A 57,671-nucleotide genomic window follows, 5' to 3' on the forward strand; every position below is an offset into this window, starting at 1 on the left:
CCTACAAATGATGCCGGAATCGGCACCACCACTTCGTTATAAACGGTCTGAACCGGGTTGATCTCCAGCTCGGTCCACTCTTCAAGAAGGGTATAATCCGCAAACACACCGGCGTTAGCGGTGTTGGTGGTAATAAGCACCCTGTAGATCGATCCGTCGTCCAGCGCCTGTGTTAGCCTGGAGAAGAAACGGAGCTGCGGGTTTGCCGGTACCGGGAAAGTCGGGGTTACCAGCCAGTCCTCAGGTATGCCGGTTGCAACGTTCTCCCTGTTAAGGTAGGCAGCGTGCGTACCTGCATAAGGGGGTTGCGTTATGTTGCCAGCCTGGCTTTGCGCCCAGGTGACAGCCGGCCCTATGCCATTGTTGTATATCTCCCAGCCGGTAGGCGGCCAGGTGCCTTCAAAGCCTTCAAGAGGCAACTGTGCGAAGGCGCAGAATGACATTAATGACATGAAAAGCATCAAGGTAATTTTTTTCATAGACATTTATATTTAGTAGTTTATGTTTAAGAACCGAAAATTACGGAAAAAATGTTAATCATATTTAGCATAAATTATATATATCACACTTTTTACCTAAAAAAAACAAAATTTTGTAGTTTTGTTATGAATATAAAAAATCTACATTTTAATTAAAATTTATAAGCTGTGATGGCTACTGCCTGCCTTGATTGTTATCTTTGCAGGAGGTATACATATATATGAATAACAAAAAAATCTTTTTTGCATCAGACCAACATCTGGGAGCGCCAACCCCTGAACTTAGTTTTCTGCGGGAAAAGAAATTTGTGCAGTGGCTGGACACTATTAAAGAGGAAGCCGAAGCTATTTTTCTTTTAGGTGACCTGTTCGATTTTTGGTTTGAGTATAAAACTGTAGTACCTAAAGGGTTTGTAAGGGTATTGGGCAAACTTGCCGAAATAAGGGACAGCGGCATACCCATTTACTTTTTTACGGGCAACCACGACCTGTGGATGCATGATTATTTTGAAAAAGAACTTAACATACCTGTTTACCACCGCCCTCAGGAATTTACTTTTAGCGGGAAGCATTTTCTTATCGGGCACGGCGATGGCCTGGGCCCGGGCGATAAAGGTTACAAGCGGATGAAAAAAGTATTTACCAACCCATTCTCTAAATGGCTTTTCCGGTGGCTGCACCCTGATGTTGGTGTAAGGCTTGCGCAATACCTTTCGGTTAAAAATAAGCTAATATCCGGTGATTCAGACGTGAAATTCCTCGGTGAGGAAAATGAATGGCTGGTACAATACAGCAAGCGCAAACTGGAAACCAAACACTATGACTACTTTATTTTCGGGCACAGGCACCTGCCAATGCAGATTAAAGTAGGCGAAAATGCCACCTATATTAACTTAGGCGACTGGGTAGGCTATTTTACTTATGGTGTTTTTGACGGTGAGACTTTTGAGTTGAAAGAATATAAGTCAATTTGAAAATTGTTCAATAAAATACATTTTGAGCTAATCTTCGCAGCGTATATCCCTTAACCGCAACTGCAGAGTAGTTTCACCATTCCAGGTGTTTTCATCTATAGAGTAAGCTGCATCAAACGCATTGCCGTTACAGGCCAGTTCTTTTTTGGCTGCCAGCCCAAAGCCTACCGCCGGGAAACCGGCACTCTCATCCTGCTTTACAAACAGGCGCAGGTGGCTGCCATCGGCACCCATTTCTTTACCATAACCACTGTCCTTAATAGTACGGGTTAAGAAAACAGGTGTCATATTACCGGGGCCAAAAGGTTCGAATTGCTTTAGTATACGGCAGAATTTAGGGGTAATATCATTAAAATTAATTTCAGCATCAATGGTTATTTCAGGAACAAGCAATTCAGGGTTGATAGTTTCCTTAACTACCTGCTCAAAACGGGTGCGGAAACCTTCATACTGTTCTTCTTTAAGTGTTAGCCCGGCAGCATACATGTGCCCGCCAAACTGCTCAAGATGCTCCGAACAGGCATCGAGCGCATTATAAATATCAAAATTCTTCACCGAGCGTGCCGAAGCCGCAAGCCTGTCGCCGCTTTTAGTAAAAACAAGTGTGGGGCGGTAGTAGGTTTCGGTAAGGCGAGACGCCACTATGCCTATCACGCCTTTGTGCCAGTTTTCATTATATACAACAGTAGTGTAGCGGCTTTCGTCTTTATTATCTTCTATTTGCTGAAGCGCCTCTTCCGTAATTTGCTTGTCAAGCCCACGGCGGTCGGCATTATATTCTTCTATCTGCGATGCAAATGCTTCTGCCTGTGCTATATTCTTTTCGGTAAGCAGTTCAACGGCATGGTTACCATGTTTAATACGGCCTGCTGCATTAATGCGCGGCGCCACTACAAACACTACATCACTAATGGTGAGATCTTTTTTCTTCAGGTTTTGGATGAGTGCCTTTATACCCGGCCGCGGATGGGTATTTATCACCTCCAGCCCGAATTTTGCCAGCACACGGTTTTCGCCTGTTATGGGTACAATATCGGCAGCTATGGCAGTGGCAACAAGGTCGAGGTACGGGTTAAGGTCGGCTATGGTTTCGCCGCGGTTGGCACCCAGTGCCTGTATCAGTTTAAAGCCGACACCGCAGCCACACAGTTCTTTATACGGATAATTGCAGTCATCACGCTTTGGGTCGAGTACCGCTACAGCTTCGGGCAGGGTATCGCCGGGGCGGTGGTGGTCGCAAATTATAAAATCGATGCCCTTGCTTTTGGCATAAGCCACTTTATCAACAGATTTTATACCGCAGTCGAGCGCTATAATTAAGGAGCAGCCATTGTCGTCGGCATAGTCGATACCCTGCGTGGAAACCCCATAGCCTTCGGCATAGCGGTCGGGTATGTAGGTAGCAACATTTGGGTAAAACGAGCGCAGGTAAGACGACACCAGCGAAACTGCCGTAGTGCCATCCACATCATAATCGCCAAACACGAGTATATTCTCACCATTGGCTATTGCCGACTCTATGCGATGTACCGCCTTATCCATATCCTGCATCAGGTAGGGGTCGTGCAGGTCTTCCAGCGACGGACGGAAAAACTTTCGTGCCTCCTCAAAGGTTTCCACACCACGCTGCACCAGCAGCGAAGCAATAACGGCATCTACAGTAAGGGCTTCGGCAAGGTGTTGTACTTTATGGGTATCGGGTTGTGGTTTGAGAGTCCAGCGCATGAAAATCTTTTAGCTTTGCGAAGATAAAGATTTCAAAAAGTCCCACTAAACTTTTACCTGTTGTTTTCTATTATAATATAAAATATTATTTATTATTAATGTATTCTTCACCTGCTTTAGTGGTGTATTTGACACCATTTATACTATATTCAATTACTAATTTTACAAAAGATTTTGTTACCTTAATGTGCCCATTTTCATCTATTTTTCTATTTTGAACTAATACAGTATTAATCGCAACTTTATTGTTTAATATCATTTCGCCATTTTGAATCATTGACTTAAAATAGTTATCTTGCATTTGAAAAGAAATAATTTCATTTTTATAAAAGCCTTTCCACAAAAAATTTCCAGATTTTAAAACCGGAGAAATTAAATCAATAAGTGCTTCTTCTATATGATTTTCTGGGAGTTCATCAGTTAAAAGAATGTAATTATGAAATTTTTCTCTTTTAATTTCACGATCGGCTCCTACAGGCTCATAATTGTATAATCTTTGAGCAGAAATTTTATGAATTCTCTTATACTGTATTATTCTTTTATAAAAATTAGACCTTCTCCAAATTATCTTATAATTCAATGAAAGTAATTCTACTACTTTTATAATTAGCTTATCATCAATTTCTTCTTCTGATAGACTCTTGAGTTTAAGTTCTCGTAATTCATTCCTTTTTAACTCATTATCTAATTCTAAATTATCAATTTGTAGTTGAGTCAATTTTTTATTTTCGACTGGTTTACGAGATAATATGATTGCTATCGCGCTAACGATTAATGTTATTTGATTTACGTTCTCGCCTAAAAACTTCCAAATTTCAATGAATCCCCCTTCACTTGGAGGCTCACTCTGTACTAAAATTTTTAAATCTAAAGTTTTAGCAATATCATAATACAGATTTAAAAGCTCTCTTTCACACTCATTTCTCACAATTGCATTAAACCCATGAGTATCGTCAGAAAAATAATAATGAAGTTGAAATTCGTTGGATTTTAAAACACTCATCTATAAAAGTCTTTAAACCCTCCAAATTAACATTTTTTACGACACAAAATCAATTATTTAAAAAATAATTTGAAAATATATCAATCTACCTCCCTGGCTTACCCCCCACAATTGCCACAATCTCGCCTTTAGGCGGGTGGGCTTCAAAATGTGCCAGTACTTGTTGTGCTGTGCCGCGAACAGTTTCCTCATGCAGCTTGCTCAGCTCGCGCGATACCGATACCGGGCGGTCTTCGCCAAAGTATTGTACAAACTCTGCCAGGGTTTTAACCAGCTTGTGAGGAGATACATAAAACACCATAGTGCGCGGTTCTTCGGCAAGGGCAAGGAAACGGGTTTGCCTGCCTTTTTTGTCGGGCAAAAATCCTTCAAACACAAACTTATCGTTGGGCAGCCCGCTGTTAACCAGCGCGGGCACAAAGGCCGTAGCGCCGGGCAGGCACTCTACCGGTATATTATTTTCCACACAGGCGCGGGTAAGCAAAAAACCGGGATCGGATATGGCAGGCGTTCCCGCATCCGATATCAGCGCGATGGTCTCCCCTGCCTGTATTCGCTTTACAATGCCTTCTACCGTTTTATGCTCGTTGTGCATGTGGTGGCTCTGCATGTGGGTGGCAATCTCAAAATGCTTCATGAGCTTGCCGCTGGTGCGCGTGTCTTCCGCCAGTATCAGGTCGGCTTCCTTTAGCACCTTTATAGCGCGAAAGGTCATATCTTCAAGGTTGCCTATAGGCGTGGGAACGATATACAGTTTGCCCATTAATCAAATTTTTTCTCTACCAGTGCCATAAAACGCTCTTCATATTCTTCTTTGTCCTTCCAGTTATTATAGTCGGGCTTTACAAGGTCGTTTATAAAATCGCGTGCATCACTGAATTTATCAAAGGTATTCAGTTGCGAAAGCACGCGGTTAAGGTCTTCTCCGCTGCCGCCAAACAGGTGCTTTTCAAAAGCAATACGGTCGTTAAGCCCCAGGTTTATGGTTTTGCCAAAAGCATCGTTAAGCGAACGCTGCCCTGCTGTTGCTGTCGGTTGCGGTGCAGCAGGCTTAGGTGCTTCCTGTTTTGCAGGCTCCGGTTTTGGCTCTTCTTTCGGCGCTTCCTGCTTTTGTTCTTCTTTGGCGGGTTCTTCTTTTTTAGGCTCCCAGTTCTGCCAGTCGTCTTCCTGCGGTTTTGTTTCCGCAGGTGCAGGCGTTTCGGCCTTTACCTCATCTTTCCTTACAAACTCCGGCTCTTTATAATCGTGGAAATCTTCAAACGAAATTTCTTTCTGCTTTACAGGGGTTTCGGGTGCAGGCTTGCGCTCAAAGGCAAACTCAAAACCAACACCCGATTTTTCTGTTTCAGTGCCTCTATCGGCAGCTATGGTTTTTATTTCGGCATCCTCAGCCTTTTCTTCCATTTCAGGCGCGCTGTCCTGCTCTTTCTGATATACTTCTTTAACGGCTTCCTCTTCCGCTTTTACATCATCGGCAGGCTTTTCAAGCTCTATTTTGTGCTCCGGTTCTTTAGCCTGTTCTTCTTCCTTCTCATCCGCTACACCTGAATCAAATTCCGGTTTTGCTGCGTCTTTATTTTCTGTTTCTTCTTCTTTCTGCTGTTCCTTTTTATCTTCCACGCCCGATTCAAACGCCGGTTTTTCATCAGCTTCGTCAGCAGTATTTATTTCTTCCTGCATTTCTTCCTTTTCGGGTTCCGTTTCCTGTGGCTGCGGTTCTTCTGCTTTAGCCTCCTGTTGCTGCGCTTTCTCTTCCTCCTTTACAGGGGCTTCGGTTTTTTCCGCTGTTTTATTTTCAGGCTCACCTTCAGTTTCAGCTTTTGGCGCCTGCTCTACTCCGTAAATTTCTTCCAGCTTTGCTTCGGCAGATGCATAGCCTATGGTTGGTTTTACATCGTTGAAATTATCTTCTACAAATCTTAGTACCGAGAGTTTTTCATACAGCCTGAGGGTTTCTTCCTGCAACTGCTCAAGCTCTGACCTGTTCTTTAATTTTAATATCCTGTGTGCTATACTAATTAATTCGGCTTCTAACTTTTTCTTCATAACTTTTAGGATTAAACGGAGTCGCGCAATAGATTTTTAATAAATTTGTTTACGTACAAAGTAACAGAAAACATTTCTGTTTTACAGCCTGAAAAATACAAAATGTTTCTCGAAAATACAGTTAACCATAAAGAGCAGTTCGGGTGGATTGAGGTGATATGCGGCTCGATGTTTTCGGGCAAGACAGAAGAGCTGATACGCCGCCTTAAAAGGGCGCAGTTTGCACGCCAGAAGGTAGAAATTTTTAAGCCCGCTATAGACACCCGCTACCACGAGGAAAAGGTAATATCGCACGATGCCAATGAAATTCGGTCAACGCCCGTGCCCGCCGCCGCAAACATACGCATACTGGCGCAGGGGTGCGATGTTATCGGCATAGACGAAGCCCAGTTTTTTGACGATGAAATTGTAGCCGTTTGCAACGACCTTGCCAACAGCGGCGTCCGCGTTATTGTAGCCGGGCTGGATATGGATTTTAAAGGCAATCCTTTCGGGCCTATGCCTGCCCTTATGGCTACCGCCGAATATGTTACTAAAGTACACGCCGTGTGCACCCGCACCGGCAACCTTGCCAATTACAGCTTCAGGAAAACCAATAATGACAACTTAGTATTATTAGGCGAAACAGAAGAATATGAACCCCTTAGCCGTGCAGCCTACTTTAAGGCGATGCGCGAAGGGCAGGGAAAGGGAAAAGATAAAAACGGTAGCAAGCCTATTGATGAAAATCAGGGTAGCGATACAAAATGACCGATCAGCAGGCCTTCGGCTAAAATGGCTTCTCCTTCATAAATGGGCACATTGTTAAGATCGCTCCAAACCAGTTTGTATTTTGCGTAGGTATTGGTGTCTTTAGCGCTTATGGCGCTAACAATTAGCCTCGCATGCATTACCTTATCAGGTTCGCGCCAGGTAGTGGCATACTCACCCAGGTAAGGCTCGGGGCCTGCCACCAGCAAGACAGAGTTTTCGGTGCTGACTGTAAACTGCTCATTGTTGGTGTACTCACCCTGCAGGTTACCATCCTCTGTTTTTTTCATGTAAAAAGACCCTATAATCCTGCTCATAATTTGGTGCCTTATCTGTGGCAAAAGTATAAAATATAGTATGTATTAACGCCATTATACCGGCAGGGAAATTAAACTTATTTCTTACTTTTACAGTTATACAAAAGCACTTACAATTGAGCATAGGCATACAACAAATACAGGAGGCCCTTTCGGCAACAACACAGTTAACTGCACTAAACGCCACAATAGATAATGTATCTATCGACAGCAGGTCGCTGCAAAATAATGCCGGCACGCTGTTTTTTGCACTACAGGGGCAAAACCGCGACGGGCATACCTACATAACCGAACTGATTGACAAAGGCGTAGCCAATTTTGTGGTAACCCACGTACCTGAAAAAGCAAGTGGCAGAGCCAACTTTTTTGTGGTTGATAATACCCTGAAAGCGCTTCAGGGTTTTGCAGGATACTACAGAGGGCTGTTCCATTTTCCTGTTATAGCTGTAACTGGTAGTAACGGCAAGACCATTGTAAAAGAATGGCTCAATTACCTGCTTAGCCCCGATTATAATATTATCCGCAGCCCCAAAAGCTATAACTCGCAGGTGGGCGTGCCGCTTTCCGTAATCGGTATAAACGAAAAACACAACCTCGGTATTTTTGAAGCGGGTATTTCTACCACAGGCGAAATGAAAAAACTGGAGCCTGTTATAAAGCCGGATATAGGCATACTTACAAACATTGGCAGCGCACATGATGAAGGCTTTAACAACAGAGAAGAAAAGATAACAGAGAAGCTAAAACTGTTTACCAATGTTAAAGTACTTATCCTTCAAAAAAATGAGGCAATCGAAAAGCACCTCCATCATATAAAAACATTTACCTGGAGCTATAACGGCAATGCGGATGTAAACGTTAACCGAAGATCCAATATACTTACTGTTGTTTATAAAGATGAAACATTCAGCATAAACCTCCCTTTTGCGGATGATGCATCGGTAGAAAATTCCATTAGCTGTATGATGGTGATGCTGCACCTGGGATATAACAGCCAAACCATTTCAGAAAGGCTTGCCGGGCTTTACCCGGTTGAGCTGAGGCTACAGGTAAAGAACGGCATAAACAACTGCACCATTATTGATGACAGCTACAGCGCCGATTACCAGTCGCTTAAAATAGCGCTTGATTTTTTAGAACAGCAAAAAACACATAAAAAGAAAACCATTATCCTTTCGGATGTTTTCCAGAGCGGCTTTGTGCCCGATGAGCTTTACAATAAGGTTGCAGGGCTATTGCAGGGCAACAACATAAGCAAGGTTATCGGCATAGGCGAAACCATAAGCAGGCAACTGGCTGATTTTCCTAATTTTTATCCGTTTAGAACCACACAGGAGTTTTTAGCGCAGTACAACCCCAACACATTTGAAGATGAAACCATACTGGTAAAAGGCGCACGCAGTTTCAGGTTTGAGGAAATAGTGGTACTGCTGGAAGAAAAAACACACGAAACCGTACTGGAGATAAACCTGAATGCCGTAATACACAACCTCAACTTTTACCGTTCGCGGCTAAAGCCTGAAACCAGACTCATGGTAATGGTTAAGGCGTTTGGCTATGGCAGCGGCAGCTACGAAATTGCCAAGGCACTTTCGCACCACAAGGTAGATTACCTGGGTGTAGCCTTTGCAGATGAAGGCATTGCCCTGCGTAATGCAGGGGTTACTACCCCCGTTATTGTAATGAACCCGGAAAACTCGGCATTCAACGCTATGATTGCCTATAACATCGAACCGGAGATTTATTCGGTAAAAGAATTAAAGGCGTTTATTGCGCTGGCGCAGCAAAAAAACCTGAGCAACTACCCCGTACATATAAAACTTGATACGGGCATGCACCGTTTAGGGTTTGAAGAACCGCAGCTTGAAGAGCTTATCGGTCTGTTGCACAATAATAACTTCATTTCGGTGCAAAGCATCTTTTCGCATCTTTCGGCAAGCGACAGCCCGCAGTTCAGGGATTTTACCCTGCAACAGATAGCGCGTTTTGAGCAATGGTCGGGCAGGCTGATGCAGCAGTTACAGATAAACCCAATAAGGCATATCCTGAATACATCAGGCATTTATAATTACCCTGAAGCACAGTTCAACATGGTGCGGTTGGGCATAGGGTTGTATGGCGTGGGCAACGACCCTGAAGAGCTGAAGCAGCTTGAAAACGTCGGCACCTTAAAAACGGTAATACTACAGATTAAAGAAATAGAAGCAGGCGAAAGCGTGGGCTACAGCCGCCGCTTTATGGCCGAACAAAAAACGTGTATCGCAACCCTGCCCATTGGCTATGCCGACGGTATCCCGCGGGCGTGGGGCAACGGCCAAGGCTATGTAATGGTAAGCGGTAAAAAAGCCCCCATAGCAGGCAGCATTTGTATGGATATGATGATGGTAAACATTACAAATATAGACTGCAAAGAAGGCGACAGGGTAATTGTGTTTGGCAAACAGCCCTCGGTTACAGAGATAGCAGAAGCGCTGGGCACAATACCTTACGAGATTTTAACAGGAATTTCGCAACGTGTTAAGAGGGTGTTTTATAAAGAGTAGGTTAATTTTTGTAACTTAGCTTTCATCTGTTATAAAACACAAACCAAAAACTAAACCTATGGGATTCTTTAAAGACTTTAAGGCCTTTTTAATGAAAGGCGACATCATTAACCTGGCAACAGCCGTAATTGTTGCAACCGCTTTTGGCGCTATTGTAAAATCGTTTACAGATGATATATTAATGCCGCCTATCGGCCTTGCCCTTAACGGGGTAGATTTTACCGAACTTAAAATTATACTTAAAGAGGCACAGCCGGAACAGGTAGTTAATGGGGAAACCATTGCAGCCGTTCCTGCGGTAAGCATTAATTATGGTAATTTTATCCAGCTTATACTAAACTTTGTCATTATAGGTTTTTGTATCTTCCTTTTGTTAAGGGTATATGCCAAAACAAAAGAGAAGGAAAAAGAATCTCCGGAGCCTGCCTCGCCGCCTGCACCAAGCACACAGGAGCAGCTTCTTATGGAAATACGCGATGCCCTAAAGGCGAAGCAATAACAAGTTAGTGTCCGCTACACTATATATTCTTAAAAATTATTCCTGACTAAACCGCCCCACCACAGGCGGTTCTTTTATTATAACATTTTTATTGCAGAAAAAGCATTGAAAACATACTCACGCCATTTTTGTTATTTTTGGCTTCAGGCGGGGCAGGATGTTATTTTCTGACTACTTTTGCAGTGAATTTAAACGTTTTTATTTATGAAAGTTGCTGTTGTTGGCGCTACCGGAATGGTAGGCGAAGTTATGCGTAAAGTACTGGCAGAACGTAATTTCCCTGTTACGGACTTAATACCCGTTGCCTCTGAAAAATCGGTGGGCAAGGAAGTGGAATTTAACGGGAAGCAGTATAAGGTAGTGAGCCTTGAAGATGCAGTAAGCATGAAGCCACAGATAGCGCTGTTCTCGGCAGGGGGCGACACGAGTAAAGAGTGGGCGCCAAAGTTTGCCGCAGCAGGTACAACCGTAATAGATAACTCAAGCGCATGGCGTATGGATCCTGATAAAAAACTGGTAGTCCCTGAAATTAATGCCCATGAACTTACTAAAAACGACAAGATTATAGCCAACCCAAACTGCTCTACCATACAAATGGTGCTGGCACTAAACCCGCTTCACAAAAAATATAATATTAAGCGTGTTGTGGTAAGTACCTACCAGTCGGTTACGGGTACCGGGCTTAAGGCAGTGCAGCAGCTGGAGAACGAATACAAAGGTATTCAGGGCGAAATGGCCTACAAATACCCGATACACCGCAATGCCATTCCGCATATTGATGTGTTTGAGGATAATGGCTACACAAAAGAGGAAATGAAAATGACCCGCGAAACGAAAAAAATAATGGGTGACGACAGTATAAAAGTTACCGCTACAACGGTGCGCATACCTACAGTGGGCGGGCACAGCGAAGCCGTAAACATAGAGTTTTCAAATGACTTTGACCTTACCGAAGTGCGCCGCCTTTTAAGTGAAACACCGGGTATTACCGTGCAGGACAACACCGACACCTTTACCTACCCGATGCCACTGTATGCAGAAGGAAAAGATGATGTGTTTGTGGGCCGCATACGCCGCGATGAAAGCCAGCCTAACACGCTTAATATGTGGATTGTTGCCGACAACCTGCGCAAAGGTGCAGCTACCAACGCAGTACAGATAGCCGAGTATTTAGTAGCGAATAATTTGGTGTAACAGATTTTAAACTATATTTATAACCTGCAATGCTTAAGGGTGTTGCAGGTTTTTTTAATTTATAAAACAATAAAATGAAAGTTTCTAACCTATTACTCATTGTAATCTTCTGTTTGGCATTTACTTGTTTTGGGCAAGAAACAGAAAAGATATATATACCTAAAAACCTCGAAGACTGTTTTACTGAAATTAATAAAAGTATCCCTGATAGTATTAAAGTAAAAATAACTAATTGGGAAGAAAGTGAGATGTCAACACTTCACTTTGGGCAGGGAAAATGGATGAGAAATAATTGGGGCTTGTGGGAGGGCTCCCGATTATCCAGATATTTTAATAATATAGGAATATATCACCCTGATGATATGTCAGGAATAATTTTAACAAGTTACCATAGATATTTAAATGGCAAGGATATAAAATTGGACGAACAGGTCAAATACTATAAAGATTATTGGAAAAAAGCTAAAGAAGAAGATTTAAATAGAAAAAGAGATGCTTTCTCTAAATATAAAGTTGGCGATATGGTTGTTTTCAAATATTCATACAATTCCACATCTGGAGAACAAAAAACAGATGATGATAATATATGTATAGCGAGAGGCATAATAACTAAATTAAATAAAAGAAAATTCCTGATTAAAGTTGAGATTACAGAGAGTTGTGACAAACAAAATCAGAGTGATGTAAACTATGGTAATGAAGAAAAAAGTTTCGCAGATTCCGAAATTAGAATAGCCCGTAAACCCGGGAAAAAAATAGTAAAACATCTAAGGAAAGGTAAGCGCCATTGGTTCGATTATGAATTTTGGACAACACAAAACTAAATCAAAAGTTAATTTTATTGCAACAATGTTGCATTTATAAATTTTCTGTGCTTACCTTTGCACCACATGAAAAGAAAGTTTGCCATATTCAATCTGGTACTCATGGCGGTTGTAATGCTTACAACGGCTTATCAGTCTTTTCATGCGTTTAGCCACAAACACCACAGCCTTCATTACAGCCATAATCACGAGTTGAAGCTGCAAAAAGAAAAGCAGTTCGGCACAGTTGATACAGAACACGAGCACGAAGACGACTGCTCAGTTTGCGATTTCCACTTCGATTTTTTTGTGGCGCCACAGCAGTTTTGCCTGCGCCTCCACTTTCCTTTTAAGGCCATACCCTATAACTTTACCAGTATAGAGGGCCAAGCAGCTTTTGCCGGCAGCCTTTTTGCACTGCGGGCCCCTCCTGTAGTATAAGCCTCTCCCAGTCCCTCTCCGAAAGAGCGGACACTCTGCCGTGCCTATAGTACGCGCAGGTTTATACTAATTCTCAGATTCCATTAAATGAAATTTTTCCGATTTCTCCTGCTGCTTTTGCTGGCGGGCAGTTGGTGCGCAAATGCACAATATACCCTTGGCGGTAGCGTGCGCACACCACAAAACATAGCCCTCGATGGTGCCCATATACATATTGGCGCGCTGCACAGCATCAGCGCGCCCGATGGCAGCTATGAAGTACGCAATATACCCGGCGGCGAACAGCGCGTGGTTATTTCCTATATAGGTTACAAGACACTCGATACTATTATATTTTTTCATAATGATGTTCGGCTTAATGCTATTTTAAAACCCGAAAGCCTGAAACTGGAAGAAGTGGTAGTATCAGAAAGGCAAAAGGCAGCACAAAGCAGCATACAGCAACAGCGCCTTACCACCGAAACAATAGAGCAGTACAGCAGCGCAACACTTGGCGATGCGCTGCAGCGCCTGCCGGGGGTATATGCTTTGCGCACCGGCACCAGTATAGTAAAGCCTGTAATCAACGGTTTGCACAGTAGCCGCGTGCCGATAATAAGCAACAACGTGCGGCTGGAAGACCAGCAATGGGGCGTAGAGCACGCGCCTAACCTGGATATAAATGCAGCAGGACGCATCAGCGTGATTAAAGGCGCTAATGCACTGCAATATGGCGGAGATGCAGTCGGCGGGTTAGTTGTAGCAGAACCCATTAAAGTGCTTAAAGACACTTTGTTCGGCAAGAGCATACTAACGTTTAACAGCAACGGGCGCGGCAGCAGCCTGGCAACCAGCCTGCACAAGGGCAACGAAACCGGGTGGGCTTATAATGTGGGTGGCTCATTAAAATATATGGGCGACCGTGAAGCGCCTGACTATGTAATCAGTAATACGGGCAACCGCGAAGCCAACTTTGCGGGTGATGTGCGCTACTCGGCAGAAAAATACAGCCTTACCGGGTATTACAGCTTTTATAATGCTGCCATTGGCATAGCTAAGGCTTCGCACACGGGCAGCTCGGCAGATATGGCACGCGCCATAAATAGCGGCATACCGGGGGTTATTGAGCCTTTTACCTATAACATCGGTAATCCGCGACAGGAAATACAGCACCACCTTGCCAAGCTGGAGTATGACCGGAAGCTGGATGATGCTACACTGAACGTTCAATATGCCTTTCAGTTCAACCGCAGGAAAGAGTTCGACCTGCGCCGCGGTAACTTCAGGGATGTGCCCGCGCTCGACCTTACACTGATTACCCATTCAGCTCAAATTAACTGGGTTAAATATCTTGGTGCATCTGTTATTAAAGCGGGAGGCAGTGCCTCTTTACAGGACAATACAGCTAGCCCCGATACCGGCATACAGCCCCTTATACCCAATTACAATAAAACCGAAGCGGGGGCATATACTATTTTCTCGCATTCATTTACTGACAGCTTTAGTGCCGAAGCCGGGCTGCGCTATGATTTTGCACAGATAACCGCCAGCAAATATTACCAGATAACCCGTTGGCAAAACCTGGGTTATGATGGCGAATTCGACAATTTCATCAGGGGGCAACAGGGCACACAGTACCTTACCGCGCCCGAGTTTACCTATAATAACATTTCGGCCGGAATTGGGGCAAGGCAACTGCTGGGCAGTAATTATGAGCTGGTAGCCAACGCCGGGCTTGCCATGCGCAACCCGAACCCTTCAGAGCTTTTTAGCGACGGCCTGCATCATTCTAACGGTACTATAGAGTTGGGCGATCTTGGCCTTGAGCGTGAGAAAGCACTAAAGCTATCGGCAGGTATTATTAAAAACGGAGAAGCTTTTGCTTTTGAGGCTACACCGTTTGTAAACATCATTAACAATTTTATATACCTGCAGCCCACAGGTGCCGAAACTACCATACGCGGGGCTTTCCCTGTATATAATTACAGGCAAACGAATGCAGTGCTTACTGGTATCGATATTAGCAGCACCTGGAAACCAGTGCAAAATCTGCAATATGATTTCGCTTTTGCATGGGTAAACGGCAATAATACCTCTGACGATTTACCACTTGTAGATATGCCGCCTGTAAACTTCAGCAACAACATACGCTACAACTGGCAATGGCACAACCTGTTTACAGAGCTGCGCAGCGAGGCTGTGCTAAGGCAGGAACGCTTTCCTAACTATAACTTTTTTACCGATATACCGCAAAACGGGGAGCTAACCCCTGTTCTTGTAGATGTAAGCACACCGCCTGCCGGGTATCACCTGCTGCATTTTCAGAGTGGGGCACAGTTTGCAGTCGGCAGGTCATCAATGGCTGTTAACCTGTCTGTATATAACATTTTTAATACTTCCTACCGCGATTACCTCAACAGGCAGCGACTCTATACAGATGAGCCGGGCAGGAACATACAATTACAAATAAAGTTCAATTATTAATCAGATAAATTTTTTAAGATGAAACATTTCAGAATTCCCGTACTAGCAATTGCCGCTTTTATTTCGCTAACCTCTTGCAACAACGATGATGAGGCTACATTTATCAACGAGGAAGAAGTAATTACTACCGTTACAGCAACATTTACACCCACCGCAGGCGGTAATGCTATAGTATTAACATCGCGTGACCTTGATGGCGACGGGCCCGAAGCCCCTGTGGTTACTGTGTCAGGCGACTTTTCCGCCGGTGCTGCATATACAGGCAGCCTCACATTTTTAAATGAAACGGAATCTCCTGCAGAAAGTATTAATGCTGAAATTATAAATGAAGGTGATGAACACCAGATATTTTTCCAGCAAAGCGGTTTGGGTACGTTTACCTATACAGATGAAGATGAAAACGGCAACCCGATAGGTTTAGCCTTTACCTACCAGGCGGCTGCAGCGCCAACTACCGGCACACTTACCATTACATTAAGGCACGAGCCTAATAAAAATGCACAGGGTGTTGCAAATGGCGACATAACCAATGCAGGGGGCAGCACCGATGCCAGTGTAAGCTTTACAGTAAATGTTACAGAATAGTTTTGTGTTAGTGTACTATTCTTTAACTGAAAGGGAGGCGTAATGCCTCCTTTTTTAATAAAATATTATTTTGTAACAAATTTGCAGCCACAACTATATAAGTCATCTAAATATTGTGTTATATTCGCCCTCACTAACACTTAACATTCCATTCATGAAAAACAAGTTACTTACAGCACTTGCTGTTTTATCTTTCCTGTCGTTTGCTTCATGCAGCAGCGACGATTCTAACGACACTGTTAACAACACCACAGCAAAATTCATTACCAAAATCGAGTTTACATCTAACGAAGATGCTTCTAAAAACAGGACATTTACTGTAAACTATGATAATAACGGAAGGGTTACTACAGCTTCAGACGGCTCTGAAACTTCACTATTTACGTATGAGGGCGGTAACCTTGACAACATTACAGGCTCAGGAAGCCAGCTTCTGGTAAATGATGTTACAAGTACCATTTATGATGCTTATGAAGTAGGTGAAGTACTTGAGTATGACAACAACGACAACCCTGTTAAAGTAAAGCTATACGAAAGGGATTACGATGGTGTTATATGGGCTTCATATACTGCCACTATTACTTATGACAGCAAGCCAAACCCTTACTACCACACACTTGATGCCGCAGGTATTATAGATGTACTTGATCAGGTTGAGCTTAACTTCAGCATGGCGCCACAGGCAGAGGAACTTGTTATGGCTAAAGCACTGTTACCGGCCAACAACCCTATTAAAGTGGTAATTAAAGATGATGATACCAATAATGTTACCTCAGAGGTAAGCGCTGTTTATCAATACAATAGCGACAACTATCCTGTTAGTGCTTCTATTACAGAGAAAGACAGGTATAATAATATTTATACGCATTCTGCTGTATATACTTACATGCAGTAATAAGCTATTTAGGCTACAGCACCTGCCCGAACAAGGCAGGTGTTTTTATTTAATACCACCTTTACCGCCTGAATGGCAAATAAACCTATATTTGTTTCCGTTGTAAAAATATTAATTTTAAAATTGAAATAATGAACCCACTAACCAGAACAGTAAAGTCTGTAATAGGAGCCGTGCTTATGCTTCTTGTATTTACTACTTCAGCCACAGCACAGGAAAAAGCCGCAGAAGGTGCACTGGCAGTAAGTGCCAAAATGAAGGAGATGCTTTCGCTTAACGAGCAACAGTACAACAAAGTACTTGAAGTAAATAAAGTGTACCTGCGCAAAATAGCCGCAGCTAAAAAAGACGGCCTTACTACTGCCGAAATGGATAAAAAACTTCGTGTGTATAGCAATGAAAGGGAAAACAAATTGAAATCGGTACTTACGCCTTCACAGTATAAAACCTATGCCGCACGAAGGGAATCTGTTCAGGACATGCTGAAAAAATATTATGAAGAATAATAAGAAAACCGCCTTTTCAGGCGGTTTTCTTATTACTAAAAAGTATAACCTATACGAAGATGGAGGTCTAATGCTGCGCCCTCAGTATTGCTATAGTATCTTTTGTCTTCCTCGCCAAGATAGGTAAAGTAGCCAATACCGATACCCAGTTCATAATTAATGTTTGTGCTGCCGATATGCCTGCGAATACCCCACTTGGGGATTATGGATATCTGGTTAGGAACATGAATATGATCAGGCAGGTTTCCTATAACAAATAAATTAGGGTAATATTCTGTGGCTATGGTTACAAAATTACCACTGTTCTTAGATGTTTTCCTTCCCTTTACAGAACGCTTGTTCAGGTTGTAGTACCAACGCGGCTCAACGCTTATGCTTGGCACCATTGCATAACTTGGCTATGTGTACCATGTATCGTAAACCCACAGGTCGAACCCTACTTCAGTGCGTAGCGCAAATCTGTTTCCAAGCCTCGCTTCATGACTGCCCCAGATGCCTACTGCCCCCACCTGGACATTAAACAATGATTTCTCTGTTACGGCACTGCCCATATCATCAATCTGTGAAAAAGAGGACAAGGATGCCATTAAACACACTATTGTAATCTTAAATTTCATCTTTAATCGGATTTGTACAAATAAATAAAAAATCCCGTTAGCGTGCTAACGGGATTGTCTTTTTTAAACATTCAACCTTATTGGTTTATGTTTAATTTCTTGGCAATATCTTTAGGAACGCCGCCTTTGTGCAGCAATATTGCGGTAGTTTTATACTTCACGAAATTTTTGGTCATATACATATACCCCTGGTAATCATTACTTGCACCCCAGGAGTTTTTAACAATGTAATATTCTTTGCCGTTCTGGTCTTTGCTAAGCCCTACAATGTGCATACCATGGTCGTCTGTAGTGTTGTAATTATCAAACGCTTTTTGGCGCATATCTTCGGTAATTTCCATTTCCTTTTGTGGACCTTTAAAGATATTTTCCTTTTCTTCGGCAGTCATATCCTTAAATTCCTTTGCAGGCACATAGGCAACACCGTTTTTCCAGCTAAAGCCCTTTTCGCTTACGTCACCGGCCCAGCCTACTGTATAACCTTTTTTAAGAGCATTGTCTATAATATCGGTAAGCTCGTTCATCTTCACATTATAAACCATGTCTAACGACCAGTTGTCGGGCACCATCAGTACAAACTTTTCATAATAAGGGTGCTCTTTAAGCGATGATATCTCTACATAATCATCTGCATTTATACCAATAACCTCTTTAGCAAATGTTTGCGGAGTATATTTTTTACCTTTGTAGGTAAAGTTCTGCGGCACTTCTCCAAGATAGCTGTCTATTACAGCAGTATAAGCCTTTTCCCATGCCGGAGAAAGCTCCCCGTTAGGGTTTTTTACCACTGCGGCAAGCAGGCCTTCGTTTATAGAAGCCATTTCAGCAAACTTGTTGTTCTCGGTGCCATAGTTAAGCCCTGTGTAAGCCTCGCGGGGCAAAGCGCCATACTTTTTATACATATTGATAACATCATGCAGCGCACCGCCGTCGCCCAATGCAATGGCACCATGCATACGCACATAATTCTTTCCTTTTTCTATGTAAGCATTACGCGCAGTATATATCTGCGAAATCTCTACAGGCTCTTTGCCCATGCGTATCATTTCTGACTCCAGGAAAGAATTGGCAGAGTAGCTCCAGCAGGTACCTGATGAACCCTGGTTTTTTACAGGTGTATTTTCGATATTGATAACATCATTAAAAACAAAGGATTCCTTACTGTTTTCACTTTTATTGTTTTTAAGTGAATTTACCAGGTAATCCTGCGCCAGGCCTGATTGCATTCCTGCAAACAACAGCGACGCTGCCAGCAAGGGCCTGAATGAATATTTCTTCATGCTAAATAGAGTTTTGTTTAAGTTAGTGTGCTAAATTACAGAAAATTTACAAAACGTTAAATATTACGAAACATTTTATAATGTCTCTTTCAGCCACTTAAAGAACTCGCGCTGCCATACCATACCGTTCTGCGGCTTCAGCACCCAGTGGTTCTCATCCGGAAAAACTATAAAACGGCTCTTAATGCCCCTTAGCTGCGCTGCCTGAAAGGCTTCCTGACCCTGCCCTATCGGTACCCTGAAATCTTTATCGCCCTGATAAATGAGTATTGGCGTATCCCATTTATCTACATAGTTTATCGGGTTAAACTTACTGTAGGTTTTTTGTGCGGCAGCATTATCTTTTTCCCAGTACGGCCCGCCGCTGTCCCAGTTGGTAAAGAACACTTCTTCTGTAGTGCCATACATGCTTTGCAGGTTAAACACCCCGTCATGCGCTATAAAAGTTTTAAACCTGCCATTGTGGTTACCCGCAAGGTAAAACACCGAATATCCACCGTAGCTTGCGCCAACGGCTCCTAAACGGCTTTTATCTACATACGGTTCTTTGGCAACATCATCTATAGCCGAAAGGTAATCATCCATTACCTGTCCGCCCCAGTCTTTGCTGATAGCTTCATTCCATTCAACCCCATGGCCCGGCATGCCGCGCCTGTTGGGTGCTACCACAATATAGCCCTGAGCAGCCATTACCTGGAAATTCCAACGGAACGAATAGAACTGCGATAGTGCACTTTGCGGCCCGCCCTGGCAGTATAGCAGTGCAGGGTATTTCTTTTTGGTATCAAAGTCTGGCGGCAGTATTACCCAAACCAGCATTTTTTTGCCATCGGTTGTGGTAACATAGCGCTTTTCGGTCTTGCTCATGGTAATGTTGCTGTAAGCATCGTCATTTACATGGCTAAGCTGCTTCCATTCCTTCTTTTTAAGATCGTAACTGTAAATTTCACTGGCGTGGTTCATGTCGCTGCGTTCTACAATCACATTATTTTTACTGAAGCCCACAACGCTGTTCACGTCCCAGTAGCCGTCAGTCAGTTGCTTTACGCTTATCATAATTTTAGTAAGCCCGGGAAAGTTAACTTCAAACAATTGCTTGGTACCGTCTACCGGTGCGGTAAAGTAAACCTTTTTACCATCTTCGCTCCAGTAAAAGCTGTCTACAGTACCATCCCACCCGGCAGTAAGGTTAATATCTACCCCTTTGTGGCGCACTATAATATCATTCTTGTCGGCTTCATAGCCATCCCGCTTCATCTGCAGCCAGCTAAGATCGCCCTGCGGAGAGAAAGCAGGCTGGGTATCATAACCCGGATTGTTCGGGGTAAGGTTTACCGTTGCTTTTGTTTCAAGATTATATTCATACAAATCGGTGTTAGTGCTTATGGCATAAGCGGTACCGGCCTGTTTCTTTGCCACATAAATTATCTTTTTACCATCGGGCGACCAGGTGTAGTCTTCCTCTCCGCCAAAAGGTTTTTGGGGCGAATCATACGGCTCGCCCTTCATAATGTCTGTAAATTTGTCTTTATCATTAACAGGGGCATAACCCACATGGTTGTGTACACCTTCATTCCATGTGTCCCAGTGGCGGTAGTCCAGCCCGTTGTATATCATTACGGTAGATTTTTCAAGCTCAGGATAATAATCCTTACCCATAACTTTTTCTACCTTAACCTCTTTATGGGTCAGCACATATTTACCGTCTGATGAAATATATTTATCATGCAGCAAATCTTTATAGTCTTCTACAGCTTTAGGCTCGCCACCGTTTACAGGCATTACATAAAACTTAGATTCCATCTTGTTTTCCTCAACATTTGGTGTAGAAACCTTATAAACAATTTGCTTACCGTCTTTACTGATGCCAAGCGCGCTAACGCGCCCCAGTTTCCAGAGCAGTTCGGGTGTCATGTGTTGTTGCGCGGCGGCAGATAATCCCATCAGGCTAAGTGTTAGTACAATTATTTTTCTCATAGTGTTGTTTGTATGGTATAAAAACGCCCTAAAAATAATCATTTTCCGCGACAGCGGCAGGGTGCTTCTGCCCCGAAACATTTTAACATTAATTATAAAACCTAAAGCTAATGCAGGATTAAAAAAATATAAGTAATTTCACGGACTTAAAATTTAAGCTATTATCAGCACCAATTATAACCGCACATGAAAGATTTTGACTGGATGCAACTGGTAAACCCGGAGTTCTACATTACGCTGGAACTGGGAGGTGTACCGGTAGGTATATACGTAGTACTTTTTATCGTTTTTGCCGAAACAGGGCTATTTGCAGGCTTTTTCCTGCCGGGCGACAGCCTTTTGTTTCTTGCCGGCATTTACAGTACCGAACTGATGACAACCCTTATACCGCTTGAAGGCGACTTTTTAAACGTGTTGGTGCTCTCTTTACTCGTGGCGCTGTCAGGTATATTGGGTAACACTTTTGGTTACTGGTTTGGCTACAAAAGCGGCAGCTACCTGTACACCCGCCAGGACTCTTTCTTCTTTAAAAAGAAATACCTCATCCAATCACATGAATTTTTTGAAAAGCATGGTGGCCGTGCCATAATATTTGCGCGTTTCCTGCCTATTATACGCACATTTGCCCCTATTATAGCAGGTGTGGTAAAAATGGATAAAAAGAAGTTCATGTTCTTCAACGTGCTAAGCTCTTTTATGTGGGCATTTACCCTTATTTTTGCTGGGCATTACCTGTATGAGCTTTTCCTTAAATCATTCGGTATTGACCTTAAAGCACATATTGAAATCATTATAATAGGTATTGTTGCCATTACAACCGTTCCGCTTATACTTAACGCTGTAAAAGGTAAAAAAGTAACCGAGCAGGAAGCCGTTGAGGAAGCGCTTGATGACGACGATCACGATACCGATATCTTTCCTCGATGAAACTAAGCTTTTGGGAAATAAACAGTTGGTTTTCAGGTGTAGATTACACCATTGTGGGCAGTGGCATAGTTGGGCTACACACCGCATTGCGCCTGCGCGAACGTTTCCCTGAAAGTAAAATACTTGTTCTCGAAAAAGGCCCTATGCCACAGGGAGCAAGCACTAAAAATGCAGGTTTTGCCTGTTTTGGCAGCCTTTCGGAAATTATAGACGACCTTAAAAACCACTCGGAAGAAGAAGTAATTGCTTTAATACAAAAACGCCGGAACGGGCTGCAACTGCTACGCAAAAGGCTTGGCGATGCGATAGACTTTAAGCCGCACGGCGGTTATGAAATTTTTCCCGAAGAAGACACTAACGGCCTTGAGGAATGCCTTAGGAGGATGCCTTTTGTAAACGAGGTGCTCCGCCCGCTGTTTCGCAATGATGTATTTAGCAAAGAAACCGACCGTTTCGGGTTTAAAGGCACACACGAATATTTGATATTTAATCCATACGAGGGGCAGATAGATACCGGCAGCATGATGCAGGCATTGATTAAAGAAGTAGCCGCAAACAATATACAAATACTTAACTGCCAGACCGTTACCGCCTACCACGAGAAAGCAGACGGTGTAGAAGTTGCCCTCGGCGATTTTAGCTTTACCACAAAAAAGCTGCTCTTTGCCACAAACGGCTTTGCATCTGCCATAACCGACGGTGCGGTAAAACCAGCCCGGGCACAGGTACTGATAACAGAGCCGATACCCAACCTTGACATACGCGGCACTTTCCATATTGACAGGGGATATTATTACTTTCGCAACTATGGCGACAGGATATTGTTCGGCGGGGCCAGGAACCTTGATTTTGAAGGTGAAACCACCACAGAATTTGCCGAAACAGCACTGATACAAAACCGCCTGGAGCAATTGCTTCGCGAAATGATACTGCCGGGAACTAATGTTGCCATTGCGCACCGCTGGAGCGGCATTATGGGCATGGGCAGCCATAAAAACCCGATTGTAGAGCAATTAAGCAGCCATGTATATTGCGGCGTAAGGCTTGGCGGCATGGGCATTGCCATTGGCAGCCTTATCGGGCAGGAGCTTGCTGATTTGGTTTAGTTAAATGTAATAGTTGCATTAGGAACTAATTGTATTATTCGTTGTTGCTCATCTTTATTGAAAGCATTAAGTGTTAGCCAGAATGTATCAATTTGTTGAAGCTTTTCAAATCCATTTGGCATTGCTTTTCTTCTCATACTGTACATTCCAATCCTTCTTAGTGATTTAATACCGGATAGAATATCAAATGTACTTTCCCAATTCATTTCAGGTAAATTGCCCAAACCTATTTGTTCTAATTTTTTTAGTTCTCTTATTTCTGATGGAAGTTCTTTTATTGGATTTTCACTTATATCTAAATCTTTTAATTGTGTAAGTTTTTTAATTTTAGCAGATAAGGTATGAATGTTATTCCCCCTCAAGTTCAGTTTTTCAATACCTGATATGTCATAAAGTACAGCAATGCTTTTTTCATCAATATTATTATATTCTAAAGTGAAAATTTTTAAATTGTTTAGTTTCGAAAATTCTTTTGGAATTGAGGTAAGCTTATTCATGTCAAGGTTTATCTCCTCAACATATTTTAATTTTTCTATGCTGCTGGGTATAGTAGTCATACCATTTGCCCATATTCTTATTGTTTTTAACTTTCGTAAGTTTCCTAAATCAGTAGGAAACGTGTCAAAACCATTATAGCATAGATTTATATGTTCTAAGTTTGGAAAATCATTATCTGCAAAATGAAGTTCACTCATTTTTGTGTTGAAAAAATAAAGTTTCTTTAATTTTTTCAACGTTTTGATAGGTTCAGGAAAAAAAAGTATGTTATTTTCAGAAAGGTCCAACTCTTCAAGATTATGTAAAAGATTTATATTAGGAGTAATCTCATTTATGTTACATTCCTGCAATGAAAGAGATTTTAGCTTTTTGCATTGAGATAATATATAAAATGTCTGATCTAAATTTAAGAGGGGATTTTCATCCAATATAATTTCTTCTAAATTTTCAAAGGAAGCGATTTCATCTGGTAAAAAACTCAAATTTTGATCTATTAAGTTTAGAATAGTAACGCTATGTGGTACTTTTAGTCCCTCCTCAATTGAATTATATGATTTTTCCTGAGCAAAGAAAAAGACAGGGTAAAAAATTACAACCAGTATTGATAAAGCTTTCATATTTCATTTTTATCAAATATAATAACTAATCATTTTGGTTGAATTTATTTGACACTTATTCGTAATTTCGCCCCTGTAATTCAATTAGGTATGCTGCGAAAGATATTCCGCTTTTTTCTTAAGGTTTGCTTGTGGTTTTTTGTGATTTCGGTACTGTCGGTAGTGCTGTTCCGCTTTGTTCCGGTACCTTTTACCCCACTTATGATAAGCCGCGCGTTTGAGCAGTGCGAACGTGGCGAAGAAATGGAAGCGGCGCACGACTGGGTGCCGATAGAAGAAATATCGCCCGAACTGCAAAAAGCCGTTATAGCCAGTGAAGACTCTAATTTTCTTACCCACCATGGCTTTGACTTCGATGCCATGTATAAAGCCTATAAAAGCAACAAAAAAGGCAAACGCATTAAAGGCGGCAGCACCATATCGCAGCAAACGGCAAAAAATGTTTTTTTATGGCAGGGCCGCAGCTACCTGCGCAAAGGGCTTGAGGCATACTTTACTGTACTTATAGAAGTGCTTTGGAGTAAAGAGCGCATTATGGAGGTGTACCTTAACAGCATAGAAATGGGCGATGCTGTTTATGGCGCCCAGGCAGCCTCTAAATACTGGTACCGCAAAGATGCCAAAAACCTAACCCGCTACGAAGCCGCAGGTATAGCAGCCATATTGCCTAATCCGCTAAAATATAAGGCTACTAATTCCTCAGCCTACATTAATCGCCGCAAAGGGCGCATAGTGCGGCACATGCGCTATGTAAAACTCGACTACTAATGCGGTTTAAAGGGTTATTTTGCCTGTTGTTGTGCTACGCGCCGCTTTTTGCGCAAAAGCCCGCAGAAGTCAGCATTATACTCGATAACGACCTGTACAGCTCGCCTATTAATGACCAGTACTATACCAACGGCATAGAGCTGATATACCGCTACCTTACCAACAAAGAAACTGAAACCGTTGCAAAACAAATAACCGAGTTCAGGGCGGGGCAGTATATTTACAGTCCGCAATCGGTACGGGTAGCCGAGATAAAATACCACGACAGGCCTTTTGCAGGTTATCTTTTTGCCGAAGCAGGGCTAAATACTTATTATAAAAACGAAAGCGTACTAAAGCTGAACTTTCAGGCGGGGGTTGTGGGGCGCGAATCGCTTGCGCAGGATTTCCAGGAAGGACTGCACAGCCTGTTAGGCTACCACAAAGTAGAAGGCTGGAAATACCAGATTAAAACCCTGGCGGGGCTACAGGCGAATGCTTTTTACTCACATAAGATATTTCCCAAAACCTATAACGAAAAAATAGACTTTCACCTGCAGGGCGAGGCTTTTGCGGGCACTATCTGGACGAGTGCTTCTGTAGGTGTTATGTCGCGTATTTCACTGAATAAAGAGAGGCTGCTGCCGATGTATAATTCTGCACTGCACAACGCCACCCTGAGCAGGGACAAGGAAGTTCATAAAGGCAGGCGTGAGCTTATATTGTTCCTTAGCCCTAATATTCAGTATCAGGCTTATGATGCCACTATAGAGGGCAGCCTGTTTAATGATGATAGCCCTATTACCTTTCCGCTGATACCCTTCCGCTTTAACGCAGAAGCGGGAGTAAAATACACCCGCAACCACTGGAATTTTTCCTATTCGGTACACTACCGCGGCAAGGAGCTGTCGAATAACGTAATTACCGGATATTATTATGGGTCTGTTGTTTTGGGGTATCTTTTATAAAGTTCGAAAATTCAAAGTTTAATGTTTAAAGTTTCTTTACCTAACATCCAAACTTTAGACATTAAACCTTAAACTCTTTTACTTTTTCTTCAGCTTTACGCCCATGTTATAAAGCGTGAACGCCTGTGCATCGCTGTATTCGGCTATGGTTTGTGCTACCGATTTACCTGCACCGTGCCCTGCATTAACGCCTATGCGAATCAGTACCGGGTTATCCCCTGCCTGGTTATCCTGCAGGGTTGCAGCAAACTTAAAGCTGTGCGCCGGCACAACGCGGTCGTCATGGTCGCCTGTAATAATCATTGTGGCTGGGTATGCTTTACCTTTTTTTACATTGTGTACCGGAGAATAACCTTTAAGATAGTCAAACATTTCTTTGCTGTCTTCTGCCGTGCCGTAATCATAGGCCCATCCGGCTCCTGCCGTAAAAGTATGGTAACGAAGCATATCGAGTACGCCTACTGCGGGCAGGGCTACTTTCATCAGGTCGGGACGCTGTGTCATGGTTGCGCCTACCAAAAGCCCACCGTTACTGCCCCCGCTAATGGCAAGATAATTAGGAGAGGTATATTTGTTTTGTATCAGGTATTCGGCTGCGGCAATAAAATCATCAAAAACATTTTGCTTTTGCATTTTAGTACCGGCATCATGCCACTTCTTGCCATACTCGCCTCCGCCCCTAAGGTTAGGCACTGCATAGATACCGCCGTTTTCCATCCACACCGCATTGGCAATACTGAATGATGGTGTAAGGCTGATATTAAACCCGCCGTAACCGTATAGTATTGTCGGGTTAGTGCCGTCGAGCACAAGGTCTTTGCGGTGCGTAATAATCATTGGCACCTTAGTACCGTCTTTAGAAGTGTAAAATACCTGTTTAGATACATAATTCTCCGTATTAAAATCTACTTTAGGCTTTTGGTACACATCCGATTTTCCTGTTTTAGGGTCGTATGAATAAATAGTGCCGGGGCTAATGTAATTGGTGAAAGAGTAATACAGCACTTTTGCTTCTTTTTTACCGCCAAAGCCGCCTGCACTGCCTATACCGGGCAGCTTAATATCGCGCACCAGCTTGCCTTTAAGGTCGTATTGCTTTACAACAGATACAGCATCCTGCATGTATTCTGCAAAAATATACCCCGCACCCGTAGAGGCCGAAAGTACATTTTCGGTTTCGGGTATCAGGTCTTTCCAATTTTGCTGCTGCGGTGCGGCAACATCAACCGTTACAATCCTGTTGTTCGGAGCCTTGTAATTGGTAAATAGCATAAGGGTTGTGCCCTGTGTATCTATTACACTACTGTCGCTGTCAAAATCATCTGTAATGGCTACAAGTTTAGCGCCGGGTTTAGATAAATCGGCTATGAAGAGCTTATTACCCGATGTTGAGTTTGCCGCCGAAACAACAAGGTATCGCTGGTCTTCGGTAACATAGCCGCCCACATACCTGTACTTGGTGGCTTCGCTGTCGCCAAAAATTATCTTATCCTCTTTTTGAGGTGTTCCCAGTTTGTGGAAGTACAGCTTGTGGTGATCCGTCTTAGCCGAAAGCTCGCTGCCCTGCGGCTTGTCATAGCTTGAATAGTAGAAGCCTTCGTTGCCTTTCCAGCTTATGCCGCTGAACTTTACATCGGTAAGCATTTCACCTGTCAGTTTTTTGGTACCGGCATCCATAACAAACACCTTGCGCCAATCACTGCCGCCTTCGGATATAGAATAAGCCACAAGGCTGCCGTCTTTGGTAAAGCTGACACCGCCAAGCGATGTTGTACCGTCTTTACTAAAGGTGTTCGGGTCTATAAAAACTTCTTCCTTGCCGTTTTTATCTTTCCTGTACAGTACCGACTGGTTTTGCAGCCCGTCGTTTTTATAGTAGTAGGTATAGTTGCCTTCTTTAAAAGGTGCCGATATCTTTTCATAGTTCCAGAGCTCCTGCATGCGGTTCTTTATCTCATCACGAAAAGGTATTTTGTCCAGATAGCCGGAAGTTACTTTGTTTTGTGCCGTTACCCATGCCGATGTTTCTTCAGAGCGGTCATCTTCCAGCCAGCGGTAAGGGTCGGCCACCGTTGTGCCAAAATAATTATCTGTTGTTGCCGCCTTTCGTGTTTCGGGGTATTTTATTTTTTCCTGCTTTTTGTTTCCTGTCATTTGTGCCTGTAAACTAAGGCTGCATCCTACAGCCAGTATTAATGATACTTTTTTCATTTTCTGATTGATTACATATTCCATAAAAATACAAATTATTTTATACTACAGTTAGTCGTATGTATCGGGTTGCCGTTACAGTTTTGTCCAGGGAAACAACCTGCCTGATTACCTTAAAATTATGTTGCAACCGCCCAAATAAAATTCCTTGTTAAGCATATCAATTTATAACGGCGTATTTGTAATTTTACACGCTGTTTTGTCCCACAGTGCCCGCTTATATGAAGTTCAGGAAACCAAAGCCTAAGATGACACTTCAGGAGTTCTTCAAATTAAATTTTGATGAGAACAACCTGTGGGAATACAAAGCGGATGAGGTAGATATGCTTGCCGAGCTGGTGGATATTTTTCGTCCGGCAAACCCTGATGTAGTACTTACTGTTGACATAAGTGAACTTCTGGTAATGCTCGAAGAAAATGAGCAGTACTGCAAGGGGCTTTCGGTGTACCTGAAAGAAATACTGAAACACAAAAAATTCAGCAAAATACTTACAGATGCAGGCATACTAAGCGATACTGATTTCTTCTACGAAGTACGCCACCGCCTGTTTGCAAAGCTGATACCCGAACAGCCGGAGAAAAACACATTGGAATATGTGCTGAACCAGGTGTTCTTTTTGAAAACAGATCCGCTTTGGATAAATAAAATACCAGCCGAGCAGGTTGACATGCTTTTCACGCAGCTTAATTTTTATTCGGTTTATGTTTCGAGCAGGGCAAAATCTCCGTTGGCAGAACTTTTATTCTCTATAGAAGTGCTTATGCACCGCATTGCAGGCCGCGCGCTGGAAAGCGAGGTAACCAAAATGGTACCCGAATATGAAAATCTTGAAAGCCCTTTCCTTGCCATACAAAAAGAGTTTGCACTGATAAGCGACAAGCTGCTGGAAGAGCGTAAAAACTATATCCTGCCGAAAGACCTGGGTTACAAGCAGCTCATGATACTGCACAGGCAGTGCGTAGAATATGTAGAACATGCTTTCAGGAACAGTAATAAGTTTGGTATATCGCTACGGCTAAACCAAAACCTTTTGCGCATACGCCAGCAACTGCAAAGGCTGCGCACGCTGTTACCATTACTGGTACTTAACGAGCCTGAAGATGCACGCCGCAACACAATAGACCTTGCCTACTACCTGATAGAATACAACTGCGATAAGAACAACGTACGTAAACTTATAAACGAGAGCACGCAGCTTATATCTTATGAAATAACGCAGCACACAGCCAACACGGGCGAAAGCTATATAACCAAAGACAGGAAAGAATATTTCCGGATGTTCCGCACGGCGGCCGGTGGTGGTATAATTGTGGCTGTACTTTGCATATTAAAGGTTTTCCTCTCTAAAGTGGAAACCAGCGCGTTTGGCCACGCATTGTTATACAGCCTTAACTACTCTATGGGTTTTATTGCCATATATGTACTGGGCTTTACACTTGCCACTAAACAGCCAGCCATGACAGCCCCTGCACTTGTACGCGCACTTGAGGCAGGCCGCCGCGAAAAAATCGCGCCCGATCTCGAAAAATATAAAACGTTTGCTGAATTTTTTGCGAGGGTATTCCGCTCGCAGTTTATAGCTTTTGTGGGTAATGTTATTGTGGCATTTCCTGTGGCGCTGCTGGGCATTTGGCTGATAGATATAACCTTTAGTTATAACCTCGCCCTGACAAAGTGGTTCTCGCTTATCAACAACCTGAGTCCTGTGCACTCACCTGCTATTTTTCATGCTGCCATAGCCGGTATTTTCCTGTTTTTGTCGGGCATTATTGCGGGCAGCGTTGCCAACCGCGACAAGCACCAGCACATGTATTACCGAATACAAGAGCATCCGTGGCTAAAAATGACACTGGGGCGTGTTCGAACGCAAAGGCTTGCCAACATATATGAGAAAAAGTGGGCGGGTATTGTGAGTAACTTCTGGTTTGGGGTATTTATGGGCAGTACTGCTTCCGTTGGAATTTTTCTGGGGTTAGACCTTGATATCCGGCACATAACTTTTGCCAGCGGCAACCTTGCATTAGGGCTATATGGCGCTAATTATAATGTTAGCAACGAAATGATTTTTTGGGGTATATTCGGTATTGGCATAATAGGGCTGGTTAACTTCCTTGTAAGCTTCGGGCTTTCGGTAATGCTGGCATTCCGTTCCCGTAACATCCCGTTCTCTGAGCTTGGCGATATTAATGCTGCCATCTGGAAGCATTTTAAGCGTAAGCCTGCCTCATTCTTTTTCCCGAGCCTGCGCAGCAGCCGTACTTTATTGCCCGAAGCCACTGCTAAGAGCAGCAGTGCCTTAACCGGGAAATCGTAAGTACTTTGAACCGAGCTTTTGCAGCTTATCTGAAGTGACAATAACTTCATCATATTTATTATTGGCAAGCCATATCATTGCCTTAGCTATTGTTTTTGCTTTAATGCTTTTAAACTTAGCCGCCCCGCCAATAAGCAACGGGTTAATAAGCCACATAAAGCCCGCGGCAACCTTTTCCATAACACGTGTTTCATCGCGTTCTGCCAGTATAAGCGAGGGTTGCAGTATATAGGTTTTAGGCACTGCTGCTGCTGCCACATCGCGCTGCATTTCGCCCTTGGTACGGTTATAAAAAATGCTGCTGTTAACATCTGCGCCAAGCGCCGACATTACTATAAAGGTATTGATGTTATTTTTCCTTGCCAGCTTTGCGGCAGCTACAGGTATTCCATAATCAATCTTGCGGTAGGTTTCTTCATCAGGGGTTTTAGATTTTGTAGTGCCTATGCAGCAAAATACTTCATCGCCTGTAAAATCTTCACTGCATTTTTCAAGCTCAAAAAGGTCGGTAAGGTATTCCTCGACCTTAATGCTGCTGATACCCGCGCTGCTCCTCGAAAAAAGTTTTATCTTGTCATACCTGCTGTCGCTAATCAGCGTTTTTACCAACAGGTTGCCCGTGGCGCCTGTTGCGCCTAATATTATTGCAATCTTTCCCATACAACCTTTTTAATATAAATATACAGTATTTTTGTGAGAATGGAATTGCATGTGCCACAGCGGAAAATTATCCATGTAGATATGGATGCCTTTTATGCCTCTGTAGAGCAGAAGGACAACCCGCAGCTTATAGGCAAACCTATTGCCGTGGGCGGTGGCGAAACGCGTGGTGTGGTGTCGGCGGCAAGCTATGAGGCACGTAAATTCGGGGTGCGCAGCGCCATGAGCGGGTATCTCGCCAAGAAAAAATGCCCCGAACTTATTTTTGTAAAGCCACGCTTTGACCGTTACCGAGAAATATCGCAGCAAATCCGTAAAATATTCTTTGATTATACCGATTTGGTAGAGCCGCTATCGTTAGATGAAGCCTACCTCGATGTAACCCGCAACAAAAAGGGCAACCCAAGCGCGACACTGATAGCCCGCGAGATACGCGAACGCATTTTGACTGAAACGGGGCTTACAGCTTCGGCGGGCATATCTGTAAATAAGTTTATAGCTAAAGTAGCAAGCGACTATAACAAGCCCAACGGGCAGAAAACGGTTAACCCTGATGAAGTCTTACAGTTTCTGGAAGATTTGCCGATTGGCAAGTTTTATGGTGTGGGCAAAGTTACTACCGAGAAGATGTACCAACTGGGTATATTTACAGGCAAAGACCTTAAAGAAAAAACAGAAGAATATCTTTTACAGCACTTCGGCAAGTCGGGTGGGTACTACTACCATGTGGTGAGGGGCATCCACAACAGCGAGGTTAAGCCTGACAGGATAGCCAAAAGCGTGGGCACAGAGCATACCTTCAGGGAGAATTTGGTATCGGAAGTTTTTATGGAAGAAAAGCTGCTTGATACAGCCGGAGAGCTTGAACGCAGGCTGAAAAAGAAAAAGATTGCCGGCAAGACTGTAACCCTTAAAATTAAATACAGCGACTTTACGCTGCAAACCCGCAGCAAAACCCTGCAATATTTTATAAGTGATAAGAGCCTGATATTTGAAACCGCTAAAGAACTGCTGTACCAGGAACGCCCTAAAGAAAGCGTGCGCCTGCTGGGCATATCGTTATCTAACCTTAATACCGACACTGCCCCGGGCGAAAAAAAGGCTGTAGCGGTGCAGCTTAAGTTCGAGTTTTAAACAGTAAAAAAGGGCTGTTTCAAAAGTGTCATTCTGAACGAAGCGATAGCGAAGTGAAGAATCTTAAATAGTTGATTTCTTTAAGATTCCTCCTACCGTCGGAATGACAAAATGCTGGTAAAAAGCACTTGAAACACCCCCCTTTTTATATATTATTTCTTAATCCCTACTTGAAAGTTTGGCAAGCAACTTAAGGAATTCGATGTACAGCCAAACCAGTGTTATCATTAATGCCATAGCACTAAACCACTCCATATGTTTTGGCAGCCTTCGCCTTGCGCCTTCTTCAATAAGGTCGAAGTCAAGGAAAAGGTTTAGGGCGGCGATAACAATTACAAACACACTGAAGCCGATGCTTATCAGTGAGTTGCCGTATATGAACAACTGCACGCCGAATATAGACATTATCCAGCCCAGCAGGTAGAATGTACAAATAGCAAGCGTAGCACCTATAACTACAGAGCGGAACTGCTGCGTTACCTTAACCACTTTAAACCTGTACAGCAAAAAGCACACTAAAAAGGTTACAAATGTGGCAGCCACAGCCTGCATTACCAAGCCCGGATACCTTGCTTCAAAAAAGGCCGAAAGCCCGCCTATAAAGGCACCCTCCAGTACGGCATAGGCCGGAACAAGATAGGGCGTGTAAGCAGGTTTGTATATTGCAATAAAATAAACTATTAAAGATGTTATGGCTCCGCCAATCATCATTGGCAGCACGTTATAGCCTGCAAAGAACAACTGCCATACTATAAAAGCGCTGCTTACCAGCAGCACCAGCATCAGTATGCTTTTGTTTACGGCACCATTAACGGTCATGGTGTTTTCCCTGTCAATAATCTCTACCGGGCGGCCGTCGGCATCATAAACGGTAGTAGCGCCTGCATTAAAGGCTTTGTTATTTAATAGCGGGTTTCTAGATTTTAGTTCCATTTGTGTGTTAATTGAATGTGATTGGTCAAATATAATCTTTCCTGTTAAGATTATCAAAAAATGTGCCTGATGTTGCAGTATTTGGGTTTAAGCCTTGAACTCGCCAAAACCTGAAAGGCTGGTGCGTTGCTGGTTTTTATCTTCTAACACAAGTGTTTAAGGAGGTAAAGTTTAAGTTGTAAAGGTAAGTCTTCAGAAATATAATTGTTCTGAATGTCGAAGAGATTGATTATTTTATTAATATTTGTGTAAATTTAGTGAATTCATCTTGTTAATAAATGTACAATAATTTTATGATTAATGATTGGGAAGAAGGCAATAATATAGAATTTAAAAGTTTACGTAAGGTAATCGGTAAAACTTCCGATGTATCATCCTTGTCAGAGACTTGTGTGTGTTTTGCAAATGCTCAAGGTGGCTACATAATTGTTGGAATCGAAGACAAAGACAAGCAGCCCCCTGCCAATCAAAAAATTAATCTCTCCGACATAAATAAGTTGATTTCGAGACTTAGAACTCTTACAGATGGTGTTGGTATTGTCCATCCAGAAATACACACTCACGAAAACGGAGCCGAATACTTCTCGATTCAGATTTTGCCATCAACAAGAGTAATCGCTACAACTTCAACCGGAAAAGTTTTGATGCGTATATCGGACAACTGTTATGCCGTTAAAAGTGAAGAATTAACGGATCTTGCCGCCGAGAAAAATGCTTTTCAATGGGAGCTGGCAGTAGTGCAAAAAGTCGTTTTAAGTCAAGCCGATGCGGAACAGAAATCTTATTTTTTATTTCATATTAAGAAATCTGATAAGGTCTCTGATTTTATCAAAGATAAAACAGATGAAGAGATTTTAGAGCACTACCAACTTGTTGCTCCAAGCGGTTACTTAACAAATTTAGGAATACTTTGGATTGGCACTTCGGCTCAGAGAGCAAGGTTAAGTTATCCAATAACCTTTCAATATATTGTTTATAATGAGCGAGAGGAAAAAATTAGGAAAAAAGAATGGCATTTCCATCTTCATAATCCAATGCAGTTGTTATTAGAAATTGAAAAAGAAGCGGTTGAACTTACTTATTCGACAGAGCTATCAAATGGGCTTTTTCGTAATACATTGAGAAATTATCCGAAAGAAGTTATTCGGGAACTGCTTATCAATACAATAGCACATAAAAGGTATACGACTTCGGGCGATATATTTTTAGAAGTTTACTCAGATCATGTCGTATTTACAAATCCAGGAGGGTTGCCATTGGGAATATCAAAAAATAATATTTTGCATGAGAGGCAAAGACGGAACCCACATTTAATACAGATATTGCATGATTTGAAACTTATGGAAGGAGAAGGTTCAGGATATGATTTAATATATGAAAAGCTAAGTCTTGATGCAAAACCTTTCCCAGAACTTGAAAGCAGTTACAATAAAATGAGTGTTTCGGTATATTCGAATGTTGTTGACGAAGAGGCGTTATCTGTAATCGACTATGTGAATAAGCATTATCCGTTAACTCAAAAGGAAATTATTAGTCTTGGTATTATAGCAACAATGAAGAAAATTTTATCAACTCAACTCTCAACTGCATTACAGCTTAACCAAGAGGATAAGTTAAAATATTGGATAGGAAATCTGTTAGAACAAAAAATCATTATCATAAGAGGAAAGAAAAAAGCTGCAGAATACCTTCTCAATCCTGATTTGTTTTCGAAAGCTAAATTAAAGTTAATTCCATCTTTGAAAACAATTGAGCCCTATCAACTAAAATTGTTGGTAACTGAATATCTGAAATATAATGGTGAGAGTAAGATGACAGAGATTCAGGAACAACTCAAAGAGGCAGATGTCGAAGATATTAGAAAGATGGTTTATGGGATGGTTAAAAACGGTGAACTTTCTACTACAGGGGGTAACAAAAACCGTAAATATTTTTTAAAAAAAAATAAATAAAAATAAAACTGATAAAATAAAAACATAAAATATTGATTTACAAAATATTAAGCGTTTTATTATCAAAAATAAAAATAAATAAACCCGGCACATCTGCACCGGGTTCTATTATCTAAAATCTGTTATCTTTTTTCTAATTCCCCCTTCGGGGGTTAGGGGGTTTAGTCATTCAACTTAAGCACCGCCATAAACGCCTGTTGCGGTATCTCTACGTTACCTACTTGGCGCATACGCTTTTTACCGGCTTTCTGCTTTTCGAGTAGTTTACGCTTACGCGAAATATCACCACCGTAACACTTGGCGGTAACATCTTTACGCAGTGCCTTAATGGTTTCACGTGCTATAATTTTGGCACCAATGGCTGCCTGTATCGGTATGTCGAACTGCTGGCGCGGTATAAGCTCCTTCAGCTTTTCGCACATCTTTTTACCAATGTTGTAGGCATTGTCCTCGTGTATAAGGGCACTAAGGGCATCTACGTTTTGTGCATTAAGCAGCACATCAAGCCTTACCAGCTTACTGGTACGCATGCCAATAGGATGGTAGTCAAATGATGCGTACCCTTTAGATACCGTTTTAAGCCTGTCATAAAAGTCGAATACAATCTCGGCAAGCGGCATATCAAACGTAAGCTCAACACGCTCGGGCGTCAGGTACGTTTGGTTGGTTATCTGCCCGCGCTTGTCAATACAAAGGCTCATAACCTGCCCCACAAAGTCGGCCTTAGTAATTATGGTTGCCTTAATATACGGCTCCTCTACCCTGTCAAGCTTGCTTGGCTCGGGCAGGTCGCTCGGGTTGTTTACTATAAATGCTTTTTCAGGCTCTTTTTTGGTATAGGCAAAGTAAGATACGTTGGGTACGGTTGTAATAACCGTCATGTTAAACTCACGCTCCAAACGCTCCTGCACGATCTCCATGTGCAGCATGCCCAAAAACCCGCATCGGAAACCAAAGCCCAATGCCGCCGAACTCTCCGGTGAGAATACAAGCGAAGCATCGTTTAGCTGTAGCTTTTCCATACTATTACGGAGCTCTTCATAATCTTCGGTATCAACCGGGTAAATACCCGCAAAAACCATCGGCTTCACGTTCTCGAAACCGGCAATCATATTCTGCGTTGGTGTTTTGGCATCGGTAATGGTATCACCCACTTTTACCTCGCGCGCTTCTTTAATGCCCGAAATAAGGTAACCCACATCTCCGGCCTTTATCTGCTGCTTGGGCACCTGGTTCAGTTTCAGGGTACCAATTTCGTCAGCAAAGTATTCTTTGCCCGTAGCCATGAACTTAATTTTCTGGTTTTTGCTTATAGAGCCGTTTATCACACGGAAGATAACCTCAATCCCACGGAACGGGTTATAAACCGAATCAAATATAAGCGCCTGTAGCGGCTCCTCTTCATCACCTTTTGGCGCAGGAACGCGTTCTACAATGGCTTCAAGTATCTTATCTACACCAAAGCCGGTTTTACCGCTGGCAGGTATAATATCTTCGTGCTTGCAACCCAGTAGTTCTACTATATCATCGCTTACCTCTTCCGGGTTTGCGCTTGGCAGGTCAACCTTATTAAGCACCGGTATAATTTCAAGGTCATTTTCCAAAGCCAGGTACAGGTTGCTTATGGTTTGCGCCTGTATGCTCTGTGCGGCATCCACAATAAGCAAAGCGCCCTCGCAGGCTGCAATGGAACGCGACACTTCATAAGAAAAGTCAACGTGCCCGGGAGTATCTATAAGGTTAAGTATATATTTTTCGCCCTTATACATATACTCCATTTGTATGGCGTGGCTTTTTATGGTAATGCCCCTTTCGCGCTCCAAATCCATATTATCCAGCAACTGGGCCTGCTGTTCGCGTGCCGTTACGGTTTGTGTGGCATCAAGCAGGCGGTCGGCCAGGGTGCTTTTTCCGTGGTCGATATGGGCAATAATGCAAAAATTTCTAATGTTCTTCATCTTCGTCTGTTATCAGGTGGCAGGCTAGCCTGCAAGGCTCTTGTAAAGGTAGCCCGATTAATCGGCAAATATAGTTAAAGTTAGCGAGTTACAAAGCGGTGCCAAGCGTATTGAAAGAATAAAAAAAGTGCATCAGAAAGGGGGCTCTGATGCACTTAATTAAAATAGCAGTAAATTCAGGGTTTACTTATTTCTCATTAGTGCTAAGGTACGAAAAATAATATACATATAACCTTTGACTAATGTTTTGTTATAAAAACTTTTAATTACAACGTTTTCGTGTTGATAAATAACAAAGCAGCACCCATTTCAGGATGCTGCTTTACAATTATTTATCAGTGAAATTTACTCTTTAATGAATTTTGAAGAGTAAGCTACACCGGTTTTTGTTTTTAACTTAAGGATGTACATACCAGCCTCAAGGTTATTAACCTGCAATACAAGCTGGTTATTACCTGTAAAGTCCTGAGCAGTTTTATATACTTCCTGGCCAAGTGTATTGTATATAACCACCTGTGCCGACTCATGACCGGCAGGAGCGTTGATGTAAAGCTCGCTACCGCTTAGCGGGTTAGGGAATAATGAGAAGCCTTTGGCATTTTCAACAACTTCATTACCCAGTGGCGTAGCCCTGAATACTATAGAGAACCTGCCTAAATCTTTACTTGCAGGGATGTCGTTATCTATAGTAAAACTAACGTTATTAACGTCATTCTCTGTAAGAAGCGTTTCTACGTTAAGATAGTTATCTTTAAGGAAAACGTCAAGTTCTTCAAAAGTACCAAGGTCAAGCTGCATTACATAGTCGGTTTTGCGGTATTGCCATATAGCAAGCGGAAGCTCCTCTTCTGCCACAGGCAGGTCGCGGTTTTCCATAGCTACATAGTTCTCACCATCTAAACGTGCAATATTCTCATCAAGGTTGGTAAGCTTAAGCGCATCATTTACATCCACATCGTTGTTCTGGGCTTCGCGAAAATCTATCCTTAAACCATCTGATGAAGTATCGCCTGCATCAAAAGCATCCTGATAATACAGGTTAAGGTCTATAAACGGGTTACCGTAAGTCCTGAATACAGCAGTTTGTGCTGCGGTTGGCCTTTTGTCATTCTCATTAAAGGTAAGTTGTGGCGTACCTCCCAAAGTTGATGTTTGTACAAAGAATGCCTGGTATGGCTGTAAGTAACGTGTAGCTGCCGATGATGCATTACTCTTAGCACCTGTAGATGCATTAATGGTAACATAACCTCCGCGTCCGCCCGCTTGGCCTACTGTAGGTGTACCACCTAGTGTAGGATCCCAAACATAGTAGAAATTGGTAAGGTTATAAGAGTTGCTCATTACGCGGTTCATATCTACTACTGTATGGAAAGGGTTACCTACAAAGCTATAGCCTCCGCTTGTGGTTGATAAGCCGCTAACAGCAACAGGGCCTTTTACAACAGCACCTGTAGAACGCAGCTTAGTGTTGGTTGGCACGGCTGCATTAGATGTAATATCTGTACTTCTTGAACCCCTTATTAAAAGCCTGTATGGAGTACCGGCAGTTAATGTACCTAAAGTATTTGTAACTGCACCCCACGACTGTGTACTGTTATTAAAAGTAAACATAGAAGGCGCTCCTGATGGTTGCCAGTCAAAACCGTTCACACCATCTGTAGCTGAAGGATCTGAGCCTGAAGAACCAGCACCTGTAATATGTGTACCGTAACCCGGGTTAGGGTCATCATCCCACGTTGAAGCATCTTCCTGCCAGTTTTCACGTATTGATGTAGTAGTGGTTACAGAAGAAGAAACAAGCCTGAAAGCACGACGTGCCGGGAAGCACTGCTCTGTAGTTACTGTTCCTGTAATTGTTCCGTCAAGCACACCTATCTGCCCTGTACGCTGCGGACTGAATGAGCACACCAGCGTAAGCATATTGTTCGTATTGAAATTACCTGAACGTACCCTTGCAACACCTGTAAGGTTCATTGGGTTAAGTGTGGTAACACCCGCAGCATTTTCTACTGTAAAGTTAGCGATGTTGTTGTTTTGTATAAACCCATCAGGTATGGTTTGTGCCGATGTACCCGACATATAAAGTTCTGAGCCTGTATCTGCCGCATCAATATAAGCAGTAGCATCTTTAGTTATGTTACCTTTAATGGTAAATAATTTACCATTAAGATCTATAGTAGCGCCTGCACCCATTACAAGGTCTTTCGCACCTGCGTTAGCAGTTAGTACGGGATAATTTGGCCTTCCTGCAGGAATGGTAACATTATTGTTCGCATTTGGTATACTTGCCGTCTGCCAGTTACCTGTAGTATTCCAGTCTGTACTCACGTTACCTGTCCATACGTTGGGAGAACAGTCAGGCCCTGTAATAGTAGTAGAAATTGCATCTTTAAGACTGGTATTTTCAAAACGGATAACGTGGTCTCCGCCCACCTCAAAATAAAGGTTACTAAAAGTAGCTATACCCTGCGCATTTGTTGTAACACTGGTTGTACCCAATAGCTGTCCCGGGCCAGTTTCCATATAAGCAGTAACTGTAAAACCTGCCTGTTGTACAACAGCCCCAAAAGAGTCGGCAAGCCTAACTGTAAAACTTGTCGGCATATAACCGTTACAGTCAGATGTAGTAGGCTGAGCTGTAATAACTAATTGCTGAGCAACACCTATAGACGGTTCGTTGTAAGCAATAAAAGCGGGGTCTGATGTACCACCCGGCTGGTATATAAGCCTGCGTGCATTAGCATAGTTAGCAGCAGTTATACCAAATTGCGAAAGGTCGGCAGTAAAGAACTTAAGCGTCCTGTTGGTATTTATAAAACCTGTATCAGCAGTACTGTTATTATTGTAAAAGTCCACATTCCAGTTACCTACAGTAGGAAAAAGCGTTTCGTTTGATAAGTTGATGCTTACAGCATTACCCACCATGTTTCCGCTTGCATCCTGAAAAAAGAGCTGGTCAACCCCTGTACTTGTAGGCTGTGCAATCTGGCTAACCAGTACATCCGGCACACCATCATTAATGTTGGCAAGGGTGATACCGTTAGCACTAAGGTTAAAGGTAAGTGTGCTGCCCGAAGGTATATTGGTAAGCCCGGTACCCAGGTCAAGGCCGTTTTCACCCATAGTAAGGTATGCTGCCTTCATGGCTCCGGTAGTAACCTGCGGATTAATAAAGGTATTACTTGTAGTGTTGGCAAGCCCATCAGAAAGCGCTCCTACGCCAATATAGTAAGGGCCACTACTGCCTGCTGACGACGTAAGTGGCACAGTGGTAATTGGCAGCGCCCTGAATTTGGTGTTCTGATAAGTAATACCATTAGCTGTTAATTTCGCATCGTCAACACCTGTTGAGTAAACAGTACCATTCCAACGGAAGGCGAGAAGGTTGTGCGAAAGGTTTGGCTGTACACTGTTAATATTTCCGGTTCCTGAACCTGATGTCCAAAAGTTATTAAAATCAGTGTAAATACGCGTTACCTGTGCATTTGCATAACCTATAAAAAAGCACAGTAATAAAGCAAAGTAATTTTTTCTCATTTTTTAAGACTAAGATTTAGAAACTTTTATTTTTTGGGTTAAATAATAACCTGCACATGATGCGATAATTAATGAAGCAGCATAAGAAGTTATACCGGCTTCCGGCTCATCATTAACATCATCGTCAAAACCAGGTTGTGCATAAACTGCGGGGGCAGTAATTAAAAATAGCATTATACATGCAGGAATTAATTTAATACGGCTTAAATAGTTCATCTACAATTTTTTTAAAATTAATCAGAATAACTGCAAATGTAAGAAAATGAAATCGTTAACGATAATTTAAGTGTAAATTTGTAATAATTTATTGATAAAACTGTTTTTTAAAGTAATAATTATGAAATAATTAAAAAAAGCGCCACTTATAGTGGCGCTTTATGGGTTACAATTGCAAATAAATTATTAATTCCTGATTTGCTTTTGTGAAACAGATTTTTTTATTAAATAATAGCCTGCAAATACTCCAAGCATTAGCCCTGCTATTGCAAAAGGCTGTGCAGGGACTTCTTCCGGCTCATCATCAACATCGTCATCAAAACCGGTTTGTGCTGTTGCAACCGGGGCAGAAAAAAGAAAGATTGCCAGTATTAACAATTTATGTATCGGGTTTATTTTAAGTTTCATATTATTACTTTATTATTATCTTTTTAGTTATTGTTTTACCCCTATTGCTTACCTGCACCATATAAACACCCGCTGAAAGCGTACTTTGAGGCATAATGGTTACGCCATTGGCAACTTCATTAACAGTACACCCAACCTGCCTGCCCAGCGTGTCATAAAGATTTACATCTAAATTAACCGCATCAGGCGCCTGAACTGTAAAGCTGCTTCCCACACCAACAGGGTTAGGGTAAACAGCAACCTTCACACCTTCAAAATCTCCTGATGACAGCGCTTCAGCAAAAACAATATCAAATCGGTTAGCAGCGCTGCTGGCCTCATCATTATTGTTTATACTAAAACTATAAGCAGTAGTTTCATTATTGGTTATAGCCTGCATAGTACCTGTATATTTGTCATGTAAAAAAGCATTCACGTTTTCTATTCCCTGCAGGTCTATTACATATACATAATCAGTGGTGCGGTAATTTGTATTGGAAACCGGTATTACATCTTCCGGAACGGGCATTTGCCTTTTTTCAAAACTCAAAACCTTCGATGAATTTATCGTGCCCACGCCTTCATCAAGGTTGCCAGGCTTAACCGCGTCCCTGCCGTCAAGGCTATTGTTATATCCGTCAGCAAACAAAACTGTAAAGCCGTCGGCAGCCTTTTCGTTTGAGTTATAAGCCTCCTGCGTAAACATTGTAAGCTTCAGGCTTGCAAAAGGCTCATTATTCGTACGGTAAACATCATTAGTAGTATTAGAAACCACATATTTATGTTCTTCGTTAAATGATAGTTCTGTTAATCCGGTCGATTCTATCTGAACAAAGAAAGCCTGGTTAGGCTGCAGGTAGCGGTTTGCTTCAGATGCAGCTATGTTACTCATATTGCTCTCAACATTTACAGTTACATAACTGCCCCTGCTGTTAAGTGTAGGATCCCATACAAAGTAGTAATCTTCTATAATATTCGTGGCATCTGCCAGTACAGCCTGCATATCTACAGCTGCCTGATATGGGTTGCCCAAAAACAGGTAATACCCTGCATTAATTGTAAATGCATTATAGTATAACTGAACGTCTCCTGTCTCAAGTGTTCCTGTAGAACGAAGTACTGTAGCAGTAGGTGTAGCGCTATTATCAGTCTGGTCAACCGTCCTGTCACCACGAACCATAAGCCTGTAAGGTGTGCCCGCCTGTAAAGTTGTGGTTGTTTCGGTTACAGCCTCCCATACCCCACTCTCATTATTGTGTGTAAACATAGATGCGTTATTACTACCGGATGTATCAAATCCGTTAGCTGCTCCACCCGGCCCTGTAATATCCGTACCATAACCTTCAATATCAGCTTTATTTTCCTGCCAGTTACTTAATATGGTACCGCCTGTTGTGGGCGAGCTCAAAAAGCGGAATGCCCTGCGTGCGGGTATGTAACGCTCTACTGTTACATCTCCTGTGATACTCCCGTCAACCTCATCTACAATAGCTGTTGTAGTGGCGTTGCTTTTTAGGGTAAGATATCCGCCGGTATTAAAGTTACCTGTCCTTACGCGCAAAATTCCTGTAAGGCTAAGCGGCCCTGAAAGCGTAACCCCGGTAATATTAAAACTGGTAAGGTTACGAACAGTATTGTCGCTAAAAGCACTTGCCGGAATTAGCTGCGGTGCTAAGCCTATCATTACAATAGTCCCGTCAGTAGCATCAAGCACTCCGTTATTGGTTATAGCACCCTCTATCCTCAACTGCCCTGCTCCGTCTCCGGACACGGTGACTGATGCCCCGTCTTCAATAGTAATATTGTTACAGTCAGCAACACCATCTTCACCTGTAACAACCGGATAATTGCCTGTTTGGGTAACAGAGATTAAAACATTGGTATCAAGAGTAGGAATCTGGTTTAAAGACCAGTTTGCGGGAGTATTCCAATAGGTGCTTTCCTGCCCCGTCCATACATTTGTTTGTGCAAAGCAAAACAGGTTTACCAGCAGCATGCACAACATCATTTTTTGTTTAAGAGTAATTTTTAACATCATATAGCAAGGTTTAGAAACAGGCGTTTTAAACAAGCCCGTTTATCTTTGCAAATGACGCTAATTGTTAACACGGAATATCTTTATCATTAGTTAATTGTTAACTAAACCCTGTTAAATATCACCCAATAAATTGAGACAATGGTTAAAAATTTAGCATAAAGAATTTTATGTAAGAATAGTAATAAAAAAAGCGCGTTGTTGGGGAACAAAGCGCTGATAAATAAATAGCGTGAAGTAAAAAAATATGGGTTATATTATTTAGCCTTATGGCTTTTGTTTCATTTTTCTTTTACAAATGTAAGGCTGCAGGATTTACAAATCAGGACTTGGTTATCGTATTAATTGATACAGCTATTGAGCATCTTTATAGCCGCACAAAAGCAACATTATAAATGTTTATGGTATTTGTTGTAATTTTGCAGAAAATGAAGAAGATGGTTAAGATTGGAAATATAGAACTGCCTGATTTTCCGCTGCTGCTGGCGCCTATGGAAGATGTGAGCGACCCGCCTTTCAGGAGGCTGTGCAAAGAGCATGGTGCCGACCTGATGTTCAGCGAGTTTATTTCGTCTGAAGGGCTTATACGCGATGCCATGAAGAGCAGGCAAAAACTTGACATATTTGATTATGAGCGCCCTGTGGGCATACAGATATTTGGCGGAGATGAGGAAGCAATGGCTATGTCGGCAAAGATTGTGGAAACTGTTAACCCCGACCTGGTAGATATTAACTTTGGCTGCCCTGTAAAAAAGGTGGTTAGCAAAGGTGCCGGAGCCGGTGTACTTAAAGATATAGACTTAATGGTGCGTTTAACCAAAGCAGTAGTAAATAGTACCAGCCTGCCCGTAACGGTAAAAACGCGCCTGGGCTGGGATGAAAGCTGCATTAATATATATGAAGTTGCCGAACGGCTTCAGGATGTTGGCATAAAGGCATTAACCATACACGGACGCACAAGGTCGCAGATGTATAAAGGCGAAGCCGACTGGGGGCCGATTGCAAAAGTGAAAGATAACCCCCGCATACACATCCCTATTTTTGGTAATGGCGATATAGACAGCCCTGAAAAGGCACTATCCTATAAAAATAAATATGGGCTTGACGGAATTATGATAGGCCGCGCCTCTATTGGTTACCCGTGGATATTTAATGAGATTAAGCACTTTTTTGCCACAGGCGAACACCTGCCGGAACCTACTGTAGAAGACAGGGTTGAGGCTGCACGCAACCACCTGAAATGGTCTATAGAATGGAAAGGCGAACGTGTGGGTGTGTTTGAAACCCGCAGGCACTATACCAATTACTTTAAAGGCATACCCCATTTTAAAGATTACAGGCAGCGTATGGTAACGCACGATGACCCTGCCGATATATATGCTGTAATGGATGAAGTACTCGAAAAGTTCAGTACGCCGGCTTAGTATCTATAAAGCTTAAATTAACTGTCTCAAAAGTGCTTTAACAGGCACTTTTGTCATTCTAACGCAGGAAGAATCTATTTTATCAAAATAAAAGATTCTTCACTGCATTACATTTCGTTCAGAATGACATCTTTTGAGACAGCCTTTATACTTTATTGCTTTACAAATCTAAGCTGCGTTGTACCACTATTGGTGGTAAGTGTTATATTATAAATACCGTGTGCAAGCTGCGACACATTCCATACCGACTGTTTGGCGGTCTCCATAACCTTTTGCCCTAATGCATTATAAAAAACAGCCTGCTCTGCCAGTACACCCTGCGGCAGTTGCAGGTGCAGCGTGCCGGTTACAGGGTTAGGGTACAGCACAACCCTTTGCAGTGCCGGTATTTCAGATGTATTTAAAATGGCCTGGCTGTTAGCCGATATAATATCATTACCCGGGTTAAACTGCACTCCCGTAACCGTAAAATTTACAGGAACGGTAAATTCCTGTCCGTTAAATGTATTATCAAGCAGTACATCCTGCACTGCGCCGCCACTGCCCGAGAGGCGTATGCGCACCGGCATTTCAAAAAACGAAACCGACGGATGTGACTGCGTTTGGTTTATGGTAACTTTTACCTGCCCTTCGCCCCAGTGGTTTACGATTATGTTATATGTAGGGTAGCCCTGGTTGTACACCCAGTCGTTAAAAAACTCAGTAAGGTCTGTTCCCGAAGCTGCCTCAAGATGTTCCTTAAGGTCAGGTGTTTTGGCATAGCCAAAAGCAAGGTCAGGGTCGGCAAGGTAATTTTTAAGTCCCTGGTAAAAATCGGCATCGCCAAGCTTGTAGCGCAGCATGTGCACTACCATTGCACCTTTATTATAAGAAAGCCTCCCGCTGAATATCCTGCCCACATTTGTAGTATCGGTATCAGTAAGGTAAACTGCGCCGCCCGGCTGGCTGGTAATGTTGCCTATGCGCCCACCTTTCCAGTTGGTAAAGGCAGCTTCACCGTCAAAATCTTCTACTACAAGCCCTGATAAATAAGTGGCAAAGCCTTCATTAAGCCATATATCCTTCCACGAGCCGCAGGTTACCTTGTCGCCAAACCACTGGTGCGCCAGCTCATGCGCCACAAGCTCACGGTTAAACCCTCCCATAAAAGATACGGTTGCATGCTCCATACCACCACCAATGCTGCATTGTGCATGCCCGTATTTTTCTTCATGGTAAGGATAGGTTTCAAAAAGCTCCTCAAACAAATCTATCATCTGCACCGTTAACGGCAACTGCTGTGTAGTGATAAAATCATACATCTCCGGATAGATATAATTCACTATAGGGAATATGTTGGGTGCAGTACCCGCTGTTTGTGTAAATATCTGGTAATTGGTTACTGCTATGGCTATAAGATAAGCCGGTATTGGGTAATTATGCTGAAAATGGGTTGTGGTGGTACCATTGCCATTATCGGTTTGCGAAATTTCGAGCCCGTTGCCCACACTCACATATTCAGAAGGTGCGGTAATATAAATGTCGGTATTGTCTATCTTGTCATTTAAGTCCTGCTTGCAGGGCCACCAGTCTTTTGCGCCGTAGGGTTGCGATAGTGTCCACAGTTCCGGCACGCCGTTGTGAGTATCTATAGTGAAAGCGCCCTCGCTAAAGCCCGGTTCACCTTCATAATCTACAATAACCGTTGTAACAGTGTTTTCATCAATACCCGAACCCAAAGAAATTACAAGCTCATCGGCATTTTGTGTAAATGAAACAATATCGCCATTTATGATTACAGAATTCACGCTCAACTGCTGTGTAAGGTCGAACGTTATGCTGGTCATGAATGTCTTTGCCCTGAAGGTTGTGGTTACAGTACCTTCTATATAATATTCGGCAGGATCTACATTAAATTCCAGCACGTGTGAGAGCACATCATAGTTGGCGGTATTCTGGTTGGCTGTAAAATTGCTTATCTGCCAGGCCGATTTCATTTCAGCTTCCACAAGGCTGCCAAAGGTATCTTCGCCCTGCTGTGCTAAAACGGGCAACATGCCAAGCAGCAGGCATCCTATAAAAGTAATTTTTCTCATTCCATTGTAATTTGTTCAAAAATAGCGAATTATTTTATAAATATGGATATAGGCTTTGGGTTGCAAAACAACTGAAAGTTTAATAGCAGGGCAGGGAATAATTAAAACAAATCCTTAAATTTGCTGACTTCATAAAATACCATAAACCATGTTACAGACAGTATTTATAAGAGAAAACAGAGACAAAGTAATACAGGCACTGGCAAAACGCAATATGGATGCCGCAACGCTTGTTGACGAGGTAATTGCACTTGACGAAAAACGCAGGAGTACCCAGGTAGAGCTTGACACTGTTTTATCGGAATCCAACAAACTGTCTAAAGACATTGGCGAGCTTATGAAAGCCGGAGAAAAGGCAAAGGCTGTTATCCTCCGCGAAAAAACCACACAGTATAAAGAAAAAAGCAAAGAGCTAACAGAGGTACTTAATACCGTTACCGAAGAGCTTACGCAGGCATTATACAAGTTGCCCAATACCCCTGCCGACATTGTGCCGCAGGGTAAAAGCGCAGATGATAACGAAGAGGTGCACCGCGAAGGCGATATACCCACACTTTTTGAAGGCGCAATGCCCCACTGGGAGCTTGCCAAAAAATATGATATTATCGATTTTGAACTTGGCAACAAGATAACAGGGGCGGGTTTCCCTGTATATAAAGGAAAAGGAGCAAGGCTGCAACGTGCGCTTATAACTTATTTTTTAGATAAGAATACCGAAGCAGGCTATAAAGAATACCAGGTGCCGCACCTTGTTAACGAGGCTTCCGGCTATGGCACAGGCCAGTTGCCCGATAAAGAAGGGCAAATGTATCATGTTGGGTTAGACGACCTGTACCTGATACCTACCGCCGAAGTACCGGTAACCAATATGTTCCGTGATGTGATTATTGAGGAGAAAGACCTGCCTGTGCTGTGCACGGGCTACACGCCATGCTTTCGCCGTGAGGCGGGTTCTTATGGTTCTCATGTGCGTGGGCTTAACCGCCTTCACCAGTTTGATAAGGTAGAAATTGTGCGCATCGAGAAACCCGAAGACAGCTATGCCGCGCTTGATGGCATGGTAGAGCATGTAAAAATGCTGCTTAAAGAACTAAAGCTGCCTTACAGGATATTGCGCCTTTGCGGTGGCGATATGGGCTTTGCATCAGCGCTTACTTATGATTTTGAGGTATTCTCTACTGCGCAGGACCGCTGGCTGGAAATAAGCTCGGTGTCAAATTTTGAAACCTTCCAGAGCAACAGGCTTAAGCTGCGCTACCGCGACAGGGATAACAAGAACCACCTTGCCCACACGCTAAACGGAAGTTCGCTTGCTTTACCACGCGTGCTTGCCGGAATACTTGAAAACTACCAGACACCGGATGGTATCGTGATACCGGAAGTTTTGCGCCCATACACCGGATTTGATATTATAAATTAGTAAATTTGTTTAAGGCACCCTGTGCTAAAAATTGCAAACCAGCGTTTAAGCCTTACAGTTACAGTATATTCAATCCGTGGTAAACCGCCTTAGTGTGTCATCCGCGTTAGCAGTATTCAGGATGAAAAAATTATTTACCATAATAGCATTTATCTGGTCAGTTGCCCTGTTTGCACAAAACGAGCAACTGGCCAATAATTATTTTGAGAAGGGCGAGTTTGAAAAGGCGTTGGTTATATATGAGAGCCTGAACGACAAGCAGCCCGGCAATATCTTTTTTTCGCAGCGCATGGCCGCCTGCTACCAGCAGCTTCAACAATATGCAAAGGCCGAAAAACTGCTAAAGGATAAAGCTGACTCAACAGGGCAACCACTTTTGCTGGTAGAGCTTGGCTACAACTACCAGCTGCAGCAAAACATGGCAGATGCCAATAAGTATTATGAGCAGGCTATAGACGCCGTGAGGCAAAATCCCTCTTTTGTATATACCGTAGCCAACACTTTCGAGAAAAAAGTACTTGCAGAACAGGCTTTAAAAGCCTATGAAGTTGCAAAGCAGGGCAACCCCAACATGAATTTTGATTACCAGATTGCATTGCTTCAGGGACAACTCGGCAATATGGAACTGATGATTGAAAGCCTGCTGAACTATGCCTATAATAACCCGCAAAACCTGCCTGTGGTGCAAAACCAACTGGCGAGGTTTATGAATGAGGAATCGCCCGAAAGTTTCAACGATGCACTGCGCAAGCAGCTATTGCTGAACACACAAAAAACACAGGATTTATTCTGGAACGAGTTTTTAAGCTGGTATTTTGTGCAGCAGCGCGATTATGGCAAAGCCTTCATACAGGAAAAAGCGATATACAAGCGAGACCCTGACAGCTTTATCAATATCATCAGCCTTGCCCGCCTTGCCGTAGAAGAGAACGAAGAGGAAACCGCAAGAGAAATACTGAGCTTTATTTTAGAAAATACACAGGACCCTGCAACACTTATGGATGCCAACGCTTACATCCTTAAAATGGATATTGCAAAAGCTCAGGAGAAAGATTATGCAGCCATAAAGCAGCGCATTGACATACTCCTAACGCAGTTTGGCGTAACCCCATACTCGCTCGACCTGCAAATATTAAAAGCTGATTTTGAGGCTTTCCATCTTAAAGATACACAGGCAGGCATTACAACGCTTAATACTGCGCTAAAGCTACAGCTTAACAAATACCAGTCGGCAGAGGTTAAAATGAAGCTCTCGGATATTCTGCTGCTGGATGAAAAGTTTAACCAAGCCATTATTTACTATGCGCAAATTGAGGAAGACCTTAAAAACGACCCGATAGGGCATGAAGCCAGCCTTAAAGTAGCGCGAAGCAGCTATTTTAAAGGCGACTTTGACTGGGCACAAAAGCAGCTCAAGGTTTTAAAATCATCATCATCGCAGCTTATTGCCAATGATGCACTAGAGCTTTTCCTGCTGATTACCGATAACACAGTTGAAGACAGTACCCAGACTGCGCTTAAAAAGTTTGCCCGTGCCGATTTTATGCTGTACCGCAATAAAAAACACGAAGCGCTTAACGAGTTTAAAAATCTTATCGCTACCGATAAAACCGAGAGCATACAGGATATTACCCGCCTGCGTTTAGGTAAGCTATATGAGCAAAGCGGGCAGTATGACCTTGCCCTGCAGTACTACAAAGAAATAATTGATAATTATGCCGAAGGTATCTATATAGATGAGGCACTGTTTTTCTCGGCAGAGATATACAACAAGCGCCTGCAGGATCCTGAAAAAGCAAAACCGCTATATGAAAAAGTGCTGTTTGAACACGAAGACAGTATTTACTTTGTAGAGGCAAGAAGGGAGTTCAGGCAGCTAAGGGGCGATATAACAAGTTAACAAGACCACACACTAAAAACATAACTATGATAATTTACAACGTAACTTTAAATATAGACGACAGCATACACGAGCAGTGGCTGGCCTGGATGATGGATACCCACATACCCGATGTTATGGAAACAGGTAAATTCCTGAAAGCCAAAATGGTTAAGGTGCTGGTTGTGGAAGAAACAGGCGGCACAACCTATTCTGTACAATATTTTGCAGAGAATAAAGAAAAGCTGGAAGCTTATTATAATGAAGATGCGCCCCGCCTGCGCGAAGAAGGCCACAGGCTTTTTGGCGATAAAATGCTGGCTTTCCGTACGGAGCTGGAGCTGTTAAAAGAATTTAAATCGGTATAATTATACCCTGCTGCCCGGAGCCTGTATTGCTGCGGGCTTACACATATATAAAATGGATAGAGTAAAGGCCAAAAAACACCTTGGGCAGCATTTCCTTAAGGACGAAAACATAGCAAAAGACATTGCCGACACCCTTACACTACAGGGCTACGGCACTGTGCTTGAAATAGGCCCCGGCATGGGGGTACTGACTAAATACCTGCTTGAAAAACCTGTTGAAACATGGGTTATAGAGATAGATAAAGAGTCGGTTGAGTACCTTAGTGCCCACTACCTGAAACTGAACGGCAGGATACTTTCTGAAGATTTCCTCAAATACGACCTGCGTAAATCCTTTGGCGAAGAGCAGCTTGCCATAGCCGGAAATTTCCCCTATAACATTTCCACACAAATTGTTTTCAGGGTGCTCGAAGTGCGTCACCGCATACCTGAATTTGCAGGTATGTTCCAAAAAGAAGTGGCAGAGCGCATCTGCGAGAAAAAAGGCAGTAAAACTTATGGCATACTATCGGTGCTGGTGCAGGCTTTTTATGATGCCGAATATCTCTTTACAGTACCGGAACACGTTTTTGACCCGCCGCCAAAGGTAAAATCGGGTGTGCTGCGACTGCGCCGCAAAGAAAACTTTAACCTGCCCTGCGATGAAAAACTGTTCTTTACCGTAGTTAAAACCGCTTTTAACCAACGCAGGAAAACGTTACGTAACAGTTTAAAAACATTTAACCTCTCTGATAATTTAAAGGAAGATAGTATCTTTGACCTCCGTCCGGAACAGCTTTCAACAGAAGATTTTATTGCGCTAACACAAAAAATAGCCGCCAATGGAGTTTAAGATCAGCAGGGAACTCATTACCCAGATTGAGCAATTAATAAGTGAAAATAATGAGAAGGAGCTACATGACCTTCTCATGGAGATGCACTATGCCGATATTGCCGAGATTATGGGTGAGCTCGACGACTCTGATGCCATCTATATATTCCATATTCTCGACAGCGAAAAAACCGCTGAAATACTGCTTGAGCTTGACGAAGAGGTGCGGGAAAAAATTCTCCGCGAGCTTTCGCCGAAAGAAATTGCCGAAGAGCTTGACGAGCTGAGTACGGATGATGCCGCCGACATTATTGCCGAACTTCCTGCAGAAATGAAGGAGGAGGTTATAAGCGAGATCCAGGATGTTGAGCACGCCAAAGATATCGTTGACCTGTTGCGCTATGATGAAGATACCGCAGGTGGTTTGATGGGTAAAGAGCTTGTTAAGGTTAACGAGAACTGGAATGTGCTTACCTGTGTAAAAGAAATGCGCGAACAGGCTGTAAACGTGCAGCGTGTACACTCTATATATGTGGTAGATGATGAGAATCGCCTTAAAGGCCGACTTTCTCTAAAAGACCTGCTTACCACTTCTACCAAAACGCCAATCAGCGAAGTGTATATCCGCAAGGTAGATTTTGTTAAGGTAAACACCCCCGATGTAGAGGTTGCCCGTATCATGCAGCGTTATGACCTTGAAGCCATACCCGTTATAGACGAACTGGGCAGGCTGGTAGGCCGCATTACCATTGACGATATTGTAGACGTAATTAAGGAAGAAGCCGACAAAGATTACCAGTTGGCTGCGGGTATCTCTCAGGACGTTGAGGCGGATGACAGCATTCTCGAGCTAACGCGTGCACGCCTTCCGTGGCTTGTGCTGGCGCTTTTGGGCGGCTTTGTTACCGTTAAGGTTTTAGGCTTTTTTGAAGCAGCGATGGAAACCAACAAGGAACTTTTTTATTTTACGCCATTAATTGCCGCTATGGCAGGAAATGTAGGGGTACAATCGTCAGCTATTATAGTACAGGGTTTAGCAAACAATACTATCAGTGGCTCTTTATGGAGAAGGCTTATTAAAGAGGTTGGCTTAAGCCTGCTTAACAGTTCTATATTAGCAGTCATATTAATATTGGGCAGCCATTTTTTATTAGGTGTTACTTATGACCTTGGCCTTACAGTAAGCATCTCACTTATTTCTGTAATTGTTATTGCATCGCTAATTGGTACCTTCGTCCCTATTTTACTGAATAAAATAGGCATAGACCCTGCACTTGCCACAGGCCCTTTCATCACTACCAGTAATGATATTTGCGGCATCCTGATTTATTTTTCTATCGCGAAGGCTATACTTGGGTTTTAGCTACTTAAAAAAAGTCACTTCAATGGCATATAGCTTCTTTTCCCAGATGTGAAAAAAAGCAAAACCTTTTGCTCCTGTAAACGATACCTGGTAATAATAACCCTCTTCAGGGTCTTTTAAAGATGCGCCCCAGTTCCTGAAAATAGTGGAGCAGGTATATTTATCCAGCAACAGCTCTTCGCTGTCGCCAATTGTAAAACCATCAAGGGTAAATACAAAAGCTGTATTGCCTCCGCCTTTCGGGTGGTGAACATTGACATCCTGCACCTGCCCTTTATCATAAAAAACAACTTCTATGTTATCGAGCCAAAAAACCTGTTTTACAAATACAGTTTTACCGTAAATTGAGTCTGTCCGAACCATCTGGAAAGGCGCTATATCCTTTTCAAAACTCCTGCGTGTTTTATTAAAGATTTTCTTTTTATTTATTTGTATAGAGTTTACACTCACCGAGTCATAAACGCGCTCGTTAATTTCTTTTTCAAAATCACGGCTTAAAAACTCAGGGAAACCCCTCTCTAATTCATTGAGCAGCCTGCTTTCACCATCAAAATATTTTTGACCGCTTTCAGGTATAAAAACAGCACAATTATTTTTAGTGGTGTAAATAGTGTCTCTGTAGCCGTTTAACTGCACTACGTACGCATTCGGTATAATTTCAGCTTTTGTATATTGCTGGCCTTTGCAATTGCATTCCTCTGCTGGCCAGTTGTTTTTAGCTTCACGCTTTAGCTTTATAAGGTTCCGGGCAAGGTTGGCATCGTAACTTACAGTTGCCTGTATGGTAGTTCCAACAGCAGAAATATCTTTAAAATAATTGCCTATATGGCAGGAGCCGGTTATGGGCATTACTCCAAATGTATAGGCAATAACTTTTGTATTGTCTTTAATTTCCTGCGCACCACAGGTAAAGCAGTAAAAGGCCAATAGTAAAATATATCGCATGCTTCAGTCAGTTGGTTATTATAAAACTAATAATTTTAACTTATAGTATAGTTATCTAACTTTGCATTGCAATACACTCAACTATGAACATACAGCCTGAAAACATAAAAATACTTCATATAGACAGTAATCACCCTGTGTTATGGCAACAGCTTGAAGAGGCCGGCTTTACTAACGAAGCCGATTACACGGCATCTAAAGAACAAATTGAAGCTAAAATAGCCGGGTATAACGGCATTGTTATACGAAGCCGTTTTGATATAGACAGGGCTTTTCTTGACAAAGCCGAAAACCTGCAATTTATTGCACGTGTTGGTGCCGGGCTGGAAAGCATAGACTGCAATTATGCAATGCAAAAAGGCATACACCTTATCGCCGCCCCCGAAGGGAACCGTAACGCAGTAGGCGAACAGGCGCTGGGTATGCTGCTGTCGCTTTTCAACAACCTCAACAGGGCCGACAGGCAGGTGCGCGAGGGGCACTGGAACCGCGAAGCCAACCGTGGGCATGAGCTTGAGGGTAAAACCGTGGGTATAATCGGTTATGGTAATATGGGAAAATCGTTTGCTAAAAAGCTGCGTGGCTTTGATGCTGAAGTACTTTGTTATGACATAAAGCCGGGTGTAGCCGATGCCAATGCTAGGCAGGTAACGCTGGAAGAACTGCAACAGCGCGCCGATGTATTGAGCCTGCATACACCGTGGACTCCGGAAACTAACAAAATGGTTGATGCCGACTTTATAAATGCGTTCTCCAAGCCTATTTGGCTAATCAATACCGCACGTGGCAAAAGCGTTGTAACAAAAGACCTTGCCGAAGCGTTACAGTCTGGTAAAATACTGGGAGCAGCACTTGATGTGCTGGAGTATGAAAAATCTTCTTTTGAGCACCTGTTTACTGATGGTGATATCCCTGCGGAGTTTCAGTATCTTTTAACTGCGGAGAACGTGCTGCTCTCGCCCCACATTGCGGGCTGGACGTTTGAAAGCCATAAAAAACTGGCACAGGTTATAGCAGATAAAATTAAGGCTGTTTATTCCGGCGAACCTAAAGCGGCAGAACAGGAGAAAAAGGTTACCGGCATAGGCGGGTTCTTCTTTAAATCAGAAAACCCGGCAGCGCTTAAAGAGTGGTATAATAAACATTTAGGGCTTAACACCGATAATTACGGCTGTACTTTTTGGTGGATTGATGAAAACGGCAAAAAAGCAAGCACCCAATGGTCGCCTTTTGCCGCCGATACCAAATATTTTGAACCTTCGCAAAAACAATATATGCAAAACTTCAGGGTACATAACCTTGATGCGCTTTTAGAAAAGCTGAAGCAGGAAGGTGTAACTATTGTTGGCGAACCTGAAAGTTACGACTACGGGAAATTTGCGTGGATTACAGACCCGGAAGGCAATAAAATAGAACTGTGGGAACCTATAGATGAAGCTTTCTTATAGCAAAACCTATTTCTTAATGATACCCTTTTCAAGCTTGCGCTCCAGCTCTGCCTGAAATTCCTCCATTACAGGCTTAACAGTACTTTCGGGCAGATCGGCAATGCGTATGTACATCAGTCCGTCAACTGAATTATTGAAAAGCGGGTCCACATTAAATGCAATAACGCGTGCATTCTGCTTAATATACTTTTTGATAAGCACCGGCAGGCGCAGGTTGCCCGGCTCTACCTCTTCTATTATCTTGTCGAATTTATTAAGGTCCGATTCCGTTTCATTGAAAACAAAATCTTTATCAGCATCTTTAAGCTTAACCTTATATTCCTTTTTAGGATGTACATACTGCGCAATATAAGGGTCATAATAATGCGACTTCATAAATTCGATCATCAGCGACTTTGAGAATTCAGAAAACTGGTTACTGATACTCACCCCCCCGATAAGGAATTTATGCTCAGGGTAGCGCAGCGTGGTATGTACAATACCTTTCCATAACAGGAAAAGCGGCATTGGTTTCTGCTGGTAGTCGGCAATGATAAACGCGCGCCCCATCTCAATGGACTTAGACATCATATCGTACAGCTCCGGCTCAAAACGGAAGAGCTCATGCAGGTAAAACCCGTCTATGCCATACTTTTTATAAATATCGTTACCAAGCCCCATACGGTAGGCACCGGCTATCTGTTTGGCTTCGTCATCCCACAGGAACATGTGGTGGTAATACTGGTCATACTTATCAAGGTCGAGCGACTCATTTGTGCCCTCCCCCACCGCACGGAAAGTAATTTCGCGCAGGCGGCCTATTTCATGTAAAATATTCGGTATTTTATCGGCCTGTACAAAAAACACCTCATAGTTCTTGCTTTGCAGCAGGCGGTAATCGCCATTCCTTAGTGCATCAACCTCCTCAATTATCTGGTCGTGGTTGGCAGGCTTGGCAATCTGCTTCGGGTTTTTAGGGCTTCTCGGCAGTTTAAGGGTGAGGTTGCTGGTATCTATCAGCTTAGTGCCTTTTTCAAACGGATTCGCCAGCATATAGGTTTTACGCCTTAAAAATTCCGAATACGCCTCCATTGTCTCATGCTCGTTTTGCTCGGCAACTGATATTGGCTTACCAATGCGCACTTTAATAACCCTGTCTTTTTGGGTAAGCAGCTCACTTGGCAGCTTTGCCGTGCGCAGGGTATCGCTCATGCGCGAAAGCATATAAAAAAGGCTGCTGTTTTTGGCATGAAAGTATATCGGCACAACAGGCACGTTTGCCTTTTTTATCAGTTTAATGGCGCCCTCTTCCCACTGCTTGTCTACCACCAGCTTGCCGTCTCGGTAAGTAGAAACCTCACCGGCAGGAAAAATACCCAAAGGTTTATTTTCGCTAAGGTGGCGCAGGGCATCTTTTATACCCGCTACACTCGATTTGGCATCTTTATGCCCTTCAAATGGGTTAACAGGCATTACATAGGGCTTTAATGGCTCTATGCGGTGCAGTAAAAAATTGGCTATTATCTTAAAGTCGGGCCTGCGGTCCAGCATCAGCTTTAAAAGCAGGATACCGTCTATACCACCAAGCGGGTGATTGGATACGGTAATATAGGCTCCGTCTTTCGGGAGGCGCTTAAAGTCTTCTTCAGGAACTTCAAATTTTATCTGGAATTCGTCAAGAATGGCATTCAGGAACTCCACATCCGAAAGGTGCTTGTACTTATCGTATATCTTGTTTAGTGTGGATATTTTTAAAACTTTCATCAGTAACCAGCCTGAAAAAGTACCTAAAAAGCCATACTTATCGGTTTTTATTGCTTTTGCAACTTCTTTAGCGGTAACTAAGCTCATCTGCATTGGGTGTGTTACGGGGCAAAAAACAAAGATAGCAATTATGGGCAAACGTTAAAATGGAATATTTTTTTTAACGCTTTAAATATTTGCCTGCTTATTTTGCTGCTTTTAAGTGTGTTATAACCAAATAACACATCTGCAATTTAATTTCTTTACTTTTTTGGCTACTTTTGAAACCACAATACTACTTATGAGGATAATATCGTATAACGTAAACGGCATACGTGCAGCCATGACTAAAGGTTTTTTAGAATGGCTCACACAGGCAAACCCTGATATAATTTGCCTTCAGGAAATTAAGGCAAACATAGACCAGGTAGCGGTAAACATGATAGAAGAGGCGGGTTACCCCTACCACTACTGGTTTTCGGCACAAAAAAAAGGATATAGCGGTGTTGCTATTTTCTCTAAACACAAGCCCCTAAATGTGGTTTATGGCACAGGTATAGACTATATGGATGCCGAAGGCCGCAACCTGAGGCTGGACTTTGAAACCTTTTCGGTAATGAGCCTGTACCTGCCTTCGGGAACAAATATTGACAGATTAGGGCACAAGTTCCAATATATGGACGATTTTTACGATTATATAAACAGCCTGAAGCAGGAAATACCCAACCTTATCATTTGCGGCGACTATAATATCTGCCACCAGGCCATAGATATACATGACCCGGTGCGCAATGCTAAGGTATCAGGCTTTTTGCCCGAGGAGCGCGCGTGGCTGGATAAGTTTATAAATAATGGGTTTGTTGACAGCTTCCGCCATTTTAATAAAGACCCGCACCACTACAGCTGGTGGAGCTACCG

The 57,671-nt window shown here is 42.8% G+C and carries 48 protein-coding genes and 1 pseudogene (1 of these 49 running past the window's edge); 27 read left to right on the plus strand and 22 right to left on the minus strand.

Annotated features, from left to right (window positions below; genetic code table 11):
- Positions 1-479, minus strand: a 479-nt coding sequence (locus KJK34_RS09300; RefSeq protein WP_223053601.1) for a choice-of-anchor J domain-containing protein, incomplete at its 3' end; no start/stop codon positions are given.
- A 221-nt stretch (positions 480-700) separates the two neighbouring features.
- On the opposite strand from KJK34_RS09300, the gene KJK34_RS09305 reads away from it, so the two are divergent.
- Positions 701-1,453, plus strand: a complete 753-nt coding sequence (locus tag KJK34_RS09305; RefSeq protein WP_223053602.1) for a UDP-2,3-diacylglucosamine diphosphatase — start codon at positions 701-703, stop codon at positions 1,451-1,453.
- 27 nt (positions 1,454-1,480) lie between these two features.
- Here KJK34_RS09305 and recJ read toward each other — a convergent pair whose 3' ends face one another.
- From recJ to KJK34_RS09325, 4 genes are all read right to left on the minus strand, one after another.
- Entirely contained in the window at positions 1,481-3,178 is a 1,698-nt protein-coding gene (gene recJ, locus KJK34_RS09310) for a single-stranded-DNA-specific exonuclease RecJ (RefSeq protein WP_223053603.1), read from the minus strand.
- Between the two features lie 85 nt (positions 3,179-3,263).
- Positions 3,264-4,181 carry a hypothetical protein gene (locus KJK34_RS09315; protein WP_223053604.1) on the minus strand — a complete coding sequence of 306 codons (918 nt, stop codon included), beginning with the start codon at positions 4,179-4,181 and terminating at the stop codon, positions 3,264-3,266.
- An 85-nt stretch (positions 4,182-4,266) separates the two neighbouring features.
- Positions 4,267-4,944, minus strand: coding sequence for a 16S rRNA (cytidine(1402)-2'-O)-methyltransferase (rsmI, locus tag KJK34_RS09320; RefSeq protein ID WP_223053605.1), 678 nt, complete (start codon positions 4,942-4,944; stop codon positions 4,267-4,269).
- On the minus strand, positions 4,944-6,227 hold the full coding sequence (locus tag KJK34_RS09325) for a DUF8457 domain-containing protein (RefSeq protein WP_223053606.1): 1,284 nt from the start codon (positions 6,225-6,227) through the stop codon (positions 4,944-4,946). The genes rsmI and KJK34_RS09325 overlap by 1 nt, the downstream gene beginning before the upstream one ends.
- Positions 6,228-6,329: 102 nt before the next feature.
- Here KJK34_RS09325 and KJK34_RS09330 point away from each other — a divergent pair, with 102 nt between their 5' ends.
- A complete protein-coding gene (locus KJK34_RS09330; protein ID WP_223053607.1) occupies positions 6,330-6,977 on the plus strand; it encodes a thymidine kinase in 648 nt (215 codons plus the stop codon).
- On the opposite strand, the gene KJK34_RS09335 is transcribed toward KJK34_RS09330, so the two are convergent.
- Positions 6,956-7,294 (minus strand): hypothetical protein, encoded by a 339-nt coding sequence (locus KJK34_RS09335; protein ID WP_223053608.1) that lies wholly within the window; start codon positions 7,292-7,294, stop codon positions 6,956-6,958. The genes KJK34_RS09330 and KJK34_RS09335 overlap by 22 nt on opposite strands.
- Before the next feature lie 116 nt (positions 7,295-7,410).
- On the opposite strand from KJK34_RS09335, the gene KJK34_RS09340 reads away from it, so the two are divergent.
- From KJK34_RS09340 to KJK34_RS09380, 9 genes are all read left to right on the plus strand, one after another.
- Positions 7,411-9,837: a bifunctional UDP-N-acetylmuramoyl-tripeptide:D-alanyl-D-alanine ligase/alanine racemase gene (locus tag KJK34_RS09340; RefSeq protein WP_223053609.1), complete on the plus strand. Its 2,427-nt coding sequence runs from the start codon at positions 7,411-7,413 to the stop codon at positions 9,835-9,837.
- Between the two features lie 58 nt (positions 9,838-9,895).
- Positions 9,896-10,336 (plus strand): large-conductance mechanosensitive channel protein MscL, encoded by a 441-nt coding sequence (mscL, locus tag KJK34_RS09345; RefSeq protein ID WP_223053610.1) that lies wholly within the window; start codon positions 9,896-9,898, stop codon positions 10,334-10,336.
- A 204-nt stretch (positions 10,337-10,540) separates the two neighbouring features.
- Positions 10,541-11,530, plus strand: a complete 990-nt coding sequence (locus KJK34_RS09350; RefSeq protein ID WP_223053611.1) for an aspartate-semialdehyde dehydrogenase — start codon at positions 10,541-10,543, stop codon at positions 11,528-11,530.
- Positions 11,531-11,604: 74 nt separating this feature from the next.
- Entirely contained in the window at positions 11,605-12,354 is a 750-nt protein-coding gene (locus tag KJK34_RS09355) for a DUF6794 domain-containing protein (protein ID WP_223053612.1), read from the plus strand.
- Between the two features lie 66 nt (positions 12,355-12,420).
- Positions 12,421-12,774 carry a hypothetical protein gene (locus tag KJK34_RS09360; protein WP_223053613.1) on the plus strand — a complete coding sequence of 118 codons (354 nt, stop codon included), beginning with the start codon at positions 12,421-12,423 and terminating at the stop codon, positions 12,772-12,774.
- Between the two features lie 87 nt (positions 12,775-12,861).
- On the plus strand, positions 12,862-15,237 hold the full coding sequence (locus KJK34_RS09365) for a TonB-dependent receptor (RefSeq protein WP_223053614.1): 2,376 nt from the start codon (positions 12,862-12,864) through the stop codon (positions 15,235-15,237).
- Between the two features lie 18 nt (positions 15,238-15,255).
- Positions 15,256-15,822, plus strand: a complete 567-nt coding sequence (locus KJK34_RS09370) for a type 1 periplasmic binding fold superfamily protein (protein WP_223053615.1) — start codon at positions 15,256-15,258, stop codon at positions 15,820-15,822.
- Positions 15,823-15,976: 154 nt separating this feature from the next.
- Positions 15,977-16,717, plus strand: coding sequence for a hypothetical protein (locus tag KJK34_RS09375; RefSeq protein WP_223053616.1), 741 nt, complete (start codon positions 15,977-15,979; stop codon positions 16,715-16,717).
- 131 nt (positions 16,718-16,848) lie between these two features.
- Complete coding sequence (locus KJK34_RS09380) at positions 16,849-17,223, plus strand: DUF4890 domain-containing protein (protein WP_223053617.1); 375 nt, start codon at positions 16,849-16,851, stop codon at positions 17,221-17,223.
- A gap of 35 nt (positions 17,224-17,258) precedes the next feature.
- Here KJK34_RS09380 and KJK34_RS09385 read toward each other — a convergent pair whose 3' ends face one another.
- The 4 genes from KJK34_RS09385 to KJK34_RS09400 form a co-directional block, all read right to left on the minus strand.
- Positions 17,259-17,609: a hypothetical protein gene (locus tag KJK34_RS09385; RefSeq protein WP_223053618.1), complete on the minus strand. Its 351-nt coding sequence runs from the start codon at positions 17,607-17,609 to the stop codon at positions 17,259-17,261.
- 12 nt (positions 17,610-17,621) lie between these two features.
- Entirely contained in the window at positions 17,622-17,810 is a 189-nt protein-coding gene (locus tag KJK34_RS09390; protein WP_223053619.1) for a hypothetical protein, read from the minus strand.
- A 107-nt stretch (positions 17,811-17,917) separates the two neighbouring features.
- The gene (locus KJK34_RS09395) at positions 17,918-19,066 is read right to left on the minus strand and encodes a C1 family peptidase (protein ID WP_438839209.1); all 1,149 of its coding nucleotides are present in this window, start codon (positions 19,064-19,066) and stop codon (positions 17,918-17,920) included.
- A 129-nt stretch (positions 19,067-19,195) separates the two neighbouring features.
- Positions 19,196-21,097, minus strand: coding sequence for a S9 family peptidase (locus tag KJK34_RS09400; RefSeq protein WP_223053621.1), 1,902 nt, complete (start codon positions 21,095-21,097; stop codon positions 19,196-19,198).
- Between the two features lie 186 nt (positions 21,098-21,283).
- On the opposite strand from KJK34_RS09400, the gene KJK34_RS09405 reads away from it, so the two are divergent.
- Both KJK34_RS09405 and KJK34_RS09410 read left to right on the plus strand, forming a co-directional pair.
- Positions 21,284-22,024: a DedA family protein gene (locus tag KJK34_RS09405; protein ID WP_223053622.1), complete on the plus strand. Its 741-nt coding sequence runs from the start codon at positions 21,284-21,286 to the stop codon at positions 22,022-22,024.
- Positions 22,021-23,130, plus strand: coding sequence for an NAD(P)/FAD-dependent oxidoreductase (locus tag KJK34_RS09410; RefSeq protein WP_223053623.1), 1,110 nt, complete (start codon positions 22,021-22,023; stop codon positions 23,128-23,130). The genes KJK34_RS09405 and KJK34_RS09410 overlap by 4 nt, the downstream gene beginning before the upstream one ends.
- On the opposite strand, the gene KJK34_RS09415 is transcribed toward KJK34_RS09410, so the two are convergent.
- Positions 23,127-24,245 (minus strand): leucine-rich repeat domain-containing protein, encoded by a 1,119-nt coding sequence (locus KJK34_RS09415; RefSeq protein WP_223053624.1) that lies wholly within the window; start codon positions 24,243-24,245, stop codon positions 23,127-23,129. The genes KJK34_RS09410 and KJK34_RS09415 overlap by 4 nt on opposite strands.
- A gap of 90 nt (positions 24,246-24,335) precedes the next feature.
- On the opposite strand from KJK34_RS09415, the gene mtgA reads away from it, so the two are divergent.
- The gene (mtgA, locus tag KJK34_RS09420; RefSeq protein ID WP_223053625.1) at positions 24,336-25,013 is read left to right on the plus strand and encodes a monofunctional biosynthetic peptidoglycan transglycosylase; all 678 of its coding nucleotides are present in this window, start codon (positions 24,336-24,338) and stop codon (positions 25,011-25,013) included.
- On the plus strand, positions 25,013-25,960 hold the full coding sequence (locus tag KJK34_RS09425) for a lipid A deacylase LpxR family protein (RefSeq protein WP_223053626.1): 948 nt from the start codon (positions 25,013-25,015) through the stop codon (positions 25,958-25,960). Before mtgA ends, KJK34_RS09425 begins: the two co-directional genes overlap by 1 nt.
- Positions 25,961-26,038: 78 nt before the next feature.
- Here KJK34_RS09425 and KJK34_RS09430 read toward each other — a convergent pair whose 3' ends face one another.
- Positions 26,039-28,171 (minus strand): prolyl oligopeptidase family serine peptidase, encoded by a 2,133-nt coding sequence (locus KJK34_RS09430; protein WP_223053627.1) that lies wholly within the window; start codon positions 28,169-28,171, stop codon positions 26,039-26,041.
- 221 nt (positions 28,172-28,392) lie between these two features.
- Between KJK34_RS09430 and KJK34_RS09435 the strand changes: the two genes are divergently transcribed.
- Positions 28,393-30,486 carry a transporter-like protein gene (locus KJK34_RS09435; protein WP_223053628.1) on the plus strand — a complete coding sequence of 698 codons (2,094 nt, stop codon included), beginning with the start codon at positions 28,393-28,395 and terminating at the stop codon, positions 30,484-30,486.
- Here the strand turns inward: KJK34_RS09435 and KJK34_RS09440 are convergent.
- Positions 30,469-31,146: an NAD(P)H-binding protein gene (locus KJK34_RS09440; RefSeq protein ID WP_223053629.1), complete on the minus strand. Its 678-nt coding sequence runs from the start codon at positions 31,144-31,146 to the stop codon at positions 30,469-30,471. The two genes, KJK34_RS09435 and KJK34_RS09440, sit on opposite strands and share 18 nt — an antisense overlap.
- 39 nt (positions 31,147-31,185) lie before the next feature.
- Between KJK34_RS09440 and dinB the strand changes: the two genes are divergently transcribed.
- A complete protein-coding gene (dinB, locus tag KJK34_RS09445; protein WP_223053746.1) occupies positions 31,186-32,280 on the plus strand; it encodes a DNA polymerase IV in 1,095 nt (364 codons plus the stop codon).
- 159 nt (positions 32,281-32,439) lie between these two features.
- On the opposite strand, the gene KJK34_RS09450 is transcribed toward dinB, so the two are convergent.
- On the minus strand, positions 32,440-33,213 hold the full coding sequence (locus KJK34_RS09450; protein WP_223053630.1) for a Bax inhibitor-1/YccA family protein: 774 nt from the start codon (positions 33,211-33,213) through the stop codon (positions 32,440-32,442).
- A 293-nt stretch (positions 33,214-33,506) separates the two neighbouring features.
- Here KJK34_RS09450 and KJK34_RS09455 point away from each other — a divergent pair, with 293 nt between their 5' ends.
- Positions 33,507-35,165, plus strand: a complete 1,659-nt coding sequence (locus KJK34_RS09455) for an RNA/DNA-binding domain-containing protein (protein ID WP_223053631.1) — start codon at positions 33,507-33,509, stop codon at positions 35,163-35,165.
- A gap of 161 nt (positions 35,166-35,326) precedes the next feature.
- Here KJK34_RS09455 and lepA read toward each other — a convergent pair whose 3' ends face one another.
- The 5 genes from lepA to KJK34_RS09480 form a co-directional block, all read right to left on the minus strand.
- On the minus strand, positions 35,327-37,123 hold the full coding sequence (lepA, locus tag KJK34_RS09460; RefSeq protein ID WP_223053632.1) for a translation elongation factor 4: 1,797 nt from the start codon (positions 37,121-37,123) through the stop codon (positions 35,327-35,329).
- Between the two features lie 345 nt (positions 37,124-37,468).
- On the minus strand, positions 37,469-40,660 hold the full coding sequence (locus KJK34_RS09465) for a T9SS type A sorting domain-containing protein (protein WP_223053633.1): 3,192 nt from the start codon (positions 40,658-40,660) through the stop codon (positions 37,469-37,471).
- Positions 40,661-40,669: 9 nt separating this feature from the next.
- Positions 40,670-40,876, minus strand: coding sequence for a hypothetical protein (locus tag KJK34_RS09470; protein WP_223053634.1), 207 nt, complete (start codon positions 40,874-40,876; stop codon positions 40,670-40,672).
- A gap of 186 nt (positions 40,877-41,062) precedes the next feature.
- Positions 41,063-41,284 carry a hypothetical protein gene (locus KJK34_RS09475; protein WP_223053635.1) on the minus strand — a complete coding sequence of 74 codons (222 nt, stop codon included), beginning with the start codon at positions 41,282-41,284 and terminating at the stop codon, positions 41,063-41,065.
- A 4-nt stretch (positions 41,285-41,288) separates the two neighbouring features.
- Positions 41,289-43,301 carry a T9SS type A sorting domain-containing protein gene (locus tag KJK34_RS09480; RefSeq protein WP_223053636.1) on the minus strand — a complete coding sequence of 671 codons (2,013 nt, stop codon included), beginning with the start codon at positions 43,299-43,301 and terminating at the stop codon, positions 41,289-41,291.
- Between the two features lie 434 nt (positions 43,302-43,735).
- Here KJK34_RS09480 and dusB point away from each other — a divergent pair, with 434 nt between their 5' ends.
- Entirely contained in the window at positions 43,736-44,722 is a 987-nt protein-coding gene (dusB, locus tag KJK34_RS09485; RefSeq protein ID WP_223053747.1) for a tRNA dihydrouridine synthase DusB, read from the plus strand.
- 152 nt (positions 44,723-44,874) lie between these two features.
- Here dusB and KJK34_RS09490 read toward each other — a convergent pair whose 3' ends face one another.
- A complete protein-coding gene (locus KJK34_RS09490; RefSeq protein WP_223053637.1) occupies positions 44,875-46,797 on the minus strand; it encodes a M1 family metallopeptidase in 1,923 nt (640 codons plus the stop codon).
- Positions 46,798-46,945: 148 nt separating this feature from the next.
- Between KJK34_RS09490 and serS the strand changes: the two genes are divergently transcribed.
- The 5 genes from serS (at position 46,946) to mgtE (ending at position 52,638) form a co-directional block, all read left to right on the plus strand.
- Entirely contained in the window at positions 46,946-48,217 is a 1,272-nt protein-coding gene (gene serS, locus KJK34_RS09495; RefSeq protein ID WP_223053638.1) for a serine--tRNA ligase, read from the plus strand.
- 94 nt (positions 48,218-48,311) lie between these two features.
- Positions 48,312-50,117, plus strand: coding sequence for a tetratricopeptide repeat protein (locus tag KJK34_RS09500; RefSeq protein ID WP_317196877.1), 1,806 nt, complete (start codon positions 48,312-48,314; stop codon positions 50,115-50,117).
- Positions 50,118-50,143: 26 nt separating this feature from the next.
- Complete coding sequence (locus KJK34_RS09505) at positions 50,144-50,464, plus strand: DUF4286 family protein (RefSeq protein ID WP_223053639.1); 321 nt, start codon at positions 50,144-50,146, stop codon at positions 50,462-50,464.
- A gap of 52 nt (positions 50,465-50,516) precedes the next feature.
- Complete coding sequence (gene rsmA, locus KJK34_RS09510; protein WP_223053640.1) at positions 50,517-51,296, plus strand: 16S rRNA (adenine(1518)-N(6)/adenine(1519)-N(6))-dimethyltransferase RsmA; 780 nt, start codon at positions 50,517-50,519, stop codon at positions 51,294-51,296.
- Complete coding sequence (gene mgtE / locus KJK34_RS09515; protein WP_223053641.1) at positions 51,286-52,638, plus strand: magnesium transporter; 1,353 nt, start codon at positions 51,286-51,288, stop codon at positions 52,636-52,638. Before rsmA ends, mgtE begins: the two co-directional genes overlap by 11 nt.
- Here the strand turns inward: mgtE and KJK34_RS09520 are convergent, their stop codons facing one another.
- Positions 52,639-53,583, minus strand: coding sequence for a hypothetical protein (locus KJK34_RS09520; protein WP_223053642.1), 945 nt, complete (start codon positions 53,581-53,583; stop codon positions 52,639-52,641). It lies immediately after the preceding gene.
- An 83-nt stretch (positions 53,584-53,666) separates the two neighbouring features.
- On the opposite strand from KJK34_RS09520, the pseudogene KJK34_RS09525 reads away from it, so the two are divergent.
- Both KJK34_RS09525 and KJK34_RS15375 read left to right on the plus strand, forming a co-directional pair.
- Positions 53,667-54,626, plus strand: a pseudogene (locus tag KJK34_RS09525) (2-hydroxyacid dehydrogenase); the annotation flags it as partial.
- Positions 54,627-54,665: 39 nt separating this feature from the next.
- The gene (locus tag KJK34_RS15375; protein WP_369075504.1) at positions 54,666-55,031 is read left to right on the plus strand and encodes a VOC family protein; all 366 of its coding nucleotides are present in this window, start codon (positions 54,666-54,668) and stop codon (positions 55,029-55,031) included.
- Between the two features lie 6 nt (positions 55,032-55,037).
- Here KJK34_RS15375 and KJK34_RS09530 read toward each other — a convergent pair whose 3' ends face one another.
- Positions 55,038-56,861 (minus strand): GNAT family N-acyltransferase, encoded by a 1,824-nt coding sequence (locus KJK34_RS09530; RefSeq protein WP_223053644.1) that lies wholly within the window; start codon positions 56,859-56,861, stop codon positions 55,038-55,040.
- Positions 56,862-57,054: 193 nt separating this feature from the next.
- Between KJK34_RS09530 and KJK34_RS09535 the strand changes: the two genes are divergently transcribed.
- Positions 57,055-57,671, plus strand: partial view of an exodeoxyribonuclease III gene (locus KJK34_RS09535; RefSeq protein ID WP_223053645.1) — the 5' portion only. Its footprint extends 145 nt past the window's final position; the window shows 617 of its 762 coding nt (coding positions 1-617); the start codon lies at positions 57,055-57,057; its stop codon lies off the right edge, out of view.

Source organism: Flavobacterium coralii, from assembly GCF_019891545.1.
Classification (GTDB): domain Bacteria; phylum Bacteroidota; class Bacteroidia; order Flavobacteriales; family Flavobacteriaceae; genus Flavobacterium; species Flavobacterium coralii.

What these genes read in the sequence shown, in the direction of transcription:
- KJK34_RS09305 (WP_223053602.1), top strand. Translation starts at nt 701, where the DNA reads ATGAATAACAAAAAAATCTTTTTTGCATCAGACCAACATCTGGGAGCG.
- recJ (WP_223053603.1), bottom strand. Translation starts at nt 3,178, where the DNA reads ATGCGCTGGACTCTCAAACCACAACCCGATACCCATAAAGTACAACAC.
- KJK34_RS09315 (WP_223053604.1), bottom strand. Translation starts at nt 4,181, where the DNA reads ATGAGTGTTTTAAAATCCAACGAATTTCAACTTCATTATTATTTTTCT.
- rsmI (WP_223053605.1), bottom strand. Translation starts at nt 4,944, where the DNA reads ATGGGCAAACTGTATATCGTTCCCACGCCTATAGGCAACCTTGAAGAT.
- KJK34_RS09325 (WP_223053606.1), bottom strand. Translation starts at nt 6,227, where the DNA reads ATGAAGAAAAAGTTAGAAGCCGAATTAATTAGTATAGCACACAGGATA.
- KJK34_RS09330 (WP_223053607.1), top strand. Translation starts at nt 6,330, where the DNA reads ATGTTTCTCGAAAATACAGTTAACCATAAAGAGCAGTTCGGGTGGATT.
- KJK34_RS09335 (WP_223053608.1), bottom strand. Translation starts at nt 7,294, where the DNA reads ATGAGCAGGATTATAGGGTCTTTTTACATGAAAAAAACAGAGGATGGT.
- mscL (WP_223053610.1), top strand. Translation starts at nt 9,896, where the DNA reads ATGGGATTCTTTAAAGACTTTAAGGCCTTTTTAATGAAAGGCGACATC.
- KJK34_RS09350 (WP_223053611.1), top strand. Translation starts at nt 10,541, where the DNA reads ATGAAAGTTGCTGTTGTTGGCGCTACCGGAATGGTAGGCGAAGTTATG.
- KJK34_RS09355 (WP_223053612.1), top strand. Translation starts at nt 11,605, where the DNA reads ATGAAAGTTTCTAACCTATTACTCATTGTAATCTTCTGTTTGGCATTT.
- KJK34_RS09360 (WP_223053613.1), top strand. Translation starts at nt 12,421, where the DNA reads ATGAAAAGAAAGTTTGCCATATTCAATCTGGTACTCATGGCGGTTGTA.
- KJK34_RS09365 (WP_223053614.1), top strand. Translation starts at nt 12,862, where the DNA reads ATGAAATTTTTCCGATTTCTCCTGCTGCTTTTGCTGGCGGGCAGTTGG.
- KJK34_RS09370 (WP_223053615.1), top strand. Translation starts at nt 15,256, where the DNA reads ATGAAACATTTCAGAATTCCCGTACTAGCAATTGCCGCTTTTATTTCG.
- KJK34_RS09375 (WP_223053616.1), top strand. Translation starts at nt 15,977, where the DNA reads ATGAAAAACAAGTTACTTACAGCACTTGCTGTTTTATCTTTCCTGTCG.
- KJK34_RS09380 (WP_223053617.1), top strand. Translation starts at nt 16,849, where the DNA reads ATGAACCCACTAACCAGAACAGTAAAGTCTGTAATAGGAGCCGTGCTT.
- KJK34_RS09385 (WP_223053618.1), bottom strand. Translation starts at nt 17,609, where the DNA reads ATGGTGCCAAGCATAAGCGTTGAGCCGCGTTGGTACTACAACCTGAAC.
- KJK34_RS09390 (WP_223053619.1), bottom strand. Translation starts at nt 17,810, where the DNA reads ATGGCATCCTTGTCCTCTTTTTCACAGATTGATGATATGGGCAGTGCC.
- KJK34_RS09395 (WP_438839209.1), bottom strand. Translation starts at nt 19,066, where the DNA reads ATGCAATCAGGCCTGGCGCAGGATTACCTGGTAAATTCACTTAAAAAC.
- KJK34_RS09400 (WP_223053621.1), bottom strand. Translation starts at nt 21,097, where the DNA reads ATGAGAAAAATAATTGTACTAACACTTAGCCTGATGGGATTATCTGCC.
- KJK34_RS09405 (WP_223053622.1), top strand. Translation starts at nt 21,284, where the DNA reads ATGAAAGATTTTGACTGGATGCAACTGGTAAACCCGGAGTTCTACATT.
- KJK34_RS09410 (WP_223053623.1), top strand. Translation starts at nt 22,021, where the DNA reads ATGAAACTAAGCTTTTGGGAAATAAACAGTTGGTTTTCAGGTGTAGAT.
- KJK34_RS09415 (WP_223053624.1), bottom strand. Translation starts at nt 24,245, where the DNA reads ATGAAAGCTTTATCAATACTGGTTGTAATTTTTTACCCTGTCTTTTTC.
- mtgA (WP_223053625.1), top strand. Translation starts at nt 24,336, where the DNA reads ATGCTGCGAAAGATATTCCGCTTTTTTCTTAAGGTTTGCTTGTGGTTT.
- KJK34_RS09425 (WP_223053626.1), top strand. Translation starts at nt 25,013, where the DNA reads ATGCGGTTTAAAGGGTTATTTTGCCTGTTGTTGTGCTACGCGCCGCTT.
- KJK34_RS09430 (WP_223053627.1), bottom strand. Translation starts at nt 28,171, where the DNA reads ATGAAAAAAGTATCATTAATACTGGCTGTAGGATGCAGCCTTAGTTTA.
- KJK34_RS09435 (WP_223053628.1), top strand. Translation starts at nt 28,393, where the DNA reads ATGAAGTTCAGGAAACCAAAGCCTAAGATGACACTTCAGGAGTTCTTC.
- KJK34_RS09440 (WP_223053629.1), bottom strand. Translation starts at nt 31,146, where the DNA reads ATGGGAAAGATTGCAATAATATTAGGCGCAACAGGCGCCACGGGCAAC.
- dinB (WP_223053746.1), top strand. Translation starts at nt 31,186, where the DNA reads ATGGAATTGCATGTGCCACAGCGGAAAATTATCCATGTAGATATGGAT.
- KJK34_RS09450 (WP_223053630.1), bottom strand. Translation starts at nt 33,213, where the DNA reads ATGGAACTAAAATCTAGAAACCCGCTATTAAATAACAAAGCCTTTAAT.
- KJK34_RS09455 (WP_223053631.1), top strand. Translation starts at nt 33,507, where the DNA reads ATGATTAATGATTGGGAAGAAGGCAATAATATAGAATTTAAAAGTTTA.
- lepA (WP_223053632.1), bottom strand. Translation starts at nt 37,123, where the DNA reads ATGAAGAACATTAGAAATTTTTGCATTATTGCCCATATCGACCACGGA.
- KJK34_RS09465 (WP_223053633.1), bottom strand. Translation starts at nt 40,660, where the DNA reads ATGAGAAAAAATTACTTTGCTTTATTACTGTGCTTTTTTATAGGTTAT.
- KJK34_RS09470 (WP_223053634.1), bottom strand. Translation starts at nt 40,876, where the DNA reads ATGAACTATTTAAGCCGTATTAAATTAATTCCTGCATGTATAATGCTA.
- KJK34_RS09475 (WP_223053635.1), bottom strand. Translation starts at nt 41,284, where the DNA reads ATGAAACTTAAAATAAACCCGATACATAAATTGTTAATACTGGCAATC.
- KJK34_RS09480 (WP_223053636.1), bottom strand. Translation starts at nt 43,301, where the DNA reads ATGATGTTAAAAATTACTCTTAAACAAAAAATGATGTTGTGCATGCTG.
- dusB (WP_223053747.1), top strand. Translation starts at nt 43,736, where the DNA reads ATGGTTAAGATTGGAAATATAGAACTGCCTGATTTTCCGCTGCTGCTG.
- KJK34_RS09490 (WP_223053637.1), bottom strand. Translation starts at nt 46,797, where the DNA reads ATGAGAAAAATTACTTTTATAGGATGCCTGCTGCTTGGCATGTTGCCC.
- serS (WP_223053638.1), top strand. Translation starts at nt 46,946, where the DNA reads ATGTTACAGACAGTATTTATAAGAGAAAACAGAGACAAAGTAATACAG.
- KJK34_RS09505 (WP_223053639.1), top strand. Translation starts at nt 50,144, where the DNA reads ATGATAATTTACAACGTAACTTTAAATATAGACGACAGCATACACGAG.
- rsmA (WP_223053640.1), top strand. Translation starts at nt 50,517, where the DNA reads ATGGATAGAGTAAAGGCCAAAAAACACCTTGGGCAGCATTTCCTTAAG.
- mgtE (WP_223053641.1), top strand. Translation starts at nt 51,286, where the DNA reads ATGGAGTTTAAGATCAGCAGGGAACTCATTACCCAGATTGAGCAATTA.
- KJK34_RS09520 (WP_223053642.1), bottom strand. Translation starts at nt 53,583, where the DNA reads ATGCGATATATTTTACTATTGGCCTTTTACTGCTTTACCTGTGGTGCG.
- KJK34_RS09530 (WP_223053644.1), bottom strand. Translation starts at nt 56,861, where the DNA reads ATGAGCTTAGTTACCGCTAAAGAAGTTGCAAAAGCAATAAAAACCGAT.